General features: G+C 61.7%; 51 protein-coding genes, 2 tRNA genes and 2 pseudogenes. 22 read left to right on the top strand and 33 right to left on the bottom strand.

Annotation, left to right across the window (positions count from 1 at the left end; genetic code table 11):
* Positions 1-42 precede the first annotated feature (42 nt).
* The 5 genes and pseudogenes from D769_RS24880 to D769_RS24860 all read right to left on the bottom strand — a co-directional run.
* Positions 43-192: pseudogene (locus tag D769_RS24880) on the bottom strand (MoaD/ThiS family protein); the annotation flags it as partial.
* 2 nt (positions 193-194) lie between these two features.
* Positions 195-1,430 carry a gephyrin-like molybdotransferase Glp gene (gene glp / locus D769_RS24875; RefSeq protein ID WP_035882580.1) on the bottom strand — a complete coding sequence of 412 codons (1,236 nt, stop codon included), beginning with the start codon at positions 1,428-1,430 and terminating at the stop codon, positions 195-197.
* A gap of 153 nt (positions 1,431-1,583) precedes the next feature.
* On the bottom strand, positions 1,584-3,029 hold the full coding sequence (gene thrC / locus D769_RS24870) for a threonine synthase (protein WP_008650685.1): 1,446 nt from the start codon (positions 3,027-3,029) through the stop codon (positions 1,584-1,586).
* A gap of 28 nt (positions 3,030-3,057) precedes the next feature.
* A complete protein-coding gene (locus D769_RS24865) occupies positions 3,058-4,368 on the bottom strand; it encodes a homoserine dehydrogenase (RefSeq protein WP_008650684.1) in 1,311 nt (436 codons plus the stop codon).
* A 50-nt stretch (positions 4,369-4,418) separates the two neighbouring features.
* Positions 4,419-5,648, bottom strand: coding sequence for a pyridoxal phosphate-dependent aminotransferase (locus D769_RS24860; protein ID WP_008650683.1), 1,230 nt, complete (start codon positions 5,646-5,648; stop codon positions 4,419-4,421).
* Positions 5,649-5,955: 307 nt separating this feature from the next.
* On the opposite strand from D769_RS24860, the gene D769_RS24855 reads away from it, so the two are divergent.
* From D769_RS24855 to D769_RS24835, 5 genes are all read left to right on the top strand, one after another.
* Entirely contained in the window at positions 5,956-6,336 is a 381-nt protein-coding gene (locus D769_RS24855; RefSeq protein ID WP_008650682.1) for an Mth938-like domain-containing protein, read from the top strand.
* Between the two features lie 201 nt (positions 6,337-6,537).
* The gene (locus D769_RS24850; protein ID WP_008650681.1) at positions 6,538-6,999 is read left to right on the top strand and encodes a peroxiredoxin; all 462 of its coding nucleotides are present in this window, start codon (positions 6,538-6,540) and stop codon (positions 6,997-6,999) included.
* 346 nt (positions 7,000-7,345) lie between these two features.
* A complete protein-coding gene (locus tag D769_RS24845; RefSeq protein ID WP_008650680.1) occupies positions 7,346-9,040 on the top strand; it encodes a PhoH family protein in 1,695 nt (564 codons plus the stop codon).
* 161 nt (positions 9,041-9,201) lie between these two features.
* On the top strand, positions 9,202-9,678 hold the full coding sequence (locus D769_RS24840) for a hypothetical protein (RefSeq protein ID WP_008650679.1): 477 nt from the start codon (positions 9,202-9,204) through the stop codon (positions 9,676-9,678).
* A 48-nt stretch (positions 9,679-9,726) separates the two neighbouring features.
* Positions 9,727-10,374, top strand: coding sequence for a C40 family peptidase (locus tag D769_RS24835; protein ID WP_035882576.1), 648 nt, complete (start codon positions 9,727-9,729; stop codon positions 10,372-10,374).
* Between the two features lie 60 nt (positions 10,375-10,434).
* Here D769_RS24835 and D769_RS24830 read toward each other — a convergent pair whose 3' ends face one another.
* The 8 genes from D769_RS24830 to D769_RS24795 form a co-directional block, all read right to left on the bottom strand.
* Positions 10,435-11,445 (bottom strand): inorganic phosphate transporter, encoded by a 1,011-nt coding sequence (locus D769_RS24830; protein WP_008650677.1) that lies wholly within the window; start codon positions 11,443-11,445, stop codon positions 10,435-10,437.
* 13 nt (positions 11,446-11,458) lie between these two features.
* A complete protein-coding gene (locus D769_RS24825; RefSeq protein WP_008650676.1) occupies positions 11,459-12,085 on the bottom strand; it encodes a DUF47 domain-containing protein in 627 nt (208 codons plus the stop codon).
* A 150-nt stretch (positions 12,086-12,235) separates the two neighbouring features.
* Complete coding sequence (locus D769_RS24820; RefSeq protein WP_008650675.1) at positions 12,236-13,627, bottom strand: replicative DNA helicase; 1,392 nt, start codon at positions 13,625-13,627, stop codon at positions 12,236-12,238.
* A 120-nt stretch (positions 13,628-13,747) separates the two neighbouring features.
* On the bottom strand, positions 13,748-14,200 hold the full coding sequence (gene rplI, locus D769_RS24815; protein WP_008650674.1) for a 50S ribosomal protein L9: 453 nt from the start codon (positions 14,198-14,200) through the stop codon (positions 13,748-13,750).
* A 30-nt stretch (positions 14,201-14,230) separates the two neighbouring features.
* Positions 14,231-14,509 (bottom strand): 30S ribosomal protein S18, encoded by a 279-nt coding sequence (gene rpsR, locus D769_RS24810; protein ID WP_006163606.1) that lies wholly within the window; start codon positions 14,507-14,509, stop codon positions 14,231-14,233.
* 3 nt (positions 14,510-14,512) lie between these two features.
* Positions 14,513-14,812: a primosomal replication protein N gene (gene priB / locus D769_RS24805; RefSeq protein WP_008650673.1), complete on the bottom strand. Its 300-nt coding sequence runs from the start codon at positions 14,810-14,812 to the stop codon at positions 14,513-14,515.
* 20 nt (positions 14,813-14,832) lie between these two features.
* Complete coding sequence (rpsF, locus tag D769_RS24800) at positions 14,833-15,207, bottom strand: 30S ribosomal protein S6 (RefSeq protein WP_008650672.1); 375 nt, start codon at positions 15,205-15,207, stop codon at positions 14,833-14,835.
* A gap of 117 nt (positions 15,208-15,324) precedes the next feature.
* Entirely contained in the window at positions 15,325-16,326 is a 1,002-nt protein-coding gene (locus D769_RS24795; protein WP_040011238.1) for an asparaginase, read from the bottom strand.
* Between the two features lie 205 nt (positions 16,327-16,531).
* On the opposite strand from D769_RS24795, the gene lexA reads away from it, so the two are divergent.
* Positions 16,532-17,188 (top strand): transcriptional repressor LexA, encoded by a 657-nt coding sequence (lexA, locus tag D769_RS24790; RefSeq protein ID WP_008650670.1) that lies wholly within the window; start codon positions 16,532-16,534, stop codon positions 17,186-17,188.
* A 123-nt stretch (positions 17,189-17,311) separates the two neighbouring features.
* Positions 17,312-17,485, top strand: a complete 174-nt coding sequence (locus D769_RS32460) for a hypothetical protein (RefSeq protein ID WP_008650669.1) — start codon at positions 17,312-17,314, stop codon at positions 17,483-17,485.
* A 116-nt stretch (positions 17,486-17,601) separates the two neighbouring features.
* On the opposite strand, the gene D769_RS24785 is transcribed toward D769_RS32460, so the two are convergent.
* A complete protein-coding gene (locus tag D769_RS24785; protein ID WP_035882643.1) occupies positions 17,602-17,877 on the bottom strand; it encodes a hypothetical protein in 276 nt (91 codons plus the stop codon).
* Positions 17,878-18,146: 269 nt separating this feature from the next.
* Here D769_RS24785 and D769_RS24780 point away from each other — a divergent pair, with 269 nt between their 5' ends.
* Together D769_RS24780 and aspT are read left to right on the top strand one after the other, a co-directional pair.
* Positions 18,147-19,763 (top strand): bifunctional aspartate transaminase/aspartate 4-decarboxylase, encoded by a 1,617-nt coding sequence (locus tag D769_RS24780; protein WP_008650666.1) that lies wholly within the window; start codon positions 18,147-18,149, stop codon positions 19,761-19,763.
* 55 nt (positions 19,764-19,818) lie between these two features.
* Entirely contained in the window at positions 19,819-21,504 is a 1,686-nt protein-coding gene (gene aspT / locus D769_RS24775; protein WP_008650662.1) for an aspartate-alanine antiporter, read from the top strand.
* A 78-nt stretch (positions 21,505-21,582) separates the two neighbouring features.
* Here aspT and D769_RS31415 read toward each other — a convergent pair whose 3' ends face one another.
* Positions 21,583-21,792, bottom strand: coding sequence for a DUF3079 domain-containing protein (locus tag D769_RS31415; protein WP_008650658.1), 210 nt, complete (start codon positions 21,790-21,792; stop codon positions 21,583-21,585).
* Positions 21,793-21,922: 130 nt separating this feature from the next.
* On the opposite strand from D769_RS31415, the gene D769_RS24770 reads away from it, so the two are divergent.
* From D769_RS24770 to D769_RS24760, 4 genes and pseudogenes are all read left to right on the top strand, one after another.
* Complete coding sequence (locus tag D769_RS24770; protein ID WP_008650655.1) at positions 21,923-22,570, top strand: hypothetical protein; 648 nt, start codon at positions 21,923-21,925, stop codon at positions 22,568-22,570.
* A 25-nt stretch (positions 22,571-22,595) separates the two neighbouring features.
* Positions 22,596-23,256: pseudogene (locus D769_RS24765) on the top strand (SOS response-associated peptidase family protein).
* 543 nt (positions 23,257-23,799) lie between these two features.
* Complete coding sequence (locus D769_RS32000) at positions 23,800-24,090, top strand: hypothetical protein (RefSeq protein WP_152415061.1); 291 nt, start codon at positions 23,800-23,802, stop codon at positions 24,088-24,090.
* A gap of 191 nt (positions 24,091-24,281) precedes the next feature.
* Positions 24,282-25,010, top strand: coding sequence for an Abi-alpha family protein (locus tag D769_RS24760; RefSeq protein WP_008650654.1), 729 nt, complete (start codon positions 24,282-24,284; stop codon positions 25,008-25,010).
* Between the two features lie 17 nt (positions 25,011-25,027).
* Here the strand turns inward: D769_RS24760 and D769_RS24755 are convergent, their stop codons facing one another.
* The 4 genes from D769_RS24755 to D769_RS24740 are packed head-to-tail and all read right to left on the bottom strand — an operon-like array spanning position 25,028 to position 26,633.
* The gene (locus tag D769_RS24755) at positions 25,028-25,543 is read right to left on the bottom strand and encodes a DUF2514 family protein (protein ID WP_008650653.1); all 516 of its coding nucleotides are present in this window, start codon (positions 25,541-25,543) and stop codon (positions 25,028-25,030) included.
* Positions 25,540-25,803 carry a hypothetical protein gene (locus D769_RS24750; protein WP_008650652.1) on the bottom strand — a complete coding sequence of 88 codons (264 nt, stop codon included), beginning with the start codon at positions 25,801-25,803 and terminating at the stop codon, positions 25,540-25,542. Before D769_RS24750 ends, D769_RS24755 begins: the two co-directional genes overlap by 4 nt.
* 3 nt (positions 25,804-25,806) lie before the next feature.
* The gene (locus D769_RS24745; RefSeq protein WP_008650651.1) at positions 25,807-26,112 is read right to left on the bottom strand and encodes a hypothetical protein; all 306 of its coding nucleotides are present in this window, start codon (positions 26,110-26,112) and stop codon (positions 25,807-25,809) included.
* Positions 26,109-26,633, bottom strand: coding sequence for a glycoside hydrolase family 104 protein (locus tag D769_RS24740; RefSeq protein WP_040011236.1), 525 nt, complete (start codon positions 26,631-26,633; stop codon positions 26,109-26,111). The genes D769_RS24745 and D769_RS24740 overlap by 4 nt, the downstream gene beginning before the upstream one ends.
* 114 nt (positions 26,634-26,747) lie before the next feature.
* Between D769_RS24740 and D769_RS24735 the strand changes: the two genes are divergently transcribed.
* Positions 26,748-27,917, top strand: a complete 1,170-nt coding sequence (locus tag D769_RS24735) for an acyltransferase (protein WP_008650647.1) — start codon at positions 26,748-26,750, stop codon at positions 27,915-27,917.
* Here D769_RS24735 and D769_RS31410 read toward each other — a convergent pair.
* Positions 27,914-28,246 (bottom strand): tail fiber assembly protein, encoded by a 333-nt coding sequence (locus D769_RS31410; protein ID WP_081596855.1) that lies wholly within the window; start codon positions 28,244-28,246, stop codon positions 27,914-27,916. The two genes, D769_RS24735 and D769_RS31410, sit on opposite strands and share 4 nt — an antisense overlap.
* Here D769_RS31410 and D769_RS31995 point away from each other — a divergent pair.
* Positions 28,238-29,161, top strand: a complete 924-nt coding sequence (locus D769_RS31995; protein WP_152415060.1) for a hypothetical protein — start codon at positions 28,238-28,240, stop codon at positions 29,159-29,161. The two genes, D769_RS31410 and D769_RS31995, sit on opposite strands and share 9 nt — an antisense overlap.
* A gap of 110 nt (positions 29,162-29,271) precedes the next feature.
* On the opposite strand, the gene D769_RS24720 is transcribed toward D769_RS31995, so the two are convergent.
* The 3 genes from D769_RS24720 to dusA all read right to left on the bottom strand — a co-directional run bounded on the left by D769_RS24720 (position 29,272) and on the right by dusA (position 31,702).
* A tRNA-His gene (locus D769_RS24720) sits at positions 29,272-29,347 on the bottom strand.
* 114 nt (positions 29,348-29,461) lie between these two features.
* Positions 29,462-29,722 (bottom strand): hypothetical protein, encoded by a 261-nt coding sequence (locus D769_RS24715; protein WP_008650643.1) that lies wholly within the window; start codon positions 29,720-29,722, stop codon positions 29,462-29,464.
* Between the two features lie 924 nt (positions 29,723-30,646).
* Complete coding sequence (dusA, locus tag D769_RS24710; protein ID WP_080709711.1) at positions 30,647-31,702, bottom strand: tRNA dihydrouridine(20/20a) synthase DusA; 1,056 nt, start codon at positions 31,700-31,702, stop codon at positions 30,647-30,649.
* A gap of 948 nt (positions 31,703-32,650) precedes the next feature.
* On the opposite strand from dusA, the gene D769_RS32795 reads away from it, so the two are divergent.
* Together D769_RS32795 and D769_RS24690 are read left to right on the top strand one after the other, a co-directional pair.
* Positions 32,651-33,160, top strand: a complete 510-nt coding sequence (locus D769_RS32795) for a hypothetical protein (RefSeq protein WP_234818954.1) — start codon at positions 32,651-32,653, stop codon at positions 33,158-33,160.
* A 517-nt stretch (positions 33,161-33,677) separates the two neighbouring features.
* The gene (locus tag D769_RS24690; protein ID WP_008650638.1) at positions 33,678-34,124 is read left to right on the top strand and encodes a phosphate-starvation-inducible PsiE family protein; all 447 of its coding nucleotides are present in this window, start codon (positions 33,678-33,680) and stop codon (positions 34,122-34,124) included.
* Between the two features lie 397 nt (positions 34,125-34,521).
* Here the strand turns inward: D769_RS24690 and D769_RS24685 are convergent.
* The 3 genes from D769_RS24685 to D769_RS24675 form a co-directional block, all read right to left on the bottom strand.
* Positions 34,522-34,597 (bottom strand) — tRNA-Met (locus D769_RS24685).
* Positions 34,598-34,938: 341 nt separating this feature from the next.
* Positions 34,939-35,499: an NAD(P)H-dependent oxidoreductase gene (locus D769_RS24680; protein WP_008650636.1), complete on the bottom strand. Its 561-nt coding sequence runs from the start codon at positions 35,497-35,499 to the stop codon at positions 34,939-34,941.
* Between the two features lie 93 nt (positions 35,500-35,592).
* Positions 35,593-36,675: an enoyl-CoA hydratase/isomerase family protein gene (locus tag D769_RS24675; protein WP_008650635.1), complete on the bottom strand. Its 1,083-nt coding sequence runs from the start codon at positions 36,673-36,675 to the stop codon at positions 35,593-35,595.
* 146 nt (positions 36,676-36,821) lie between these two features.
* Here D769_RS24675 and D769_RS24670 point away from each other — a divergent pair, with 146 nt between their 5' ends.
* Positions 36,822-37,733, top strand: coding sequence for a sterol desaturase family protein (locus tag D769_RS24670; protein WP_035882552.1), 912 nt, complete (start codon positions 36,822-36,824; stop codon positions 37,731-37,733).
* Between the two features lie 85 nt (positions 37,734-37,818).
* On the opposite strand, the gene typA is transcribed toward D769_RS24670, so the two are convergent.
* Positions 37,819-39,642 carry a translational GTPase TypA gene (typA, locus tag D769_RS24665; RefSeq protein ID WP_008650631.1) on the bottom strand — a complete coding sequence of 608 codons (1,824 nt, stop codon included), beginning with the start codon at positions 39,640-39,642 and terminating at the stop codon, positions 37,819-37,821.
* Between the two features lie 195 nt (positions 39,643-39,837).
* Between typA and D769_RS24660 the strand changes: the two genes are divergently transcribed.
* From D769_RS24660 to D769_RS24645, 4 genes are all read left to right on the top strand, one after another.
* Positions 39,838-40,344, top strand: coding sequence for a MarR family transcriptional regulator (locus D769_RS24660; RefSeq protein WP_008650630.1), 507 nt, complete (start codon positions 39,838-39,840; stop codon positions 40,342-40,344).
* Positions 40,345-40,414: 70 nt separating this feature from the next.
* Positions 40,415-41,929, top strand: coding sequence for an AdeC/AdeK/OprM family multidrug efflux complex outer membrane factor (locus tag D769_RS24655; RefSeq protein WP_008650624.1), 1,515 nt, complete (start codon positions 40,415-40,417; stop codon positions 41,927-41,929).
* Between the two features lie 46 nt (positions 41,930-41,975).
* The gene (locus D769_RS24650) at positions 41,976-43,217 is read left to right on the top strand and encodes an HlyD family efflux transporter periplasmic adaptor subunit (RefSeq protein ID WP_008650621.1); all 1,242 of its coding nucleotides are present in this window, start codon (positions 41,976-41,978) and stop codon (positions 43,215-43,217) included.
* A 19-nt stretch (positions 43,218-43,236) separates the two neighbouring features.
* The gene (locus D769_RS24645; RefSeq protein ID WP_008650620.1) at positions 43,237-44,850 is read left to right on the top strand and encodes a DHA2 family efflux MFS transporter permease subunit; all 1,614 of its coding nucleotides are present in this window, start codon (positions 43,237-43,239) and stop codon (positions 44,848-44,850) included.
* A gap of 74 nt (positions 44,851-44,924) precedes the next feature.
* Here D769_RS24645 and truB read toward each other — a convergent pair whose 3' ends face one another.
* The 6 genes from truB to rluB form a co-directional block, all read right to left on the bottom strand.
* The gene (gene truB, locus D769_RS24640; protein WP_008650619.1) at positions 44,925-45,866 is read right to left on the bottom strand and encodes a tRNA pseudouridine(55) synthase TruB; all 942 of its coding nucleotides are present in this window, start codon (positions 45,864-45,866) and stop codon (positions 44,925-44,927) included.
* 59 nt (positions 45,867-45,925) lie between these two features.
* Positions 45,926-46,297, bottom strand: a complete 372-nt coding sequence (gene rbfA, locus D769_RS24635) for a 30S ribosome-binding factor RbfA (protein ID WP_008650618.1) — start codon at positions 46,295-46,297, stop codon at positions 45,926-45,928.
* A gap of 64 nt (positions 46,298-46,361) precedes the next feature.
* A complete protein-coding gene (gene infB / locus D769_RS24630; RefSeq protein WP_008650616.1) occupies positions 46,362-49,301 on the bottom strand; it encodes a translation initiation factor IF-2 in 2,940 nt (979 codons plus the stop codon).
* Between the two features lie 83 nt (positions 49,302-49,384).
* Positions 49,385-50,860, bottom strand: coding sequence for a transcription termination factor NusA (nusA, locus tag D769_RS24625; RefSeq protein ID WP_008650614.1), 1,476 nt, complete (start codon positions 50,858-50,860; stop codon positions 49,385-49,387).
* Entirely contained in the window at positions 50,857-51,345 is a 489-nt protein-coding gene (rimP, locus tag D769_RS24620; RefSeq protein WP_008650612.1) for a ribosome maturation factor RimP, read from the bottom strand. Before rimP ends, nusA begins: the two co-directional genes overlap by 4 nt.
* Positions 51,346-51,673: 328 nt before the next feature.
* A partial coding sequence (gene rluB / locus D769_RS24615) for a 23S rRNA pseudouridine(2605) synthase RluB (RefSeq protein WP_008650611.1) occupies positions 51,674-53,298 on the bottom strand: 1,625 nt, incomplete at its 5' end.

The following is a 53,298-nucleotide window of genomic DNA, read 5'->3' as shown; positions in this document are numbered from 1 at the left end:
CCGCGACCTGCTGGCGGAGCAAGCTTATGCACAGGTGCACGCCGAAATCGTCTCGGCCCAGGCGCCGCCGCGTCCGCGCAGCCATGCGCGCAGGTCGCCAACCGTGCGGACCTCGGCGGGCACCTCGGCACGTTCGGCGCCCTGCCCCACCTGTTCGCGCACGCTGGCGAAGTATCGGAGTTCTAGTTGCATGATCAGGCCAGCAAACTGGCAAATGGAATGAACTGCACAACGTCGCCGCGCCGGATGGTCTGGTTCGGCGGATTGTCGATCAGGCCATCGCCCCACACGGTGGACGTCAGCACGCCTGAGCTCTGGTTCGGAAACAGATCGAGGCCGCCCGCATCGTTGACGCGCGCACGCAGAAATTCGTTGCGGCGGTCGCCGCGCGGCAGATCGAAATCCGCACGCAGCGGCAGACGACGCGGCGTCACATCCGCGACGCCCTGCAGACGCAGGATGAACGGGCGCACGAACAGCAGGAACGTAACGAAGCTCGACACGGGATTTCCCGGCAGGCCCAGGAAAAACGCGGGCAGCTCGGTGCCGTTGGCCACCTGCCCGAAGGCCAGCGGCTTGCCCGGCTTGATCGCGATCTGCCAGAGGTCCAGCCGACCTTCCGCTGTGACGGCCGGACGGATATGGTCTTCCTCGCCTACCGATACGCCGCCCGACGTGATGATCAGGTCGTTGCCCTCGGCGGCGCGGCGCAACGTATCGCGCGTGGCCGCCAGCGTGTCCGGGACGATACCGAAGTCGGTCACTTCGCAGCCGAGGTTCTCCAGCAGACCGCGCAGCGTGAACCGGTTCGAGTTGTAGATCGCGCCGGGCTTGAGCGGCTCGCCGGGCATCGCCAGTTCGTCGCCGGTAAAGAACACGGCCACGCGCACGCGGCGGACCACGTCGAGCTTTGCCTGTCCCACCGACGCGGCCAGGCCCAGCGCCTGCGGCGACAGGCGTGTGCCGGCGGGCAGGATCTCGCTGCCGGCCTCGATATCCTCGCCAGCACGGCGAATCCACTCGCCCGATGCCGGTACATGATTGACGATCACCGCGTCGCCATCGGCCTGGCACTGCTCCTGCATCACCACCGCATCGGCGCCGGGCGGAATCAGGCCGCCGGTAAAGATGCGCGCCGCGGTACCCGGGGCCAGTTCGGTGCCCACGTGGCCCGCCGGTATCCGTTGCGAGACTGGCAGCCGCGTGCCCGGCTCCGGCACATCGGCGGCACGCATCACGTAGCCGTCCATCGACGTGTTATCGGCAGGCGGCACGCGCAACGCGCTGGTGACCCCGGCCGCCAGCACCCGGCCGTTGGCCTGCAGCGTATCGACAGTTTCAGAATCGGTGATCGGGCGAACGCCGGCCATCAGGGCATCGAGCGCCTGGGCCATCGTCAGCATCGGAGGGCGCGCAGCAGTCTGGGTCATGGGATGCGTATGGGATTCAGGTTGGCTCCAAATGAAACAGCCCCCGGGCCGGGAAGCCTGGGGGCCGTGGCAGCGGAGCCCGGCAAACCCGATTGTAGCGAGTTGGCGCCGGACCGGCCGATCCTGCTGTGATAAGGGCTATTCGCCCTTCGATCACAAACCGGTGTGCTGGGCGATATACGCCTTCACGCGGTCCGCGTCGGCCGGCATCACCTCGAAGCGTTGCGGCAGCTTCTCGATACCGTCGAACGCAGCCGGACGCTCCGGTTCATGACCCAAAGCCTCGTGGATGGTTTCGGAGAACTTGGCCGGCAGCGCGGTTTCCAGTACCACCATTGGCACGCCCGGCTGCAGGTGCTCACGCGCCACCTTTACGCCATCGGCGGTATGGGTGTCGATCGTCACGCCATAGCGTTGGTTCACGTCTCGGATCGTCGCCAGACGGTCCTGGTGCGAGCTGCGGCCGGACACAAAGCCAAACTGGCCGATGCGCGCGAAGTCCGGCGTGCCGGCCAGATCGAAGCCACCCTTGGTGTCGACGTCGCGGAACAGCGCCACCAGCTTGTCGGCGTCCTGACCCAGCAGATCGAACACGAAACGCTCGAAGTTCGATGCCTTCGAGATGTCCATGCTCGGGCTCGACGTGTGGTACGTCTGGGCCGAGGTCCGCACGCGATACGTGCCGGTGCGGAAGAACTCGTCCAGCACGTCGTTTTCGTTGGTGGCCACCACGAGCTTGTCGATCGGCAGGCCCATCATGCGCGCGATGTGGCCGGCGCAGACGTTGCCGAAATTGCCCGACGGCACGCAGAACGACACCTTCTGTCCCGGACCGCTGGTCGCCAGCATCCAGCCCTTGAAGTAGTACACGACCTGGGCGACCACACGGGCCCAGTTGATCGAGTTGACCGTGCCAATGCGCTGGCGCGCCTTGAACGCATGATCGTTCGAGACGGCCTTGACGATGTCCTGCGCGTCGTCGAACACGCCTTCGATCGCGATATTGAAGATGTTCGGGTCCTGCAGGCTGAACATCTGGGCGGTCTGGAACGCGCTCATCTTGCGGTGCGGGCTCAGCATGAACACGCGAATGCCTTCCTTGCCGCGCATCGCGTATTCGGCCGCGCTGCCGGTATCGCCGGAAGTCGCGCCAAGGATGTTCAGCTTCAGGCCCGCGCGCTTGAGCGCGTACTCGAACAGGTTGCCCAGCAACTGCATCGCCATGTCCTTGAAGGCCAGCGTCGGGCCGTTGGACAGGCCCAGCAGTTGCAGCTTCGTGCCGCCCTCTTCGCCCAGTGTGCGCAACGGCGTAATGTCGGCGGTGTTGTCGCCGGCCCGCGCGTTGCAGTACACGTCCGCCGTGTAGGTCTTGCGCGTCAGCGCGCGCAGGTCCTCGGCGGGGATGTCGTCACAGAAGCGCGACAGCACCTCGAACGCCAGGTCGGCGTACGGGAGCTTGCGCCAGGCTTCGAGTTCCTCGGCCGTGATCTGCGGGTACTGCTTGGGCAGGTACAAGCCGCCATCGGGCGCCAGGCCACCGAGCAGGATCTCGGAGAACGATTGCGGCACGTCATGGCCGCGCGTCGACTGGTAATTCATGAGGCGAGTCAGGTCCGTCTGTCAGCTATCAGTTCAGTTCTTCCATGCGCAGGCGCGTGACCGGCGACAGCACGGTCTGGAGCGCTTCGATGCTGCGAATGGCGGCATTGACGTGCTTCTCGCGCGTCAGGTGCGTCAGGATGATGATGTCGGTCTGCGGCTCGCCTTCGCGCGATTCCTTCTGCAGCATCGCGTCGATGCTGATGCCGGCTTCGGCCAGGATGCGCGTGATCTCGGCAAGCACGCCGGTCTCGTCCGACACACGCATGCGCAAGTAGTACGAACTGGTGACTTCGTCGATCGGCAGCACGGGCACGTTCGACAGCTCGTCCGGCTGGAATGCCAGGTGCGGTACGCGGTGGTTCGGATCGGCGGTGTGCAGACGGGTCACGTCGACCAGATCGGCAATCACGGCCGAGGCGGTCGGCTCGGCGCCGGCGCCCTTGCCGTAGTACAGCGTGGCGCCCACGGCATCGCCCTGCACCAGCACGGCGTTCATCGCGCCTTCCACGTTGGCGATCAGGCGCGAGGCCGGCACCAGCGTCGGGTGCACGCGCAGCTCCACGCCTTCGTCGCGGCGGCGGGTGATACCGAGCAGCTTGATGCGATAGCCCAGTTCCTCGGCGTACTTGATATCGATGGCCGACAGCTTGGTGATGCCTTCCACGTGGGCGCGGTCGAACTGCACCGGCATCCCGAATGCGATCGCGCTCATCAGCGTGACCTTGTGCGCGGCGTCGATGCCTTCGATATCGAAGGTCGGATCGGCCTCAGCGTAGCCCAGTTGCTGCGCTTCCTTGAGCACGGTATCGAAATCCAGACCCTTGTCGCGCATCTCGGACAGGATGAAGTTCGTCGTGCCGTTGATGATGCCGGCGATCCACTGGATGCGGTTCGCGGTCAGGCCTTCGCGCAGCGCCTTGATGATGGGAATGCCGCCTGCCACTGCCGCCTCGAAGGCGACGATCACGCCCTTCTTGCGCGCGGCTTCGAAAATCTCGTTGCCATGCACGGCCAGCAGCGCCTTGTTGGCGGTGACCACGTGCTTGCCGTTCTCGATCGCCTTGAGCACCAGCTCGCGGGCGATGCCGTAGCCGCCGATCAGCTCGATGACGATGTCGATGTCCGGACGCGTCACCACGTCGTTCGCGTCGCTGACGACGTCCACCGTCCCACCGGTCAGCTCGCGGGCGCGCTCGGTGTTAAGGTCAGCCACCACCGCAATCTCGATGCCGCGGCCTGCGCGGCGACGAATTTCCTCCTGATTGCGCTTGAGCACGTTGAACGTGCCGCTACCGACGGTACCGATGCCGAGAAGGCCGACTTTGATGGGATTCATGAACGTCTGACTCTGGTTTGCTTGATTCTGAAATGGGGACGTCCGGCGGCTCAGGCCGTACCGTGACGTTTGCGATAGCTTTCAAGGAAGCGGCCGACGCGGGTGATGGCCTCGCGCAGGTCTTCCTCGTGTGGCAGGAACACGATCCGGAAATGGTCCGGCGCGCCCCAGTTGAAGCCGGTACCCTGCACCAGCAGCACCTTCGATTCCTGCAGCAGTTCGTAAATGAACTCCTGATCGTCCTGGATCGGGTACATGGACAGGTCGAGCTTCGGGAACAGGTACAGCGCCGCCTTGGGCTTGACGCACGTAACGCCCGGAATCTTGGTAATCAGCTCATAGGCCAGATCGCGCTGGCGGCGCAGGCGGCCGCCTTCGGTCACGAGGTCGTTGATGCTCTGATACCCGCCCAGCGCCGTCTGGATCGCCCACTGGCCCGGCACATTGGCGCACAGGCGCATCGACGAGAGCATGTTCAGCCCTTCGATATAGTCGAGCGCGGGACGCTTGTCGCCCGACACCACCATCCAGCCCGCGCGGTAGCCGCACGAACGGTAGTTCTTAGACAGGCCGTTGAAGGTCACGGTCAGCACGTCCGTGGACAGCGAGCCGATCGACGTATGCGTATTGCCGTCGTACAGGACCTTGTCGTAGATCTCGTCGGCGAAGATGATCAGGCCGTGCTCGCGCGCGATGGCCACGATCTCCTTCAGCAGCTCGTCCGAATACAGCGCCCCGGTGGGATTGTTCGGGTTGATGATGACGATGCCGCGCGTGTTCGGGGTGATCTTGCGGCGGATATCGTCGAGGTCCGGCATCCACTCGTTGGCCTCGTCGCAAACATAGTGCACCGGCGTGCCGCCGGACAAGCTCACCGCGGCCGTCCACAGCGGGTAGTCGGGCGCCGGCACCAGCATTTCGTCGCCGCTGTTGAGCAGCGCGTTCATCGCCATCACGATCAGCTCGGACGCGCCGTTGCCCACATAGATGTCGTCCAGCCCCACGCCCTGGATCTTCTTTTCCTGGGTGTAGTGCATGATCGCCTTGCGTGCGGCGAAGATGCCCTTGGAGTCCGAATAACCCGCCGAATTGGGCAGGTTGCGCATCATGTCCTGCTGGATCTCCTCCGGCGCGTCGAAGCCGAACACCGCCAGGTTGCCGATGTTCAGCTTGATGATCTTGTGCCCCTCTTCCTCCATTTGCTTGGCCTTTTCCAGCACCGGGCCGCGGATGTCATAGCAAACGTTCTGGAGCTTGTGCGATTTCTGGATGGGTTTCACGGCGGTGTTGGCGATGTCAGGGCAAGCTGCCGGTCTCTGGCGGCAGCGGAATCTGGGAATCTCTGGATTGTCCTGCGCGTCTGGCGGCGCGTCCGCAATGAGGCTCGCGAGGCGTGGCAGACCTGGAGGCAAAAGCTATAAGATATCGGATTATGACAGACTTCGGCACGGATTCTTGCATTGCGGCGAGCGTTTTGCCCTCCCGCGCGCACGATCCTGCCACCAACCCGTCGCCAGTCTCCCGCTACGGCCCCCCTTCTGCACCGGGTGGCTCGCCGGACACATCCCGACGGCATGAGGCCCCCACTTGAAACTCCACGCCGACCAACCCCAGAGCCTCAATACCGTGACCGGCTACGGTCCCGGCTATATAGAAATCAATGCGATCCGGCACGAAACGGCGGTGCTCGTGATGCCCGAAGGCAGCGTCGAACCATGGCCGGTCAGCCGTTTCGAGGACCTGGAACCCGCCCATTTCGAAGCCTTGCTGCAAAAATCGCCCGAAGTCGTGCTGCTGGGCACCGGCAGCACGCTGCGCTTTCCCCACCCGCGCCTGACCGCCGCCCTCTCCCGCCTGCATATCGGCGTGGATGCAATGGACTTGCAGGCCGCATGCCGCACCTACAATATCCTCATGGCCGAGGGCCGCAAGGTTGCGGCGGTGCTGCTGGTGGAGCCGGCTGCCTGACTGGCCGGCGCACGGCATCAGGCAGCCTGACGTGCCAGCGCGTGCCACCGGGGCCCGGGATTCCCGCCGGGTTCGGTTTACGCCACGCTTGAAGTCCGTAGAACTGCCCCAATCTGCACTCGCCATGGCCGCAAAGCCCGAGACCGACATCGGGCTGCCGCCGTCACCGATGATGCACGCCATCCCAGGAGAGCCAACAGCATGACCGTCAGTCTCAACAAGGCCATTCCCGACTTCCAGGCCCCCGCCACCGGTGGGGACTTCCGCCTTGCCGACCAGCGCGGCAAGACCACGGTGCTGTACTTCTACCCGAAGGACAACACGCCGGGTTGCACAACGGAGGCGATGAACTTCCGCGACCAGTACGAAGATTTCGAGAAGGCTGGCGCCGCGGTTTACGGCATCTCTCGCGACAGCATGAAGTCGCACGAGAACTTCAAGGCCAAGCTGGAGTTGCCGTTCGAACTGATCTCGGACGCCGACGAGGCGATCTGCCAGCTCTTCGATGTCATCAAGATGAAAAAGATGTATGGCAAGGACGTGCGCGGCATCGAGCGCAGTACGTTCATCCTCGATGCCAAGGGTGTCCTGCGCCACGAGATGCGCGGCATCAAGGTGCCGAATCACGTGGACGAAGTGCTGGAGATCGTCAAGGGGATGTGACCGGAGGCATCCTCGCGACAGTGATGCAACAGTGACGCAACGATGCGTTTTCGCCTGATTGCCAAACCGGAATCGTTCGGGTAGATTGGGTCGTAATGCGTTCAGATCCCAGTTGCCACGCTGCCGTATCGGTCCAGCCCAGCAGGCTCAGTCCCCGGGCTGGTAGCGGACCTGCCGCGTCGCGGGTCCGCAAGCAAGCCGCCATCCCTGTCCACCAGGTCTGGCGGCTTTTTTGTTTGTCCACGCCCTCAACCTCACTCTACGGTTTTCCGGTTTTCTGCCGTTCGTTGGCGTTGACGCGCCAGCCATTCCGCCCCCGTCTGTTCCCCTGAAAGGAAAGCCAAGCATGCCGCTGCCTACCATGCCCGCCAAGCCTGCCCAACTGCTGGACCCGAGCGAGTTCGCCCCGGTCACACTGCCCAAGGCCAAAGTCGCGCAGGGTAAGAAACCTGTGCCGGCCCTCGAGCGTGTGGCATTGCTCGAGACCGGCGACACCAATGCGCCTGCCACCGCGCGCGCTGGCAGCACCACCCGGGCCAAGACCACCGATACCCCGGCATCTACCAAGGCTCCGGCCGCGACGCCAGCCGTCAGCCTGGTCCAGCCCGCCGCCAGTCCCACGCGCCGCGCGCGCAAGGCCACCGGCCCGAGCAAGCTGTTCGTCCTCGACACCAACGTGCTGATGCACGATCCGTCGTCGCTGTTCCGCTTCGAAGAGCATGACATCTATCTGCCGATGATGACGCTCGAGGAACTGGACAACCACAAGAAAGGCATGAGCGAAGTCGCGCGTAACGCGCGCACGGTCAGCCGTACGCTGGACCAGCTCGTGGGAGGCACCGACGGTGTGCTCGACGAAGGGCTGCCGCTGGCCAAGCTCGGCAATCGCGACGCCCAGGGCAAGCTGTTCTTCCAGACGCGCCTGAACGACATCAAGCTGCCGGAAGGCCTGCCGCAAGGCAAGGCGGACAACCAGATCCTTGCGGTGGTGAGCGCCCTGCAGCAGCAGTACCCGGACCGCCAGGTCGTGCTGGTGTCGAAAGACATCAACATGCGTATCAAGGCGCGCGCCCTGGGCCTGCCCGCCGAGGACTACTTCAACGACCAGGTCCTGGAGGACAAGGACCTGCTCTACTCGGGCGTGCTTCAGTTGCCCAACGATTTCTGGGCCAAGCACGGCAAAGGCGTGGAAAGCTGGCAGGATCCAAAGTCCGGCACGATGTTCTATCGCCTGACCGGGCCGCTGGTGCCGTCGTTCCTGGTCAACCAGTTCGTCTACCTGGAGCCGATGGATGGCAGCCTGCCGCTCTACGCGCAGGTCAAGGAGATCAACGGCAAGACCGCCCTGCTGCAGACGCTGAAGGACTACACCCACAACAAGAACAATGTGTGGAGCGTGGTAGCCCGCAATCGCGAGCAGAACTTCGCGCTGAACTTGCTGATGAGCGCGGACGTGGACTTCGTCACGCTACTCGGCCAGGCTGGCACCGGCAAGACGCTGCTGGCGCTTGCAGCCGGCCTGGAGCAGGTGCTGGACCAGAAACTCTACAACGAGATCATCGTCACGCGCGCCACCGTGCCCGTGGGCGAGGATATCGGATTCCTGCCCGGCACCGAGGAAGAGAAGATGCAGCCCTGGATGGGCGCGTTCGACGACAACCTCGAGGTACTGCAGAAGAGCGACGACAGCGCGGGCGAGTGGGGCCGTGCCGCCACGCAGGAGTTGATCCGTTCGCGCATCAAGGTCAAGAGCATGAACTTCATGCGCGGCCGCACCTTCGTGAACAAGTTCGTGATCATCGACGAGGCGCAGAACCTGACGCCGAAGCAGATGAAAACACTGGTCACGCGGGCGGGCCCTGGCACGAAGATCGTCTGTCTGGGCAACATCGCGCAGATCGACACGCCTTACCTGACCGAAGGTTCGTCCGGCCTGACGTACGTGGTGGACCGATTCAAGGGCTGGAGCCACAGCGGTCATGTAACGCTGGCGCGCGGGGAACGCTCGCGCCTGGCCGACCACGCCGCTGACGTACTGTAGGATCGGAGCTTGCAACGCCAAGCCCGCGGCTCTGGCCATCCAGACCGCGGGCGGCACGCTGCCGGGCGTGGCAACGCGAACGGCGTCGGTGTCCTGCTGACAGCAAGGACCACATGGCCCGGTTATGATTTCCGGGTGCACATGTCAACACGGAGGCGTCGATGGACAAGCAGGAAGCGTTCAATCGGTATCTCTCGAACAGCAGAACGCTGTTCTCGCGAACTGCCCGCGTAACGCGGCGCAGGCGCGTCATCGCGGCAACACTAGTGGGTATGGCCGTGACGATTGGGGCCGCACTGTGCCCCGCATTTGCTGCCGACGAGATGGTGATTCGCACCATGGGCCCTGTCAGCTACGTCTGTGGCGGCATTGCCGCGGATGAACGCGCGAAACTGGCGGCTCAGGAAAAGAACTTCAACATAGGTGTCCTGTTCACCCAGGGTGATGGCGAATACCTGTCCGACGTTGACGTAAAGATGACACTGGAAGGCCAGCCCGTGGCCAATTTCAAGGCCGGCGGCCCTCGCTGCCTCATACGTGCGCCCGAAGGCAGCTACAATATCGAGGCCAGTTACAAGGGTCAGACAAAGTCCATCAAGATCACCACCGGCACGCGTAACGCGCAATTGCGCTGGTAGGCAATCGTGGGAATGGACGCATGACCCGGCAACCGAATCAGAAGAAGGATGCCGCAGCGCCCGTTTCACTCACCCTCTCGCCGGCTTTCACTATCCGCACTGTGCGCCGCGGCACTGCTGCTCGCCGCCTGCGCCGGCGGGCCGCCTGTACGTCAGGGCGCGTCGCTGCCCCGCACACCGGGCAAGCCAATCGTCGATCCCAGCGCCGGACTCGAGGAAATCTCAATTCAGGCAATGTCCCTCGTTGGCACGCCATACCGCTACGGCGGAAACACGCCTGACTCCGGATTCGATTGCAGCGGCCTGGTCCGTTACGTGGTCCAGCGCGCCGCCAGCGTCAACCTGCCGCGCACCACCGAGCAGATGGGACAACGTGGCACGTCACTCGATCGGCGCGATGTCGCTTCGGGCGATCTTGTCTTCTTCAACACGACGGGGCGCGCCAACTCTCATGTCGGCATCTACGTCGGACAGAATCGCTTTGTCCACGCCCCGGCCACCGGTGGCACCGTCCGGCTGGAAGACATGACCAAGTCGTACTGGGCGTCGCGCTACAACGGCGCACGGCGTGTCGTGGCCGCCGGCAGCCTCGATATGACCCCGGTTCCCAGCCCGGTCCCTTCGGCCCCAGCCACCCCACTCACCCCGCCCACCCCGGACGACGACGATCCGATTGCCGCATTCGCAAACCGGTAAACGAACAAGCCAGGCACGAAGCCTGGCTTGTCACTGGGATTCCGCTCGCGCTTGCCAGCGTTACAGAATCTGCTTACCGATCCACCAGGCAATGGCGGACATAAATGCCGAGGCCGGAATCGTCAGGACCCAGGCCCACACGATGTTGCCCGCCACGCCCCAGCGCACGGCCGACATCTTCTGAGCCGAGCCAACGCCGACGATCGCACCGGTGATCGTATGTGTGGTCGACACCGGCACACCCAGCGCGGAAGCAATGAACAGCGTGATCGCACCGCCCGTCTCCGCACAGAAGCCACCCACCGGCTTCAGCTTGGTGATCTTCTGACCCATCGTGCGCACGATCCGCCAACCGCCGAATAGCGTGCCCATACCGATGGCCAGGTAGCAGCTCACAATCACCCACATCGGCGGTGCAGCGCCACCCACTGCGACATGACCGCTGGCAATCAACAGCATCCAGATAATGCCGATGGTCTTCTGCGCGTCATTACCGCCATGACCCAGGCTGTAGAGCGACGCCGACACCAGTTGCAGGCGACGGAACCAGCGATCCACGCGCGACGGCGGCGTGCGGAAGAACGTCCAGCCGACGATCACCATCATGATCGAACCCAGGATGAAGCCGAGCAGCGGCGAGATCAGGATAAACGCGACGGTCTTGAGCAGGCCGTTGCCGACCAGCGCGCCCGTGCCTGCCTTGGCCACCGCGGCACCCACCAGCCCGCCGATCAGGGCATGCGAGGACGACGAAGGGATGCCATACAGCCAGGTAATCACGTTCCAGGCAATCGCCCCAACTAAGGCACCAAAAATCACGTAATGATCGACGATATTGACGTCGATGGTTCCGGTACCGACTGTGGCTGCCACCTTGAGGTGGAAAATAAAGATGGCGATCACGTTGCACATGGCCGCCATGGCCACGGCATGGTGCGGCTTGAGCACGCCCGTGGAAACCACCGTGGCGATCGAGTTGGCCGCGTCGTGGAAGCCGTTCATGAAGTCGAACAGCAGCGCAAGCGCGACCAACAGGCCGATCACCCACAAGCTCATTTGAACAGTATGCATGCGAGTACGCGCCTCAGGCGTTTTCCAGGACGATGCCTTCGATGATGTTGGCCACGTCCTCGCACTTGTCGGTAATGGACTCGAGCTGTTCGTAGATCGCCTTCAGCTTGATCAGACGCTTGACGTCGGTTTCCTCGCGGAACAGCTTCGACATCGCCGAGCGCATCACACGATCGGCCTCGGATTCGAGCTGGTCGATCTGCTGCGTGGTCTTCAGGATCGCACTGGCGTTGCCCATGTCTTCGAGCAGCGCAACGGCAATCTTCACCTGATCGCAGCACTGCACGCAGATCGCCGCCAGACGACGGGCCTCGTCGGTCAGGCTCGTCACGTCGTACAGCGAAATCGTCTCGGCCACATCCTCCATCAGGTCCAGGATGTCATCCATGGTCGTGATGAGCTTGTGAATCTCGTCGCGGTCCAGCGGGGTGATGAACGTCTTGTGCAGCAGGTCGATCGTGTCATGCGTGACGCGGTCCGCCTTCTTTTCGGTGGCCTGCACGCGCCGGGCATGGGCTTCGGCGTTGGGCAGGTCGTTGACCAGCGCCTCCAGCTCATGGGCTGCAGTCACCGCGCAATCGGCGTGCTGGTTGAAATATTCGAAGAACTTGCCCTCAGTGGGCATGAATCGACCGAACATGAAATGTCCTTGTGGCGCGCCTCAGGGCCGCGCTTGGTTGTTTTGCAAATGGGATGCAGGGCAAATTGCATGACAGCCGCGCGAGGGCGGCTGTCATCAAAGCGCAATATTTTACAGGTATGCGCCGCCCTGCGGGGTAATCACGGCGAATCAGGTGTCGTTGTCAAAGAACGCCGGGCCACCGCTAAAGTTGTCAAACTTCGTAAATTGACCCAGGAACGTGAGCCTAACGGTGCCGATTGGACCGTTACGCTGCTTGCCGATGATGATCTCGGCCGTGCCCTTGTCTTGCGAATCCGGGTTGTAAACTTCGTCGCGATAGATGAACAGAATCACGTCGGCATCCTGTTCGATAGCGCCCGACTCTCGCAAGTCGGACATCACGGGGCGCTTGTTCGGGCGCTGTTCCAGACTGCGGTTCAGCTGCGACAAGGCAATGACCGGGCAGTTGAGCTCCTTGGCCAACCCCTTCAGCGAACGCGAGATCTCCGAGATCTCGGTGGCACGGTTCTCGCCGCTACCCGAACCCGACATCAGCTGGAGGTAATCGATGATGATCAGGCCAAGCTGCCCGCATTGCCGCGCCAGACGGCGGGAACGGGCACGCAACTCCATGGGATTCAGCGCCGGCGTCTCATCGATGAACAACTGCGCGTCGTTCATGCGCTGAATCGAGTGCGTCAAGCGCGGCCAGTCCTCGTCGAGCAGTCGACCGGTACGCAGGCGATGCTGATCGAGGCGCCCCACCGAGCCCAGCATACGCATGGCCAACTGGACGCCCGCCATTTCCATCGAGAAGACCGCTACAGGCAGCCCCTGCTCGACGGCCACGTGCTCGCCAATATTCAGTGAGAATGCCGTCTTACCCATCGAGGGGCGTCCCGCCACGATGATCAGATCCCCCGCCTGCATACCACTGGTCATGCGGTCGAGGTCGATGAAACCGGTGGGTACGCCGGTCACATCGCTGGTGGAGTCACGGTGGTAAAGCTCGTCGATCCGCTCGACCACCTGCGTCAGCAGCGGCTGGATCTCCTGGAAGCCCTTCTGGCCACGCGCGCCCTCTTCGGCAATGGCGAATACTTTCGACTCGGCTTCGTCGAGCAGCTCGCGCACCTCACGCCCCTTGGGCGCGAAGGCCGCCGACGCGATGTCATCGGCGACGGTCACGAGCTTGCGCAGCACCGCACGTTCGCGCACGATTTCCGCGTAACGACGGATATTGGCCGCACTCGGCGTGTTTTGCGCCAGCGAGTTCAGGTAAGCCAGCCCTCCGACCTCCTCGGCCTTGCCGGCTCCCTGGAGCATCTCGAAGACAGTGATCACGTCGGCCGGCTTGGTCGCCGAGATCAGGCGGGCAATGCTCTGAAAGATCAGCCGATGGTCGAAACGATAGAAATCGGCTTCGGAAATGAAGTCGGCAATCCGGTCCCAGGCGGCGTTATCCAGCAGCAACCCGCCAAGTACCGATTGCTCGGCCTCGATGGAATGCGGTGGAACCTTGAGACTGTCTAGTTGGGGATCTGCGGCGGGCGCGTTCATGGGGGGCAATTATAGCGGCGCTGAAGGCCGCGCAAACAAAAAAGGCAGGAGCGCAGCTCCTGCCTTTTTGTGCATCGCGTACGCCAAACCGAGCTGGCGCACTGCTTCGCGGGGTACGGCTTAGACGTGCTCGCCCAGAACGGCCACGGTCACATCCACCACCACGTCGGTGTGCAGAGCAACGCTGACCGGGTGGTCGCCAACAACCTTCAGCGGGCCGGACGGCATGCGAACCTGAGCCTTCTCCAGCTTGAAGCCTTGGCCAGCCAGGGCTTCAGCGATGTCGGCGTTGGTCACCGAACCGAACAGACGGCCGTCCACACCCGACTTCTGGGTGATCTGGACGGTCAGGCCGTTCAGCTTCTCGCCTTCAGCTTGAGCGGCAGCCAGCTTTTCGGCGGCGGCCTTCTCCAGCTCGGCGCGCTTCACTTCGAATTCGGCGATGGCGCTTTGCGTTGCGCGGCGTGCGCGCTTGGTCGGGATCAGGAAGTTACGAGCGTAACCGTCCTTCACGCGAACGATGTCACCCAGGCTACCCAGGTTGATGACTTTTTCCAGCAGAATGACTTGCATCGTGTATTTCTCCTTGCGGTCCTGGGACTATCAGTTCTTGTGCAGGTCGGTGTACGGCATCAGCGCCAGGAAGCGGGCGCGCTTGATGGCCGTATCCAGCTGACGCTGATAGTGAGCCTTGGTACCGGTCAGGCGAGCCGGCGTGATCTTGCCGTTGTCGCCGATGAAGTCCTTCAGCGTGTCCAGATCCTTGTAGTCGATCTGTTCGACGCCAGCCACGGTGAAACGGCAGAAGCGCTTGCGCTTGAACAGCGGGTTCTGTTGCTGAAAGCGCTTCTTGTTCTTGTTGTCACGTTTGACGAATGCCATGATTCAATCCTTTTCGAATGCTTTACATCGAGTGATGTGAAAGACCAGTGTCCTGCTGTTGCGGTGCTTGCGGGCCAGAAAGCCTTCGCAATCGAGCAGCGTATCGAGCGGCAACCGCTCAAGCTGCTGACCAATGGCGCCAATGCCCATGGCCACGATTGCGAACTCCACCTGCCGGGGCGTTTCCGCCTCCAGCGCCTCGCCGGCATGCTGCAGAATGCAGTTGACGACGGGCACTCCGGCCGGCGTATAGCGCAACGCCTCTCGCTCGACGAGCGTGGCGATCAGCCGAAGCTGGTTCACCGCGACATAGCAGTCCGCTCTCAGGCGGGCTGGCCTTCCGTGGTCGTTTGCGCGGCCTTGCGGGCTTCTTCGCGCTGCACTTCCTTCATCATCGGCGAAGGAGCAGTCTCGGCCTTCTTGGTCTGAACGATCAGGTGACGCAGCACGGCGTCGTTGAACTTGAACGCGTGTTCGAGTTCAGCCAGCGTGTCCTTGCCGCATTCGATGTTCAGGCAAACGTAGTGAGCCTTGGCCAGCTTCTGGATCATGTAGGCCATTTGACGACGGCCCCAGTCTTCCACGCGGTGAATCTGGCCGTTTTGCGACGTGACGAGCTGCTTGTAACGCTCGATCATCGCCGGCACTTGTTCACTCTGGTCCGGATGGACGATAAATACGATTTCGTAATGACGCATTGACGCTCCTTTTGGGATGAGCCACCCGGGCGTCACGTCCGGTGCGGCAAGGTTGAGTAGCCCGCGAGTATAGCCCGGAAAGGGGCCTTCCCGCAAGAATTCGGCGCCCGGCCTGCCTCAGTACCGCTCGAAGAGCGCCTGAAGCCGGGCCGCATCGCGCCCCAGCGAAGGGTCGTCAGCCAACGCCAGCAGCAGCAGCACGCGCGCCTTGTAGGGGTTGAGGTCACCCGACGAGACGAATACGCCACCTATCGGTCGCGGCGGTGCGGGGATTGCCACATGACCAGCACCGGTACGCGAACTACGCGCCACCGCTATACCACATGCCGCGGCGTCGACCAGCGCGGCCGTCAGCGTTTCGTGCACGGAACCGTTGCCAGCCGCGGCCACGACGAACCCTAGCACGCCTGCGGCCACCATCGCGTCGATAGCTACCCTCCCCGGCTGCGCATAGCTGGCGACGATCTCCACCAACGGCCATACAGCGGGCACCGGCAAGCGCGGCGCCTGACCAGGACCCGGGGTGCGCGAGAAATGGACGTAGGTATCCTGCACAAAGCCAAGCGGACCGGCAACTGGCGAATGGAAAGCATCGACAGCCGACGTATGCGCCTTGACGACATCACGCGCGGCATGAATCTGCTGATTCAGGACCACGAGCACACCCTTGCCAACCGCCGCCGGGCTTGCCGCCACGCGCACCGCATCGAGCAGGTTCAGCGGCCCGTCAGCCGAAAGCGATGTCGATGGGCGCATGGCCGCAGTCATCACGACAGGCAACGGGCAAGCCTGCGTCAGATGCAGGAACATCGCCGTCTCTTCCAGCGTGTCAGTGCCATGTGTGATCACGATTCCGGCGACATCGGCCTGCGCGGACCAATACCCGATTCGCGCGGCAAGCAACCGCCAGAGATCGAACATCATGTCCTTGCTGTCCACCTGCGCCACCTGCTCCGCTTCGACCCGCGCCACATCTGCCAGCGCGGGCACTGCCTGCACAAGTTGCGATACAGGTACTGTCGCAGCCTGATAGTGCGCGCTACTGGCAGGATTAGCGGACGAACCGGCGATGGTGCCGCCAGTCGCGAGCACAACGATACGAGGCAGGAGTACGGACATGGACGGGGTTGACGGAGCTTGAAGGCGGGCCGATTGTAACTGCGCGAACGCCTGGCCGAACCCGTGGCAAACCCGTGGGCCTCACCCCACGGAACTACTCGTGTTGAGCCGGCTGCGCAAAATGTGCTTGCACTTCACCCGATACTGTATAAAATCACAGCATACTGTTTAAACATACAGTGCTTCGGCACAAGACCTGCGACCCATGGCGACCCTGACACCCCGGCAGCAGCAGATTTTCGACCTGATCCGCGACACGATCCGCAACACGGGCTTTCCGCCCACTCGTGCTGAGATCGCCGCCGAATTCGGCTTCTCCTCCCCCAATTCGGCCGAGGAACACCTGCGGGCTCTGGCGCGCAAGGGCGTGATCGAGCTGACGCCGGGCGCATCGCGAGGCATTCGCCTGAAGGTGACGCGTAGCGACTCTGAACGACCCGATCAGTTCTCGTTACCGATGGCGGGTGTGCTGCAACTGACATTGCCATTAGTCGGTCGTGTCGCAGCTGGCAGCCCGATTCTGGCTGCCGAGCATATCGACCGGCAGTATCAAGTCGATGCCTCTGTCTTTGACGAGCGCCCCGACTATCTACTTCGCGTTCGCGGCCTGAGCATGCGCGACGCCGGCATTCTGGATGGCGACCTGCTTGCCGTGAAGAAAGCCAGCGAAGCTGCGAACGGTAAGGTTGTCGTCGCCCGTCTGGGCGATGACGTCACCGTCAAACGCTTGAAGAAACGCGGCGATACGATCGAGTTGATCGCCGAGAACCCCGACTTCCAGAACATCGTCTTGCATGCAGGACGTGATGAGTTCTCCCTGGAGGGTATCGCAGTTGGCCTGATCAGATCTTCAGGCTTCTGACTCTCCGGACCCAGGCAGCTGGCCACCTGCCCCGGTCACCCGCTTTTGCTTTGCCAACGCCGCCCTGTCCTTTACGGACGACGGGTGCGGACTTCTGCTGAACGCAAATTACGAGGTGTTGCCATGCTGCAATCCGAAACCGTCGCATCCCGCCGTCCGGTCAAGCCGGTCCCCTTCCGCCAGATCAAGGGCGTTCGCGTCTACCAGGGCACCCATCGCCGCACCATGGTCGGCAATATGGCCGCCATCTGCCGAATGCTCGAGCTTGCTGAACCCTCCTCGAAAACTCTTGATTGAGGCAGCCCGCTCTCTTCTGTCACCATGCACTGCAGCGCATTGCTGCATGTACGGGCGATGATGGCCCCGGGACCCGACGCTGATCGGGGCCCGACCATCATCAATCTGACTCGACATTAATCGGCCAACGGCGCGCCGAACCAATCGGACGCGAGGTCTGCCTCAAAGGCAGCCAGCCAGGTCGCAGCCCCGCCAGCGCCTCCTTTGTATTTCTGCAACTGACCGCCGACCACGCGTTCGACAGTCACCATATCCGCAGCAGCCCCCTCCCCCGGATTGAGCGCGTTCGCAACCGCGAATTCGAAATCCTCGGGGACGAATCCGTGCCTGGCGCAAATGGACTCCAGAGCCTCCCGCACATCGGGAGAGAGTTCGTGAAATCTGAGCGTCATCCTTCTCCTCCGCAGCATCTGCAATTCCTGATCTTTACAGATTACTTGCCCGATTTCGCGACGTCGCGCATTTTCCTAGCCATTCGTAGTTCTTTGGGCCAATGAAAATTTCTCGCTCTCCGGCTAGGGTAACAACCGAGAACGTCGATCGTGGCGGAAAGCGCCAACCCAGCATGGTTTTGCCCCATTCGATCCGACGATGACGAGAGGTTGAAGCCTTTCGTCCCTCCCACGCCCCTATACCGCACAGCACCTTCAGGAGATGCACGATGGCCAAGCACGATACGTCAGGGCTCGCCAGCCTGTCGCCTTTCGAACTCAAGGACGAACTCATCAAGTTGGCAGGAAGCGTATCGAATCGCCTGATGCTAAACGCCGGGCGAGGTAATCCGAATTTTCTGGCAACCATCCCGCGACATGGTTTCTGGCAGCTCGGCCAGTTCGCCATGATCGAATCGGAAAGGTCATTTTCGTATTTGCCAGAAGGTGTCGGCGGTTTCCCGCGACGCGCAGGTATCGAGGAGCGGTTCGACCTTTATGCCCGCGTGCACAAGGACGTTCCCGGCGTCAAGTTCCTGACCGGGGCCGTATCGTATGTGCGCGACCAGCTCGGTCTGGATGGCGGTGATTTCCTGTACGAAATGTGCGAAGGGATCCTGGCCTGCAACTATCCGGTTCCCGACCGGATGCTCCGACTGAGCGAGAAGATCGTCAAACAGTACATCCGCAAGGAAATGATTGGCGCGCATCCGTTCCTGGGCGATTTCGACCTGTACGCCGTGGAAGGCGGAACCGCCGCGATGACGTACCTCTTCAATTCGTTGAAGGTCAATCATCTGATCAATCCCGGTGACACGATCGCACTGGGAATGCCGATCTTCACGCCGTATATCGAAATTCCGGAACTGGCCGAATACCACCTGACCGAGGTTTCGATCGATGCCGACCCCGCAAGTGGATGGCAGTACCCGAAGAAGGAACTCGACAAGCTGCGAGATCCCAAGGTTAAGGCGTTTTTCCTGGTGAACCCCAGCAATCCGCCTTCCGTAAAAATGAGCGATGAAAGCCTGAAATACATCGCCAGCATCGTTGAAGAACGCCCAGATCTGATTCTCCTGACAGACGATGTGTACGGTACCTTCGCCGACAATTTCGTCTCGCTGTTTGCGATGTGTCCCAAGAACACGCTCCTGGTGTATTCGTACTCCAAGTACTTCGGTGCCACTGGCTGGCGCCTCGGCGTTATTGCCACCCACAAGTCGAATCTCTTCGACGAGCAACTGGCGAACCTACCCAAGAATATTCAGAAGGATCTGAACAAGCGCTATTCCTCCATCACCACCGAACCGGAGAAGCTGCCCTTTATCGACCGAGTGGTTGCCGACAGCCGCACGGTGGCACTGAACCATACCGCCGGTCTTTCCACGCCGCAGCAGGTGCAGATGGTGCTGTTCTCCCTGTTCTCGCTGATGGATTCCGCCGACCACTACAAGCAAACCATGAAGCGGCTGATCAGAAGCCGCAAGGCCGCGCTCTATCGCGGCATGGGCGTTGCGCCGGAACCCGTCGACGAGAACGTGGTCGACTACTACACGCTGCTCGATGTCGAACAAATGAGCCGCGAAGTCGGCGCCGATTTCGTCAAATGGTTGCTCGAATCGATTCAGCCGCATGAGCTCCTGTTCAGACTCGCTGAGGAAGCCGGCGTGGTCCTGTTGCCTGGCGGTGGCTTCGGCACCCGTCACCCCTCTGGTCGCGTTTCGCTCGCCAATCTGAATGAAGAGGACTACGTGAAGATCGGGCGCTCGGTGCGCAAGCTGCGCGACGAATATCTGGCGCGATACCAGGAGTCCGGCGGCAAGACGCAGAAGCCGAAAAAGAAATAACCCGGTCGCGGCAAGGCAGTTCTGACTAATCAGTCTACAAATACAGGAGTAGGCTATGACCTGGTTTGTCTCCACCCTCAAGGCGTACCCCGAGATCGCGATTTTTCTCGCACTGGGAATCGGCTACTGGGTAGGCGGGAAGAGCTACAAGGGGTTCAGCCTGGGCGCCGTGACATCGACGCTGCTGGTGGCGATCGTCATCGGCATCCTCGGCGTGAAGATCTCCGCGAACGTGAAATCCGTCTTTTTCCTGATGTTTCTGTTTGCGGTGGGCTATGGCGTCGGCCCGCAGTTCGTTCGCGGCATTGCGAAGGATGGCATTCCCCAAGCCATTTTTGCTGCGATAGTCGCGGTGCTGTGTCTCGCCGCATCAATCATTGCGGCGATGGTCGCCGGATACGATCTCGGGTCGGCAGCCGGATTGTTTGCGGGTTCGCAGACAATCTCGGCTTCCATGGGTCTCGCCACTGATGCCATCAATCGCCTGGGCCGATCTCCGGAAGAGGCCAAACAGCTTCTGGACGGCATGCCGATCGCCTATGCGGTCACGTATATCTTCGGTACAGTCGGCTCGGCAATTCTCCTGGCGCAGATCGGCCCCAAACTGCTTGGCATCGACCTTGTAGCTGCCTGCAAGGATTATGAGCAGCAACTTGGAGCCGGAGCAGACGGAGAAGGCACCGAATGGCATGAGTTTGAGCTGCGAGCCTACGCGCTGGCCCCCCACAGCCCATACATCGGCAAGTCCGTAGCCGAACTGGAGGCCAGCACGGCCGAAGGCGTACGCGCCTTTATCGAACGCATTCGCCGAGGCGGCAAGATTATCGAGGCACAACTCGATACCGTTCTGGAGCCTGGCGATATCGTCGCAATAGGCGGAAAGCGCGATCAACTGATTGCCAGACTGGGACCAAGCGGCCGGGAAGTGGAAGACTCAGAACTGCTCAATGTGCAGACGGAGGGTGTGGACATCTATATCACCAACAAGGAGGTTGATGGCCACACGCTGCAGGAGATGTCTCGGTGGCCCGGTGCGCGTGGAATTTTCCTGAAGAAGATCAAGCGCGGACCAACGGAAACAGTCATCCCCGTACTGCCGAAAACCAAGCTCTACCGCGGTGACGTCATCACCGTGGTCGGCCGCACGCAGGACATCAATGCAACGGCAAAGCATGTCGGATATATCGACCGCCCGACGACGGTGACCGACGTGGCATTCGTGTCGCTGGCGATTACCGTCGGCGCATTTATCGGCGCCATCGTGATCAACGTCGCCGGTATTCCCCTGACGCTTTCCACGGCAGGTGGCGCGCTGATCGCGGGTATTATCTTCGGTTGGTACCGGGCCATTCACCCGACTTTCGGACGCATACCTGAACCGACTCTTTGGTTCATGAACTCGGTTGGCCTCAATGTGTTCATCGCGGTCGTCGGTATTTCCGCGGGCCCTGGCTTTATTGCCGGCCTGCAGAAACTCGGTGTCAGCCTCTTCCTCTGGGGTATTTTCGCCACATCGGTTCCGCTGATTATCGGCATGTACCTGGCCAAGTACGTCTTCCGCTTTCATCCGGCACTCGTGCTTGGAGTCTGTGCCGGCGCGCGCACAACCACTGCTGCGCTCGGCATGATCTGCGAGACGGCAAAAAGCCAAGTGCCAGGCCTTGGATATACCGTGACCTACGCTGTGGGCAACACCCTGCTGACAATCTGGGGGATGGTCGTCATCATGATACTTTCATGAGCGTTTGCGCCGCTCAAGCTGCATTTGGGCGGTGCAGACCGGCTTCAGGGGATTGAAGCGATCAAATCGACCGACTGGTTATCCAAGCCCGGTCTTTGCTGGGGCATCGAGTTGAGGCTCGATGCCCCAGTCGCCATGTAGATACCAATCTTCGCCGAGCAATTCGGCGGGGTGCTGTGTGCGGCTTGAGCCATTGCCACAGCCCATTGCATCGGTCGAACAGAATTTGTCGCACCCCCAGCACACGCGCTCCGGGTGTGCGGGATGCAGGGGAAACTTCTTAGCCATGACAAGCGAGAGAGGCTGTTGTCCGATGGCTTGATAGTAGCCCTGGCGAATCTGGACGTACGACTGATTGCGGGGATAGTTGATCCAACGCAAGCGCGCCTATCCCTCGTCCACAAGAAGCTTTGCCGAAATGCAAAACAGCGCCCGGAGGCGCTGTTTTGACGACAATTCTTTGGGGTGGCTGATGGGACTCGAACCCACGACGACAGGAATCACAATCCAGCCGTTCAAGTCACTTTCCACCATAAGAATCAAGCACTTGGATTTCAGATTTTCCAACCACCGAGAAAAATCGCTCTGGCTGTGGCGCGGCTTTCCGGGAGGGCGTTGGAAAATTTACCACCCCGTCGCTGGCGAATTTATACTGTACATCCATACAGTATCAAGCATTGCCATGGGCAACAAAAAATCAGCCGCAGGCTGCCAAATCCACGAGGCACCCCCTAGCTTGCCGACTGTCCGACAAGTAGCGCAGCGCCTACTTGACGCCCTTGATCGCCTCAATGCAGGCACGGGCGCCGTGGGATTCCACGGTTGGGAGAACGGTTTGGGAGAGCCGGCAGGCGATCAGCTCGAGGAAGTGCGGCACGAGCTCGAGGTCCTCCTGGCGAAGACACCCTCCCAGGCACGCCTACTCACCGGTGCCGACTTCGACCCAGAGACGTTCGAGCGCGTTTGGCAATCATCTGAGGTCCAGCGCGCCGGCAAGGAGTTCGGCTGGCGCGGCATAGCCGAAGCGATCTGGGCTGCGGCGTTCCGGGAAGCGCGTGTACCATGAAACACACTCCCATGGAGACAGCCCTATGTGCGTGAACTATGCCCCCGTCCAGCGCCAGGTGTTACGCGATGTCTTCGGTGTCGAGCCACCCGCCGGCGAGTGGAAGGCTGAGACCTGGCCCGACTACCCTGCCCCAATCATCCGCGCCGCGGAGGACGGCTCGCGCGAGGCGGTGCTGGGTTCATTCAGCATGGTGCCCAAGGCAAAGATGCCGCCTGGTGTGCGCTACTACCCCACGGCCAACGCACGGACGGAAACGATCGGCAAGCTCAGCTCGTTCGCCAAGCACTGGAAGTGCTTCGCAGCTTTGCCTGATCCCGACCACTGGCTTCTATGAGCCTAACTGGGAGACGGGCAAGGCCATGCGGTGGAGGATTGGCCTACCGGACGGCGAGCCGTTTGCGATCGCGGGATTGTGGCGCACGTGGCCGGATGGCGCGGTGTCGTTCACCATGCCGACGCTCAACGCAGACAGCCATCCGCTGATGCGACGCTTCCACAAGCCCGGGGATGAGAAGCGCGGTATTGTCATTCTGCAGCGCGAAGAGTGGGATGACTGGCTGGGCTGCCGTGATCCTGAGGTGGCTCGGACGTTCCTGCGACTCTTCCCGTCCGACGCGATGGTTGCCGATGCCGCGCCGGTGCCCCCACGCAACGGAAAGCCACTTCCAGGCGTCGACAAGTAATCCTCAGGGCTCTCGCGAACATCACCGCACAGCAGCATCCGCCGCATGACGGGCCACCTATCGTCGTCCAGTTCCCATAGAAATATTTTCGGATTTTTTTGCACCACCGAACGGCCTGCCGCAAAACCTTGAGGCGGCGCGCTTTGCAGGATTGTGGCGCTGCCGCACTGCCGGCCCGGCAATGTGAAAACCGATTGTCAAGACTGGTCATGCTGTTTGCCCACACTACACTTAGTAGAAATTTCAACCGGGCAACAATATCTGGGGGGAAACGATGAAGAGAAGATGTCTCGGCTCTTGATAGACGTGCCACGTCAGGAGCCGGAAAAGCACAGACCCGGCCAGCGTCCGCTCGCCAAAGTAGAGCGCTGGTCGGGTCTCCGGGCACAGAGCCATGATGAGGCGGCCGCTTTACGCGGCTGACCTCCTCAAGGCTCGATTCTATGCAGACCAGAATGTCAGCGCCAATGAAACTTGCTTATTTGACAGTTGGCGCTTGGCATGCTTACGAACCGAGCCGCTCCGCGCGGCAGGAGAGCACACATGCATTACCTAGTTCGCGTGACCATTCACGATGGCAGCTACGCCGAGTACCAAGGCCTTCACAAGCAGATGCAGGCCTTTGGCTTTTCCCGATACATTCGGAACGACCAGGGCATTTTTTCCGTACTGCCCGATGCCACCTATATCGGCGAGCGAAACGAGAATGGTGACGTCGTTCGTGACCATGTGGCACGCATCGCCAAAGGATGCGCCCCCTCTAAAGCAGCACCCGAAGTATTTGTCTGTGTGAGGGGCGCTTCCTGGTGGTCGGGATTGCGACAGGCTACGTAACACAGATGAGTGGGGCACCAGTACCTCAGGGTCGCGGTGCCTCCAATACACTCGTCCCTGCGCGGGCCAAGCTGACAGGCGCGGGCCTCGACTCGTATATGAAGTCCAGCGTCAGGCCAGGTGCTGCGGGTGACGGGGGCTGGATCGAACACAGGCATGACACCTAGTGCCACTGGACAGGAGCGACAAGAATGGGGGTAGAGATAAATCTGGTGAAGGTGCCGGAAGAACTGCTGGTCAAACTGTATGACGACCTCATCTCACCATCGGCAAAGGAAGTAGGTGGAGTTATTTCCGACGCGACCAAGACTGCGAGGCTTTTGCTTACGGCTCCACTTCAATTGGCCGCCGCCTACCAAGACCGCTTTCGTCGTATGACGGAGCGCATCGCAAGGGATGTCCCTGAAGCTCACAGGGTAGCACCCCCAGCGCAGTTGGTAGGCCCTGCTATCGAAGCCCTGCGGTTTGTAGATGATTCATCTCCCCTCTGGGAGATGTTTGAGGCGCTACTGAAGTCCGCCATGGACGAGAGAACGGCTGCAAAGGTGCATCCCGCCTTTGGAACACTTGTAGCTCAGCTTGCTTCGGACGAAGCGATATTGCTGAAACGCCTTCACAAGAGTAGCGCCAAGGTGACCGACGTTCTCGACCTCGGTTCTGATAACGTATTCCGGAATCGCCGCATAGAATCTCTCGACCTGCCTCTTGACTCACTAGCTCTGCCGCAGCAGTTGGATTTGTACTACGCGCACTTGGAGTCGCTTAGCCTGGCCCGCTGGCCAGTATTGAAGCAGGAACCATTGATGGTCGATGGACGCCAAGTCGGCATTCGGCGTCATAGCGAAATATCGCTCACTGACTTCGGCAAGCTATTCGTTGAAGCGTGCATCCGAAAACCAAGTGAGGAAGAGGTTCGCTAACGCGTCTGAAGCTGGAGTCATCGGGTGCTGGGTGTCAACGCTTCATATGACCGCTCGCAAGCCAAGCCCGCTACCTTGAGCTGGTCGGCATAGTCAGCCAGGATTCCCGAAGTCTTATCAGACCGGCCGAGCACGTCGACGAGCACATCGAGGGGGTCTCCACCAGGCTGGCCCTGGCCACCGCCGGCAGAGCCGGGATCTTTGACTGCTCGGGCGGCGGCAAGTAGCTGGTCGACACGCTGCCGCAACCGCTCAGCAGCGGCATCAGCAGCGCGAGCGTCACTACGCGCCGTGTCCGCTTCCTGTTTCGCAACATTGGCAATCTCCGTTTGTGCCGCACCGCGGCGTTGTTCCTCGGCGCGCGCGCGGTCGACGGCTTTCCCCTGATCGACCGCGGCGGACAGCGCCGCCTTCGTTCGCTCGGCTTCGTATTTTTTGGCGTCCGCCCGCGACTGGACGAGGCGCCCGCCACCGAAGGCAAGCGTCAGGCCAACAATGGCCACCAACCATAGGCGAGGATCGAGAATGCTCATGCCAGCCTCCGCTTTACCAGGCCCCGCAGCTCCAGCCGCCAGACGCCCCACAGCACGCCGAGGGCCACTGCCAGGTTCAGCCCGATCTCCGGTTCGCTGTGGCACGACCAGGGGCTGACCATGTTCCCGAGCGCCGCGAAGTTGACCAGCAACAGCACGATGGCGCCACCGGTCCGGTTTGGCACCTTTCTTGTCAGCACGGCCCAGATCGAGCCGCCCCAGATGATGGCGTTCGCCACCAGATTGATCGTCATCAGCATGGGTCAGCTCCCCAGGGTCTTCCTGCGCAGCGCGGCGAAGATCTCCGGAATCTGCTGCATCCCGTTGTTCACGATGGCCAGGCCGAATACCGCCGCCGCGGCTACTGCGAGCATGTGCGTGTAGCTGCCGGCCACCAGGCTGAACCGCTCCACCGCAAAGCCGCCGACAAGGCAGCCGATTCCCAGGCTCCCAACAAACGAGAGCAGGCGCTGCCACCAATTCCCCGGAATGAACCTCAAGGCGATTGCCGAGCCGAGCGCCGCTGCGCCGCCGACTTTCGCTGCAACCACCACAACTTCATCGCTCATCGTTGGACCCCGTTGTCTATCCCGCCATGCAGCAGGTATTGCGCCCTGAGGGCGTCGAATCGGTGTTCGGGTTGGCCGTAACCGGAACCGGGCAGGCTGGCCCAGATGTTCCGGCACTTGTTGAGGGCTGCGGCCAGCCGTCCGGCCTGGATGTCGGGAAGCGATCCGCGCTCGCGTACAAGCTGCACTGCCCACTTGTCCTGTGACGCAGGGCCGAAGTCCGGCAGCTTCAGCAAGTCGCGGTAGTGCGCGTAGTCCTTCAGCATGTGCTGGTACCGCCCGGCGGCATTCGAGGTCAGGCCGCGGCTGTTGATGACCTTCGACGGCCGGCCGCGCGAGAACGGATGCACCGAGAAATCGGTGAAGATCTCCGGCTTCTTGTCGATGCCGGTGACGATCACGTCATATCCGTCGCACTTCGTCGCTGGGCTGGTGCTGGTGCCCTCAGACCAGGCGAGCAAGTCGAGGAATGCGGCCATGTTCGGCCCGCCTGGCAGCAGACTTGGATTTGTGTATGGCATGGTGACCCCGGAAATGAAAATGCCCGCTCGGGGCGGGCACAGTAGAGGCCGTGCTTGCGGCCTGTAGAATTACGACGCATAGAAAGTCGAGCCTTGCCAGCGCCGATCCAAAAAATGACTCAAGACACCTCTTTCCTCAACGGCCTACGGGCTTTTGCCGCATATTGGGTACTCACGGCTCACTGCATGATCTGGGGAGGGTGGTGGACTGATGTGCCTTTCCCGGCGCCGAAAATCGCCGTGGACGTGTTCATGGTCCTATCCGGATTCCTGATGGCCTACACGGTGTCGGCACGCAGTGACAAGGAACCGATGACGCTACGGTGGAACTGGATGCGGTTCTATGTTCGACGCTACTTCCGGCTGGCGCCAGCCTATTACCTATCGCTCGCCTTGGCAGTGCTACTGGCGGGCGAATACCTGACTGGTTACGCTCAGCTTCGCGCGCTGAACCCTACAGCGTGGCAGGGTGACTGGGTCTACGATCCCATGCGCACGCAATACACCTTCGGCAACATCCTGCTGCACCTATCGTTCCTGTTCGGCCTCTTTCCGACCTACTCCTTCTCAACGTTCCTACCGGACTGGAGCTTGAGTCTGGAGATGCAGTTCTATATCGCCTTCCCGATCATTTACGTCGCCATGCGCCGTTTCGGCGCCGCAAGAATCGCAGTTGCACTGGCCGTGCTCTCCTATCTCCTCAAATGGGGAATCGACAAGGCCGTTGGCGCCGGACTGATGTCGTTCTACTACGAACCGTCATTGTTGTTCTTCAGGCTTCCCATCTTCCTCGCGGGTGCCCTTGTCTTCGAAGCGACACGCCCTGGGCTATCTCGATTGCGTCAGGCAGTCTATGTCGCGCTGGCCCTTGCCTTTTGCTTCAAGATGGTCGACATCTACAAGATCCAAGTCTTCTGGCTCGTGGTACCGACAGCCCTGATGGCAGTCTTCGTGTTGCCTTGCGCAGCGCTCGCGTCAAAGCTGCAATGGCTCTCGAAGCTTTGCAGATCGAGGCTCGTCACGTTCCTTTCGGACGTTTCCTACCCCGTCTATCTGTTCCATGGCTTCTTTCTTGCAATCGTCGGCTCACGGATCGGTCATGCCGCGAAAGCCGCGGGGTACTCCCTCGCCGTTGGCACTGTAGGCATCTGGCTCGCCGTTGTGGTTCTCACCACCGGCTTCGCATACCTCGTCTACCGGCTGGTAGAACTCCCAGGCATCCGCGCCGGGGCGAGGATCTTGGCGCAAACGCCCAAAGCCCTCGCCTCCGGCCAGACGAACTAGGAAGCGACGGATGGGTCCGCCGGGAACTGAACAGCGTCCGGGAATCCAGGTTGCTGGTCGATCCTGTTCCAGGCGACGCGGTACCGGCGCCATGCCAGCAACGCTGCCTCCTCTGCAGCAGTCGCCTCACCAAGGCTTACAGCGTCTTCGAGCGGCGCGATACGTAGCGCTGCCAACGCGAGTCTGTCGTCCCTTAGGGAGAGGATCTGCGCCGCGGTGAGGGGCGGCGGTGCCGGCTTGTTGAAGCTGCCGTCCGATAACGTCCAGCCTTCCTGCGGCATCGGGCTAATGTCTGTCACTTCCACCCAGATCAGTTCGGGGTGGAACATCTCCCGGATGTCGCCGTCCGTATTGAACAGTTCGGCAACCACGCCTCCATCGATTCGCCCATACGTCTTCATCGTCGATCACCACCGAATGTAGAGAAAACCATCACCACCCTTGCCGAGAGCGCCAGACGTAGCATTGTTGCGACCATAGCCGCAGCCGCCTCCACCGTTGACCCCACTTGCGGGAAGGCTATAGGTCATGCCCGCGCCACCGCCATATGCGCCGTCACCGCCACCGCCCCCCAGATCTGCGGTGCCAGCAGAGCCAGGCGCCCCGAGCAGGTTGAGATCGCCGCCAGCGCCCGCACCACTTCCACCGCCTGCACCGCCACCTATCTGACCGGATTTCGCGCCGCCGAAATCCGGCCCTACCGCCTTTCAGGATTGGGGAACGACGGCGTGCGCGTGATCAGCGCAAAGCGGAAGAAAGGCGAAGCCGAGGTGGTCAAGGTTCGGGAATGGTCCACGCGGCTCCAGGTGGTGGTGGAGCGCGCCCGACGCACCCCCGTGGAGACATCGAAGAAGAAGTTCATTGTCCAGAGCCTGTACCTGTTTCCAAACCGCCGCGGGCAACCGTACAGCAAGAGCGGCTGGAACTCAGTCTGGCAGGACGCCATGTGGGAATGGATCGCTACGTTCGACCAAGAGGCCGCCGTCGCGCTCCAGGTCGCGCGCCGATACGAAGCTGAGCGGAGGCGACTGAAGGGCGCGGAGCCAGACGAAGAACGGCCCGAGTATTCGATCGCAGATCACCCGGAGTATTTCTCGACAATGGACATCCGGCCGGCCGCAATCACGACCAAGTTGGAGCGGCGATCGGCGGACGCCTACGACTTCGCAGCTCATGCAAACCCGGCCACAACCCACCGGCATTACGACCGGCGAAAAGTGAAACGGGCATCGGCTACGGAGTAGAAAACGAAAACGGCGCCGAGGGGCGCCGTTGGAAAATTTCCGTTTTCGTTGGAATGTTCGCATCAAGAACCGCTACAGCGCGGATAAATCATTGATACGAAACAGAATTTTGGGGTGGCTGATGGGACTCGAACCCACGACGACAGGAATCACAATCCTGGACTCTACCAACTGAGCTACAGCCACCGTAGAGATTCTTCGCTGCCGGCACTGCCGTTCAACGAAGAACAAGACTATACATGGCTTTTGATTTTGTGGCTAGTATCACGCACAAAAAATTCGACAAGGCTTCCAGATGCTTTATCGACTTCCCTGCCACTTTGCCTCCAGCAGCACAGCTTCCTTGATGGCGGCGATCGTCTCTGCCTCGGTCGGATACAAGGCCAGCAGTCGCTTCGACTTGCCGTTAAGTACATCACTCTGTAGCGCCCTGCCTGATTCGGCCGAAATCCCCGCGTGCCAGCAGTAACGCGCCGTCCATTTCCCGTCCTGTAGTTGCTCAACTACCCATATCACCCGGCAGCCCTCGAAAACTTCGCCGAACGGCTCTTCTGATCCCATTCTGAACCTCCAGGATTCGCTTCCGGGCGCACTCACGGCACTTGCATGCGCAAATGCTTTGGGAGCGACCGGCCAACCCCTACTCTTCTATTCCTCCACTGAGACCACGCCAGACATCGTCGTGGTTCAGCCCGAGCGTCACTCTCATGACACCGGTCGGCATCCTAGCATGGTGGCAGCGCCTGCTCTTCAGTTCTATTACCCGAGAATCACCCCAACAACCGACAAGCACGCGCGTTGAATTTCTTGAGTTTGGATTGATTGCAATCCGCGCTGGCAATGTGAACTGCCTGCCCCACCAATGCAGGGTACAACCTGAAGGCGGTGCTGATAGATACTCTTTCGCGAGGGAAATTGACCCCCCTCGACATTCCCGTCAGGCGACTCTCGAACAAGCGTCGCCTGTTTTTTTGTCAGGCCAGGATAATTGGAATAATTCGTTGCCGGCCAATTATATTATTTCCACCCGACAGGCACGGAACTCTTTCACCACATGTGCGTCGAAGCGCTGTGTCCGAAAAGCATCCTCACAGGTATGGAGACAAAAAAAGAGCCCGCAGCGCGGACTCTCAATTTGCGATCTCAATGCCCTGAAGGCGCTTTCAATGTAGTCGCTGCATGCAGCACACACTATCCGGGCAAACCCAAGGGTCGAGATGTGACGAAACAGGCCCAACAAGAAAAAACAGCCCGCACAAGGCGGGCTGCAAAATCAGTTGAAGAAAGCCCTGTATTCGAGGGCAGGCACAGTTTAAGAACATGAGGCGCCACTGGCGAATTAGGGGAATCCCTTTGCCGGCGCGGGTTTCGGACGGTCCGACGGGCGCAAACGGCTCAGCAGCATACATTTGCGCCCGATCGCATGGCACGAGCGTTCGTTTTTAGAACCTTTCCTCGACATGCAGAAATCTGACTGACATCAAATTACGCCGCTTCCTGGAGGCCTGGACGAAGGTGTGAGCGCGCCTCCTCGAACAGGGCATCAACATCTGCACGGGAGCGCGCTGCGTTCATTCGACGGGCATCGGAAAGCACACGGCGCCAACCACGGCCACCATAGATTCCGCGATGGAGGCCAAGCATATGGCGCGTTGCAGCCCCCATATACCCGCCCTTCTCCACGAGATCGCCGATATATGCCTGCATCGCCAGTTCGGCCATTTCGCGCGTCACGTTAGGCTCAGTCCCGCCATAGAAACGCGCATCCATTTCCGACAGGAAATAGGGATCGTGATAAGCCTGACGCCCGATCATTACGCCGTCGACGTGCCTCAGGTGCTCGTCTATTTCACCGTACGAAACAACGCCACCATTAATCAGGATCTCCAGATGTGGAAATTCCCGCTTTAGCTCATAGGCAACTTCATATCGCAGCGGTGGAATTTCGCGATTCTCCTTTGGGCTCAGCCCCTTCAGAATCGCATTGCGCGCGTGGACGATAAATATGTCACAGCCGGCCTCCGCAATGGTGCCGACAAAATCACGCACAAATCCGTAGTGTTCGATCGTATCAATGCCGATGCGGTGCTTGACCGTCACCGGCACCGACACGACATCGCGCATTGCCTTCACACAGTCGGCCACAAGCTGCGGTTCGGCCATCAGGCACGCACCAAACGCACCGCGTTGCACGCGCTCGGACGGACAACCGCAGTTCAGATTGATTTCCTTGTAGCCCCATTGCTCGCCCAGTTTTGCCGCCTGGGCAAGGTCCGCCGGCTCGCTACCGCCAAGCTGCAGCGCCACGGGTTGCTCCGCCGCACTGAAATCGAGATGCCGCGCGACATCGCCGTGCAGCAGCGCACCAGTCGTCACCATCTCCGTATAGAGCCAGGTGTATTGACTCAGGGCGCGGTGAAACGTCCGACAATGGCGATCAGTCCAGTCCATCATGGGCGCCACAGAAATTCTACGGGGCCTGATATTTCCTTGGATTCCGCCTCTGGAATCGGTTTGCGGGGTGCTGCTGGTCTGTTCCATTGCCTACTGATTCTGCCTGTTTCGTCCCATTTTCCGGGTAAAGCGCCACGATATAGCACCACTATTACTCGTGTAGCACCGGGGCCATGGGGACGATCATGCAACGCGTGCGAAAGGACGGAAGTATAGGGTACACCGCGCAGATTCGCCTGAAGCAAGGCGGCGGCGTGATGTTCACCGAGGCCAAGACGTTTGACCGGAAACAGGCGACCCCGTGAGCACCGCCTTTACCCGCGCCTGCAAAATGCTCGAAATCGGCAACCTGCACTTCCATGACATGCGGAACGAGGCAGCATGTGCTCCCAGCACTTTCAGCCCAGGCCTATGGACCACCTGGCGCGACGTAAGCAGAATCAAAACGCCACTAGCGCGCTCAACCCCCGCTATCTGCATAGCGCCCCTCGTCGGGCGCTTTTTTCTGCGACATCGACGCGGCCCGGACTATGGCGTTTCGAGAAGTGCATACACCACGACACGTACGCACCGGAGAATCTGGGGCGCTCGATTGCATAGATGGACAGCAGGATAAGAACGACAGAATCCCTGGAACCTGCCGCGGACGAACAAACTCTGATTGAGCTCGCTCGCATATTTGCCGAAAAGAGCTCGCAAATTCCCGACATCATCCCGCCTTACATTGCATCGTCTCTTGTAGCGAACGAACGACGTTACTACTACGTAGCTGGCAAAGACCGCCAAGGCAGGCCACGCCTTTTCGAGGTGTTTCTGGTGAAGCCGACGGGTGAGTTGGATGCGGTTCCAGCATGTCTTTACCCTGGAGCCGTCCTCGAGCTATTTCCCACAGACCTCCAGATATTGGCCGCACCAGACCCCTGGGGAGGCAAAGTCCCGGACCTGACGACCACGCAGATCGCGGACGGACTACAGTCGATTTATCTCGACGAGCAACGGAACGACTAGCTCTAGTGCGAGCGATAGGACTCACCGATGAAATCCCCTACCCCAGCGCTGCTCCTGCTCGTCTTGGCCGTCTCAGTATTCAACGGCGCCGTCTTCGCAGCACAGCCCATCAACGGGTTCCGCGGTTTGCGCTGGGGTGATCCTGTCTCGTCAATCCCGAATGCCCGGAAAACTCAGAGTCTTGCAATAGGGGAGCACTGTTATGAGCGACCAGACGACACGCTCACAATGGGCAAGGCAACCTTGAGCGACATCCGATATTGCTTCTACAAGGACCGGTTCTCTTCTTTGGTCATTACGTTCGCGAGCGAACGCGACGGCGACGCGATAAAGCTGGCGCTAACCGAAGCATACGGTGTACCAAGCCAGCCCCATCCCGATCTGAAACACCATTACCGATGGCGCACATCCAAGGCCGAAGCGATCCTGGAGTATCGTCCTGAAGGTGGCGCGTTCATCGCCAACTCGGAGGCCCTCCTCCACGAACGCAAGAACGAAATCAGGTCTAGCACCAAGAACCGCAGCGCCGACCGCTAGGGCGGCCTCGAAGTGGACGTCCGGCCTTTTACTCGTCGCGACGCTCATGGAAATGTGCGCCTCCTCAGTGTTGACCACCCTCGGCTTGCGGACCGTCCCCGAACGAGCCCCTCCGTTGCGCCCTTTGACTCCAGCCATTTGAGTTCCCATTTGAAAAAGGGGAATCTTTTGCGTGTGAGAGGGCGCGCAATTGAGGTCTCGTGAGTCACTCAGGGTTTTGAGCCACCTCCCTGCCATCGGCGCGTGTGCCTGCCTCGGTCTGATATTTAGCGCCAACCTCTTTGCAGTCGGCGCCAAACCGGCTCTTTACGGGCACCTCAGGGACGACCAGATGGTCGAAATTTTCCTGAAGCGGGACAGACCCATCAAGCGGGGAAGGTATGAAGGTGAAACCGACAATCTATGCCGTCTACGCAGTCATCCTAGTCGCCGTGATCTGACGCGAAACTCTCGGTCAGGACGCCTTGGCGGCACCAACTATTTGCGGACAAGTTCTTAACGAGGAGTCTCGCCGGCTATGCAAGTGGAAAAGAAGATCACTGCCAAAATCACATTCTGGTTCGAACAATCCATCCTTGTGGCTGCTCAGATCCTGCTGATGGCGGTAATCTTGGCGATGGTCATTCAGCTTTGGATCATGTTTTCATCCGATATTCTCGAGCGCGTTAGCAGCATCGATACCGTCCCGGAGTTGATGAAGTCGGTGCAGACAGCCTTTTCCGGCGTACTGCTCATCATTCTCGGGCTCGAACTTATGGAAACACTGCGCGTCTATTTCAGATCGCACCGCGTTCGGCTGGAAACCATCTTGGCCGTGGCCATCATTGCCGTCGGCCGCCACGTGATTAATTTAGATGTGGAACACATGTCGGGCAGTGCCCTGATGGGCGTGGCCGCGGTGGTGCTCTCGCTAACGGGTGGTTACTTTCTGGTTCGATTCAAGTCGGCACCATCCGCAGATTGAGAACATCAAACCCGTCCGCAGGTCTACCTGGCGTGCCCTCAGCGCCAACGCCGACGGCCTCCGACAAAGCAACGTCGCTCGCGCCGCTCCGGAGCCGACGAACTACACCGGCAACATCGCTCAGCTTGCGACGACGCGCCAACACGCCTTCGCCCAGGGAGTCACGCCGAATGGAGTCCACAAGTTTGTGCATGTCATGCCGGCTTTTTTTGGCGGCCGCGCCCACTCTAGCGAACCACACGAAAGACAACCACGCCATGCACCGATCTTCATTCGTGTGAACGCTGACGCCGATGCCATCATGCTGCGTCGAAATAATTCTGGACTTTTGACAATCATGCCAAAAAACACAAAAACATAAAGCCCGCGCGGCATGAACCGAGCGGGCTTTCGAATTTGGTTGCGGGGGCAGGACTTGAACCTGCGACCTTCGGGTTATGAGCCCGACGAGCTGCCAACTGCTCCACCCCGCGGGGCGAACTATACGCGGATCTGCAGCGCATTGATACAAGAAAATGCAAAAAAGCCCGCGCGGCGTGAACCGTACGGGCTTTGGGCGTAACTCTGCAATTTGCGAAGAAAATTCTGGCCGCTGTCACACCCCGATCAGGCTCTGCGCTCCAAGCATGGAGAAGCGGCACGAAAGACGCGGGCATTTGCAGCCACGAATCGGGCCTCAAGAAGGAAGATGCGAAAGCACACGCGACTTGCCGATTTGGGACAGGCTGAGGCATCGCCCGCACATCAACGCAGCTGCCAACAAAAACGGCGCCCAAAGGCGCCGTCACGATACTCGGAATGCCATCCGCTGCAATCAGCGCGGTGCGTTCCTTTCCACCCAGGCCGCGAAAGTCGTCAGGTACTTGTTCAGGAAGCCACGCGTGGATTCATTGGCGATATTGCCATGATCGTCGAAGAGCTTGTCCACACCGCTGATATAGGCCTCGGGCTGCTGCAGCACCGGGACATTCAGGAAAACCAGCGACTGGCGCAGATGGTGGTTGGCGCCGAAACCGCCGATATTGCCCGGCGATGCGCTGATCACACCGCCCGGCTTGCCATCCCAGGCGCTCTGGCCATAGGGGCGCGAGCCAACGTCGATCGCGTTCTTAAGTGCGGCTGGCACCGAGCGGTTGTACTCGGGCGTCACAAACAACACGGCGTCAGCACGACGAACACGGTCGCGGAACGCCACCCATTCCGCCGGCGGATTGGCATCGTCGTCCTGGTTGTACAGCGACAGCTGCCGGATCTCGACAATCTCGAGCTTCAGCTGCGGCGGCGCGAGCGCCGCGAGGGCCTTGGCCAGTTTCAGGTTGAAGGAGTCCTTGCGCAGGCTTCCCACCAATACGGCAACATCGCGAGGATTGCTCATAACGGTTCCTTTCACGGCTTGAACGAGTTCGAACGAAGTGAAGCCTGGCCCGCGACAACGCTGCGGGCCAGTCCAGCCGACACTCTACTCGACTTACGCGCCCAGCGTGGCCAAGGGATGGTCATCCTTGCGCCACGGACTATCGAAGAACGCACGCACGCGCGCCGCACTTACCTCGTCCAGGCGTGGCGGATTCCACTTCGGCTGGTGGTCCTTGTCGATCACCAGCGCGCGGATTCCCTCGATGCCGTCGCCGTGACGGAACACGTCATGCATCATGTCGAGTTCCATCCGCAGTTCATCCTCGAGCGACATCGTGCGAGCGCGGCGGATCTGTTCGAGCGTGACGCAGAGCATCAGCGGTGAGCGGCTGCGCAGCGTGGCGGCGGTTTGCGCGGCCCAATCGCCATCGGCGTCGCTGACGGCTGCCAGAATCGCCTGTGCGGAGGCGCCGGCGAACAAGCTATCGATCAGGGCAGCATTCGAAGCCAGCTGGCTGGTGGATGGCACGCAGGCGTCGGCGTGCTGGCGCGTGAACGACGCAATCTGCTCGAGCACCGCTTCGCCACTGGTGAACTGCCGCGCCTGCAGCGATGCAACCATCTCGGCGATCGCGTTCGTTGGCAGATAGGCATCGGCCAGCTTCGCGTAAATGGCATCGGCCGCGCCGATCACCGCGCCAGTAAGGCCCAGGTACTCGCCGATATGGCCTTGCGTGCGCGCCAGGAACCATCCACCGCCAACATCGGGGAACAGACCGATATTGGTCTCCGGCATCGCCATCTTCGTCCGCTCGGTGACGATGCGCAGCCGCGCACCTTGCGAGATCCCCATGCCACCGCCCATGACCACGCCGTCCATCAGCGCGATGTAAGGCTTGGCATAGCGATGGATCAGATGGTTGAGCGCATATTCCTCGACGAAGAACTGGTCCAGCAGCGGATCGTTCGCCTGGTGCGCCTGGTAGAACCAGCGGATATCGCCGCCGGCGCAGAATGCCTTGCCGCCCGCGCCAGCCACTACCACGGCGTGGACTGCGGGATCGTTCTCCCAGTTTTGCAGTGCGCCGGTGATCGCGCGAATCATCTCGAGCGACAGCGCGTTGAGGGCCTGCGGCCGGGTCAGTGTCAGATACGCCACGCCGCCCTGCACCTGGGTCGATACAAACTCCGTCATTTCTGTCTCCATTATTGCAGGCAGCGATTCTACGACAGACCCGCCTAAGCGCCTGCCACGGCACACCGCGGGAAACCCCCAATGCGCGTATGCGTATGGAGGAATCCCTCCATGCGAAACTGCGAAAAATATGCACACTGTCGGCCATGACACCCCAAACCCCTGCCCCCGAGGCGTTCGATCCCGGCCTGATTCTCCTGGCCTTTGCGCCGGTCTTCGTGCTGACGATAGGCTGGGAAGCCTGGTACTGGTGGAAGCGCGATCGCTCGGTTTATAGCTGGCGCGACACGCTCTCGAATGCCACGCTTGCGCTGATGCATCAGGCATCTGATGCGCTGTTTCTCTGGCTGATGGTTCGCACGATCTACACGTGGTGCTACGCGCACGGGCTTCGCGCGGTGCCGGAAACCTGGTGGTCGTTCGCGCTGCTGTTGATCCTGCAGGACTTCCTCTACTACTGGTTCCATCGTGCCAGCCACCGGGTCCGCTGGATGTGGGCGTCGCACGTGGCGCACCACTCGTCGGAGGGCATGAACTTCTCGACGGCCTTCCGGCAGAGCCTGACCTACCCGATCTCCGGCATGTGGATATTCTGGATCCCTCTGGCCCTCATCGGCTTCACGCCTGACTGGGTGATCCTTGCGGTGGGACTGAACCTGGCATTCCAGTTCTTCGTGCACACGCGACTGGGGCGACGCTGGCCGCTGGTTGAGAGGCTCGTCAACACACCATCGGTCCATCGCGTCCACCACGCGAAGAATCCTCAGTACATCGACCGCAACTACGCCGGAGTGCTGACGATCTGGGACCGGATCTTCGGTACCTTCGTGCCCGAAGAGGAAGCGCCGCAGTACGGCATTACGCGGCAGGTCCGCACCTACAACCCGCTGACGCTGACATTCCACGAATGGCGCGACATGTTCGCGGATGCCTGGCGCGAGCGTGACCCACGATATCTGTGGAAGCCGCCCGAGTGGCGCAGCCCTCGATCCGCATTGATGCCCGGTGCGGGCCAAACGCCCGCTGCCGGGCACGGACAGCGCTCCGACGCGATCTGATACGAACCTGCGCACTTGGGGCGGCAAGCGCCCATAAAAAAACCGCGCCACACCGGGCGCGGTTTCTTCTTCGAGCGGATGCCTGTCAGGCCACCGATTCGCGCGAGGCGCGCTTGCGCTCGTGCTCCTTCAGGTGGCGCTTGCGCAGACGGATGCTCTTCGGCGTGATCTCCACCAGTTCGTCGTCGGCGATGAATTCCACCGCGTACTCGAGCGACATCTGGATCGGCGGAACCAGTCGTACCGCTTCGTCGGTACCCGAGGCACGGACGTTGGTCAGCTGCTTGCCCTTGATCGGGTTCACGACGAGGTCGTTGTCACGGCTGTGGATGCCGATGATCATGCCTTCGTACAGGGCATCGCCCGGCTTCACGAACATGCGGCCGCGATCCTGCAGCTTCCACAGTGCGTAGGCCACGGCGTCGCCATCGTCCTGCGAGATCAGCACGCCGTTGTGGCGTTCGCCCAGGCCGCCTTCGCGCACCGGCGCGTAGTCGTCGAAGATGTGGCTGATCAGGCCGGTACCGCGCGTCAGCGTCAGGAATTCACCCTGGAAGCCGATCAGGCCACGCGCCGGAATACGGTATTCCAGGCGGGTGCGGCCCTTGCCGTCCGATGCCATGTCGAGCAGTTCACCCTTGCGGCGGCCCAGCTCTTCCATTACCGAACCCTGGTGGCCGTCTTCCACGTCCACGGTCAGCAGTTCGTACGGCTCGTTCTTGACGCCGTCGATTTCCTTGAACACCACGCGCGGGCGCGACACGGCCAGCTCGTAGCCTTCACGACGCATGTTTTCCAGCAGGATGGTCAGGTGCAGTTCGCCACGACCCGAGACTTCGAAGATCGTGTCGTCGCCGGTCTCAGCCACACGCAGCGCGACGTTCGACTTCAGCTCGCGGTCCAGACGCTCGCGCAGCTGGCGGCTGGTCACGAACTTGCCTTCGCGGCCGGCCAGCGGCGACGTGTTGACGCAGAAGTTCATCGTCAGCGTCGGCTCGTCCACCTTCAGCATCGGCAGCGCATCCTGGGCCTCGGGGGCGCACACGGTGCAGCCAATGCCCAGTTCCTCGATACCGTTGATCAGCACGATGTCGCCGGCTTCCGCCTCGTCCACGATCTCGCGCTCCAGGCCGCTGAACTTCAGCACCTGGTTGATACGGCCCTTGATCGGGTTGCCTTCCGGACCGAACTTGACCACCACGTCCTGCAGCGGCTTGGCGCGGCCACGCGAGATACGGCCGACGCCGATCTTGCCGACGTAGCTCGAGTAGTCCAGCGAGATGATTTGCATCTGCAGCGGACCGTTCGGGTCATCGTTACGCACTGGCACCTTGTCCAGCACGGTTTCGAACAGCGGCTTCATGTCGCCGTCGCGCACGTCTTCGGTCAGGCCGGCATAGCCATTCAGGCCCGAGGCGTACACCACGGTGAAGTCCAGCTGCTCGTCGTTGGCGCCGAGCTTGTCGAACAGGTCGAAGGTCTGGTTGATCACCCAGTCCGGACGGGCGCCCGGGCGGTCAACCTTGTTGATCACGACGATCGGCTTCAGGCCCAGGGCCAGTGCCTTGCGCGTCACGAAACGCGTCTGCGGCATCGGGCCTTCCACGGCATCCACCAGCAGCAGCACGCCGTCGACCATCGACAGCACGCGCTCCACTTCACCGCCGAAGTCGGCGTGGCCCGGGGTGTCCACGATATTGATGTGCGTGCCGTTGTACTCGACGGCACAGTTCTTCGCGAGGATGGTAATCCCGCGTTCCTTTTCCAGGTCGTTCGAGTCCATCACCCGTTCGGCGATTTGCTGGTTCTCGCGGAAGGTGCCTGCCTGGCGCAGGAGTTGGTCGACCAGGGTGGTCTTGCCATGATCAACGTGAGCGATGATGGCGATATTACGGATGGCGCGGGTCATTGCGGCGTCCCCTGAAGGCGGAGCGATCGAAAAAATTAACCCAACATTCTAGCATGTTGCAGCGCGGAACGATGTGCTTTTGCTCAGAATAGATCAAGGGACACCATTGCGTTTCCTGCAATGGCAAATTTCTATTGTTGCCATATCATTAGCACATGCTTATATTTGCCCAGGCAAAGATTGCAGCGACAAGAGATGACGTCAAACACACCCGGCGACCTGTTCGATCCGGATCACTACGAAATCGGCAAAAGTGTCGGCTATCTGCTCGCCCGCGCCAAGAGTGCACTCTCCCAGGGCGTTGAGCAGGAGGTCAGCAGCCTGGACATGACGCACGCCCAGGCCAGTTGCCTGATGATGCTGGCCAAGGGCGAGGCCACAACGGTGACCGACCTGGCCCGCAATCTCAATACAGATGCCGGCTCGGTGACCCGGCTCCTGAGCCGCATGGAAAAGCGCGGCCTGATCGAACGCACGCGGCGCGACGATGATCGCCGCGTGGTGGATCTGTCGCTGACCGCCGAAGGTGAAGCCATGGTCGAAAAACTGCCCGTGGTGTTTTGCAACGTGATGCGCCGACACTTCGTGGGATTCAGCCAGGAAGAAATAGAGAGCCTGCGCGACATGTTGCTAAGGCTGATCGCCAACAACGGTGGCGTTGCGTCGGCGGCCAGTTGTCCGCTCGACAGGAACACGGGATAGCGCTGAACAAATATTCGAATCGAGGATGAGCGCCCTTCCCGTTGAAGCAAGATCTGGTCACAGTCACACAATGAATCTCTCCCCTTCCTCCACCCTCGGCCGCAATGGCGTTGCGGCCCGCACCGGCAGCCTGGCCTTGACGGTCCTGGCTGCCGCTGTCATTTCCGGCTGTGCCGCGCTGGGTAATTCGCACAGCACGCAGACGATGGCCGAACCCGGCACGATGGCCTCGCCGCAGACGTTCACCGCCGATCACGGCCAATGGCCGTCACAGGACTGGGTCGACCAGTTCCATGATCCGCAACTGCGCGCACTGGCCGACGAAGCCGTCAAGGACAACCCGAATCTGCAGGTCGCGCTGGCACGCCTGGAGGCATCGCGCGCAATGGCCGATGCCACGCGCGCGGCGCTGTACCCGAGCGTCGATTTCGAAGGCAGCATCATTCGCCAGCGCTTCTCGGCCACCGACCTCTTCACTGGCACGCCGCTAGCGGGCTCCTGGCAGAACCAGTCCCGCCTGCAGTTCGGACTGTCGTGGGATCTCGACTTCTGGGGCAAGAATCGCGACGCGCTCGAAGCTGCCCTGTCGGATGACCGCTCAATGGAGGCCGAGAGCCAGGCCGCACGCCTGATGCTCACCACGTCGATCGCACGCAGCTACAACCGGCTGGCCGCGCTCTTCGCGCAGCGGGACGTGGCCGAACGTGCCATCGCCCAGCGCCGGGACCTGACCGATCTGTCCCGTCAGCGGCTGGCCGCTGGCCTCGACACCCAGGTGGAAACCACGCAGGCCCGTGCCACGGTTGCATCGGCGCAAACGGAACTGCAGGCCATCGACGAGGAAATCGCCCTGGCGCGCAACCAGATCGCCGCGCTGCTCGGCAAGGGTCCGGACCGCGGCCTGCAGATCACGCGCCCGACGCTGCTGGCTAACCCGACGCCACAATTGCCGGACGACCTGACGATCGGCCTGATCGGCCGCCGCCCCGACCTCGTTGCCGCCCGCTGGCGCGTGGAGGCCACGTCCAAGGACATCAGCGTCGCCAAGAAGGAATTCCTGCCCGACGTGACACTGACCGCGTTCGCCGGCCTGGCGTCGCTGGACCCCGCCAACCTGTTGATGAGTGTCAGCCGCACGTTCGGCTTCGGCCCGACGCTGCGCCTGCCGATCTTCGAAGGTGGCCGCCTGCGCGCCAACCTCAAGGGCAAGTACGCGCAGTACGACATCGCCGTGGCCAGCTATAACCAGACGCTGGTCGACGCGCTGCGCGAGGCCGCCGATACGGTGATCAGCATCCGCAGCGTTGATCAGCAGATCAAGACGCAGCGCGAAGCACTCGAACTGGCCGAGCACGCGTACTCGCTGGCCACCACGCGCTACAAGGCCGGCCTCGGCACGCAGTTGACCGTGTTGAACGCGGAGAGCACCGTGCTGCAGCAACGCCGTCAGGCGACAGATCTGCAGGCGCGCCGCCTGGATCTGCAGATGGGCCTGATCAAGGCTCTCGGCGGCGGCTATCACGAGGAAGCCGACGAAAAAGCCGGGGCCGTAGAACAGAACACGGAAAAGGGCACCCGGGGCTGATACGCCGGGCAATGCAAGACACGACGAAAATACGTACGAGATCGATATGAGCAACAACCAGCAATCGGCCAGCCAGAAACCCGCTCCAACCGGTGACAGCAAGCGCAAGCGCCTGCTCACGACGCTCACTGCCGCGATCGTGGTGGCCGGCATCGGCTATGGCCTGTACTGGGGCCTCTACGCCCGGCACTTCGAAAGCACCGATGATGCCTATGTGGCCGGCAACGTGGTCCAGGTGACCCCGCTGGTGGGCGGCACGGTGGTGTCAATCGCCGCCGACGACACGCAACTCGTCACCGCTGGCCAGCCGCTGATCCAGCTTGACCGCGCCGACACGCAGGTGGCCATGGAACAGGCCGAAGCCCAACTCGCGCAAGCCGTGCGTGAAGTGCGCACGCTCTACGTGAACAACGCCTCACTGGCTGCGAACGTGGCATTGCGCGATGCCGATGTGGCCAAGGCACGCGATGACCTGCGCCGCCGCCAGGCGATTGCCGGCTCGGGCGCAGTCTCGAGCGAGGAAATCTCGCACGCCCAGACCGCGCTGAAAGCGGCCGAGTCGGCGCTGCTTGCCTCGAAGGAGCAGCTCGCGTCGAATCAGGTATTGACCGACCAGACCACCGTGGAAAAGCACCCGAACGTGCAGCGCGCTGCCGCCAATCTGCGTTCGGCCTACCTGTCGTTCGCCCGCTCCACGCTGCCGGCGCCGGTCACCGGCTACGTGGCCAAGCGCTCGGTGCAGGTTGGCCAGCGCGTGGCCGCCGGCACACCGCTGATGGCCGTGGTGCCACTCGATCAGGTCTGGGTCGATGCCAACTTCAAGGAAGTGCAGATCACCCATATGCGCATCGGCCAGCCGGTGGAACTGGAAGCTGACGTCTATGGCTCGAAGGTGAAGTACCAGGGCCATGTCGAGGGCTTCTCGGCCGGTACCGGGGCGGCGTTCTCGCTCCTGCCCGCGCAGAACGCCACCGGCAACTGGATCAAGGTGGTGCAGCGTCTGCCGGTGCGTATCGCGCTGGACGCCCAACAACTCAAGGAGCATCCGCTGCGTGTCGGCCTGTCGATGAACGTCACCGTTGACGTGCGCAAGGAAGAAGGCGCAGCGATGGTCACCGCAGCCAACGCCCGGCCGCTGCAGACGGACGTCTATGACAAGGTGGCGCAAGATGCCGACGAACTGATCGCCCGCATCATCTCCGTCAACAACGGCGGCCGCACGCCGGCACCGGCGGCGCCGGGCGGCGCCAGCGCGGCACGCGCAGCGGCCAAGCCTGCCAACACCTGATTCGCGGCCTGAGAAGTCCATGGCAGATTCCATTACCGCAGTGCCGGATTCCGGCGCGACGCCGGCCCCAAAGCCGAAGCCAGCGCCAGCCCGACATGCCGCGCCCCCTCCGCTAACGGGCGGCAAGCTCGTCATTGGCACCATCGCCCTGTCGCTGGCCACGTTCATGAACGTGCTCGACTCGTCGATCGCCAACGTGTCGATCCCGGCCATCTCGGGCGACCTCGGCGTGTCGCCGAACCAGGGCACCTGGGTCATCACGTCGTTCGCCGTCGCCAACGCCATTTCGGTGCCGCTGACGGGCTGGCTGACCACGCGTTTCGGCGCCGTGCGATTGTTCGTGCTGTCGATCTTGCTGTTTGTGCTCTCGTCCTGGCTGTGCGGCGTGGCACCGAACCTGGAGACGCTGCTGGCCGCGCGCGTGCTGCAAGGCGCCGTTGCCGGGCCGATGATCCCGCTGTCGCAGTCGCTGCTGCTGGCTAGCTATCCGGTTGCCAAGAGTTCGATGGCGCTGGCGCTATGGGGCATGACTACACTCGTAGCGCCGATCATGGGCCCCCTGCTTGGCGGCTGGATCTCCGACAACATGACATGGCCGTGGATTTTCTATATCAACGTGCCGATCGGCATCATGACCGCGTATGCCACATGGGCCATCTATCGTGATCGCGAAACACCGACGAAGATCCTGCCAATCGACCGCATCGGCCTGGCTCTCCTCGTGATCTGGGTGGGGTCGATGCAGCTCATGCTCGACAAGGGCAAGGAACTTGACTGGTTCCATTCCTCGATCATCGTGACGCTGACGGTGGTGGCGGTAGTCGGATTCCTGTTCTTCCTGATCTGGGAGAACTATGAGAAGCACCCGATCGTCGACATTCACCTGTTCAAGGGACGCAACTTCGCCGCGGGCGTGGTGGCAATCTCCGTGGCGTACGGGCTGTTCTTCGGCAACCTGGTGATTCTGCCACTGTGGCTGCAGACCATCATCGGCTACACCGCGACGGACGCCGGTCTGGTGATGGCGCCAGTGGGGATCTTCGCGATCATCCTGTCGCCAATCATCGGCCGCATCCTGCCGAAGGTCGACTCTCGCTGGGTGGCAACCGCTGCGTTCATTACGTTTGGCGTGGTCAGTTTCATGCGTGTTGGCTTTACCACAACCGTTGATACGCGCGCGCTGATCATCCCGACGCTGATACAAGGCGCCGCAATGGCGATGTTCTTCATCCCGCTGACGTCGATCATCCTGTCTGGCCAGCCGGCCGAGAAGATCCCGGCGGCTTCCGGTTTGTCGAACTTCGTGCGGATCACATTCGGCGCGATCGGCGCTTCGATCTCGACGACGATCTGGGAGAACCGCTCGGCGCTGCACCACGCCCAGTTGGTCGAACAGATCAATCCGTATAACCCGACGTACCAGGCACAGCTCGACCACCTGATGTCGATGGGGATGAGCCGGATGCAGGCGATCGGCCTGATGGAGCGGAATATCTCGCAGCAGGCATCGATGCTCGGCGCCAACGACATCTTCTGGATTTCCGGCGTGCTGTTCTTCGTGCTGATCGGCTTTGTCTGGCTGACCAAGCGCGCCAAGGGCGGCGGCGGCGCGGAAGCGGCCGGGGCGCACTGACGTCGAACATCGAATAAAAAAGGCATCGGGTTCATCCGATGCCTTTTTTACGTGGGCGTGACTTGTGCCGCGTCCTAGAGTTTGACTAGCCGCTCGGGGCGCAAGGCCCCTTCCTTCATCCGCGCCACGCCAAGCAGACGCCCTTCGTCGCCATAGACACGTGCCAGCGTGCCCTCATCCGGCACCTGCCCTTCCGGCAGATCGCGGCGTGCGATGCGCTGGCCTTGCAGAAAGCGCCCCGTCGCGGCGGCATCGAGATGCACCGGCGGGCACCGTTGCAGCAAGGCGTCGACAGGCGCGAGCATTCCCGGCCGTGCCTCGTCAGCCTGTGCATCAATCTGCTCGAGCGTGACCGCGCCTTCCAGCGTCAGATCTCCGACAGCGGTTCGGCGCAGCCCGGTCAGGTGCGCGCCGCAACCCAGCGCCTCACCGATGTCTTCGGCCAGCGTGCGGATGTAGGTGCCCTTGCTGCACGTGACACGCATCGTGAACGTCGCCGCAGGCAAATCAACGTCCAGCAGCGTGATGGCGTGAATCGTCACTTGCCGCGCGGCGCGCTCGACGGTCTGTCCGGCCCGCGCATACTCGTACAGCGGCTTGCCGTCCTTCTTGAGTGCCGAGTACATCGGCGGCACCTGTTCGATCTCGCCGGTAAAGCGCGCAATCGCCGCATCAAGTGCGGCGCGATCGCATGTCACCGACCGCTCGACGACGATCTCGCCCTCGGCATCGCCTGTGGTCGTCGTCGCGCCGAGCCGGACTTTCGCCTCGTAGGTCTTGTCCGCGTCGAGCAGATCCTGGGAGAACTTGGTGGCCTCGCCAAAACACAGCGGCAGCAGCCCAGTCGCCAGCGGATCCAGCGTGCCCGTGTGGCCAGCCTTGTTCGCGCGCAGCAGTCGCTTGGCGCGTACCAGCGCATCGTTGGACGACAGCCCCAGAGGCTTGTCGAGCAGCAGCACACCGTGCACGTCGCGGCGTGGCAGCCGGGGCGGTCGGGTCGCGGAGGAATCGGTCATTGCAGGGGAGGAAAAACGTGGTGCCGGCATCCACCGGCACCACTTGGGCAACCGTGGACTTACTCGTCGTCCTTGGCGCGCGTGGCGTTCGCTTCGTTGATCAGCTTCGACATCTCGATCGCGTGCTCCACCGACGTATCGTGATGGAAATGCAGCGTCGGCACGGTATGGATATGCAGCCGCTTGAACAGCAACGAATGGAGGTAGCCGGCCTTTTCCTTGAGGATGGCGGCAGCCGTCTCGGGTTCGGCGCCGAGCACCGTGAAGTAGACCTTGGCATGCGCGTAGTCGGGCGTCAGCGCCACCGACTGCAGCGTTACCAGGCCCAGGCGCGGATCGCGAATCTCGCGCTGGATCATCTCCGCCAGTTCCTTCTGGATCTGATCGGAGAGGCGCAGGTTACGGGAGGTGATATTGCCTTTCTTGGCCATTCAAAACTGAGCGTGAGCAGAAGTGAAAACGGCAGGCCGGAGCCTGCCGTCTTTACGTATCGCCTTACAGCGTACGCGCCACCTCTGTGATTTCGTACACCTCGAGCTGGTCGCCTTCCTGAACGTCGTTGAAGTTCTTGATCGACAGACCGCACTCGAAGCCTTGCTTGACTTCCTTGACGTCGTCCTTGAAACGCTTGAGCGAGTCGAGTTCGCCGTCGTGGATAACCACGTTGTTGCGCAGCACGCGCACCATCGAGTTCCGCTTGATGAGACCGTCGGTGACCATACAGCCAGCCACCGCACCCACCTTCGGCACACGGAAGACCTGACGGACTTCCACCTGACCGATCGTGGTCTCGCGCTTCTCCGGTGCCAACATGCCCGACATGGCCGCCTTGATCTCGTCTACCGCATCGTAAATGATGTTGTAGTAGCGGATGTCGATGCCGTTGTGCTCGGCCAGCTTGCGCGCGCCTGCGTCGGCACGCACGTTGAAGCCGATGATGACCGCCTTCGATGCCGTCGCCAGGTTGACGTCCGACTCCGAGATGCCACCCACGCCACCGTGCACGATCTGCACGCGCACTTCGCCCGTCGACAGCTTCTGCAGCGACTGCACCAGCGCTTCCTGCGAACCCTGCACGTCGGCCTTCACGATCAACGGCAGCGTCTGCACTTCGCCTTCGGCCATCTGCTCGAGCATCGTTTCCAGCTTGGCGGCCTGCTGCTTCGCAAGCTTCACGTCGCGGAACTTGCCCTGACGGAACAGCGCGATTTCGCGCGCCTTGCGTTCGTCCGGCAGCACCAGCACTTCCTCACCGGCGGCAGGCACTTCCGACAGACCCTGGATTTCCACCGGGATCGACGGGCCAGCTTCCTTGGAGGGCTTGCCGTTTTCGTCCAGCATCGCACGCACACGGCCATAGGCGCTACCAGCCAGCACCACATCGCCACGCTTGAGCGTGCCGCTGCTGACCAGGATCGTCGCGATCGGGCCCTTGCCCTTGTCGAGCTGGGCTTCCACCACCAGGCCCTTGGCCGGGGCGTCCACCGGTGCACGCAGTTCCAGCACTTCGGCCTGCAGCAGCACGTTTTCGAGCAGATCGTCGATGCCCTGGCCGGTCTTGGCCGAAACAGGCACGAACGGCGACTCGCCACCGTACTCTTCGGGCACGACCTGCTCTGCCACCAGTTCCTGCTTGACGCGGTCCGGGTTGGCTTCGGGCTTGTCGACCTTGGTGATCGCCACCACGATCGGCACACCGGCAGCCTTGGCGTGCGCAATCGCTTCCTTGGTCTGCGGCATCACGCCGTCATCGGCGGCCACTACCAGAATCACAATGTCGGTTGCCTTGGCGCCGCGGGCACGCATGGCCGTGAAGGCCTCGTGACCCGGGGTATCCAGGAACGTGATCACGCCGCGATCGGTTTCCACATGGTAGGCACCGATGTGCTGCGTAATGCCGCCCGCTTCGCCCGCTGCAACCTTCGTGCGGCGGATGTAGTCGAGCAGCGAAGTCTTGCCGTGGTCGACGTGACCCATCACCGTCACCACCGGCGGACGCGGCAGCATCTCGGCATCGGCGTGATCCTCGCCATCCACCACCAGCAGCGCTTCAGGATCGTCCAGCTTCGCGGCGAACGCCTTGTGGCCCATTTCTTCCACCACGATCATGGCGGTTTCCTGGTCCAGCACCTGGTTGATCGTCACCATCTGGCCGAGCTTCATCATCTGCTTGATGACCTCGGATGCCTTCACGGCCATCTTGTGCGCCAGATCGGCCACCGAGACGGTTTCCGGCACGTGCACTTCACGTACCACCGGTTCGGTTGGCGCCTGGAAGTTGCTGCGTGCGTCATCGGCATTGTGCTTGCCGCCACGGCCACGCGGGCCGCTGCGCCAGCCACCGACACCGCCGGACGAATCGCCGCGCGTCTTCAGGCCACCGCCCTTCTTGCCGCGGCTGCTTTCATCCTGCCAGGTACCGGTCTTGCCACCCTTGGCGCCCTTCTTGTCGCCAGCGGCAGCCGTGGTCGTCGTGGCCGCCGGTGCGGGCTTCTTGTCGTCCTTCTTCGCTTCGGTCGTGGCGCCAGCCGGCTTCACCGGCTTGTGCAGCGTGCCGGTCTGCTCGGCCTTCTTTTCCTCGGCCTTGCGCTCCGACGGCGCCTTCAGCACACGTGCCGGCGCATTCAGCATCTGCTGAATCGCGCGGGCTTCCGCTTCGGCGGCTTCGCGGCGGCGACGGGCGGCAGCATCCTGCTCGGCACGCGCCTTGTCGGCTGCAGCCTTCGCGCTGTCCTGCTCGGCGCGCGCCTTGTCGACGGCAGCCTTGGCGTCGTCGGCGTTCTTCTGCGCTTGCGCGCGTTCCGTGGCCAGACGTGCCTTGTCTTCTTCTGCCTTCTTGCGCGCGGTTTCCTCGGCGGCGTCGGCTGCGGCCTGTGCGGCGGCAGCTTCTTCAGCAGCCTTCTGGGCCAGCAGCTCGGCCTGGCGGCGCTGTTCGGCCTCCAGGGCTTCCTGCTTGGCGCGGCGTTCGGCTTCTTCGCGCTCGGCGGCCTCGCGGGCTGCCTGAGCCTCGGCTTCCTGGCGTGCCAGGGCATCGGCCTGCTCGCGGCGCTGTTCCTCATCGCGACGCACTTCCTCCGCAGCGGCCTCGGCCGATTCCTGGGAGTCGGCGCCATCGCCGTGAGATTCCACGTCGTCACGCTTGATCAGGACGCGCTTCTTGCGCACCTCCACCTGCACCGTGCGAGTCTTGCCGGTGGAGTCGGATTGGCGGATCTCGGAAGTCTCACGCTTGGTCAGCGTGATCTTCTTGCGCGCGCTGTCGTCGGACTGACCATGCGACCGCTTCAGGTAATCCAGCAGCCTGGTCTTGTCCGATTCGGTGATGACGTCGTCTGGCGTTGCTTTGCCCACCCCAGCTGCCTGCAATTGTTCCAGCAGTGCAGCAGGGCTGCGGCTCAGTTCTGCGGCCAGTTGGGCAACTGTTGTGCTTGCCATTCAAACCCTTTCAATGCTCGGTTTCTACGTCGGGACAATTCGTGTGCGGAAAGCGCGTCCAGGCTTCACCCCGGACGTGTCCCTCAGTTAAACCAATGTTCCCGTGCTTTCATGATCAGCGCCTTGGCTTCTTCCTCGCCCACGCCGGCCAGTTCGACCAGTTCGTCCACGGCCAGCTCGGCCAGGTCGTCGCGTGTGTGGATGTTGCCTTCGGCCAGTTTGCCGATCAGCTCGGGCGTCAGGCCGTCGAGCGAGCGCAGATCCTGCGACACCTCTTCCACCTTTTCTTCCCGGGCCAGTTCCATCGTCAGCAGCGCATCGCGGGCGCGATTGCGCAGCTCGTTGACGGTGTCCTCGTCGAATGCCTCGATTTCCATCATTTCACTGATGGGCACGTAGGCCACTTCTTCCAGCGAGGAGAATCCTTCCTCGATCAGAATGTCCGCCACTTCCTCGTCCACGTCCAGCTTGGCCATGAACAGCTTGCGCACCACTTCGCTTTCTTCGGCCTGCTTCTGCGCCGATTCTTCCTGCGTCATGATGTTGATCTGCCAGCCGGTCAGTTCCGACGCCAGGCGTACGTTCTGACCACTGCGGCCGATGGAGACGGCGAGGTTTTCCTCGTCGACCACCACGTCCATGCTGTGCTTCTCTTCGTCGACCACGATCGACTGCACCTGTGCCGGCGCCAGCGCACCGATGACGAACTGCGCCGGATCTTCCGACCACAGTACGATGTCCACGGCCTCGCCGCCGATCTCGTTACGCACGGCCGTCACGCGCGTGCCACGCACGCCCACGCAGGTACCGATCGGATCGATTCGCTTGTCATGCGCCACCACGGCGATCTTCGCGCGCACGCCCGGATCGCGTGCGGCAGCCTTGATCTCCAGCAAGCCCTGTTCCATTTCAGGCACTTCGTTCTCGAAGAGCTTGATCAGGAACTCAGGCGCGGTACGCGACAGCTCGATCTGCGGGCCACGCGCGGCGCGGTCCACATTGAGGATATACGCGCGCACACGGTCGCCGGTGCGCAGGTTTTCCTTCGGAATGATCTGGTCACGTGCCAGCAGCGCTTCCACGCGGCCCGACTCGACGATCAGGCCCTTCTTGTCGGCGCGTTTGACCGTGCCGGTCATGATCTTTTCGCCACGATCCAGATAATCATTCAGGATCTGCTCGCGCTCGGCGTCACGAATACGCTGCAGGATGACCTGCTTGGCCGCCTGCGCGCCGATACGGCCGAACTCGACCGACTCGATCTGCTCTTCGATGTAGTCGTCGAGCTGGATATCGGCATTCTGCTCACGTGCCTCGAACAGCAGGATCTGCTTGTCCGGCTCCTGCAGACCTTGTTCATCAGGAACGACGAGCCAGCGGCGGAACGTCTCGTGCTCACCGGATTCGCGGTCGATATGGACGCGAATATCCACGTCCTCCTCGAAACGTTTCTTGGTGGCAGAGGCGAGAGCCGCCTCCAGTGCACCGAAAACCACATCCTTGTCGACGTTCTTTTCGCGAGCTAGCGCATCGACGAGCAACAGAACTTCGCGGCTCATTGCTTGTTCCCTTTTCTTTGATTTCCCTTGAAGTCGATCACCGGCACCAAACGTGCGCGATCGACATCGGATATGGCGAATTCCAGCAGTGCCGGACCGTCCTTGCCTTCGAACTCCAGGCCGATCTTCTCGGCCCCAGCGTCTCCTGCGGGTTCACACAGGATGCCCACGAAATTCTTCTGGCCATTGACCGGCAGGCGCAGCGTAACCCTGACCTCAGCACCGGCAAAGCGAACGTAATCGGCCAACTTCTTCAGCGGCCGGTCCAGGCCTGGCGACGACACTTCGAGGCGCTCGTAATCAACGTTCTCCACAGTGAGCACGTGAGTGAGCTGGCGACTGACTTTCTCGCAATCCTCAATGACGATGCCAGTTTCAGGCTGATCGATGTAGACACGCAGAAGTCCGGCCGGGGCACGCTCAAGCTCAACCAACTCGTAGCCCATGCCGATAAGGGTGGTTTCGATCAAATCTGCCAGATGCACTGTAATCCCGAGTAGTGGCCTTCAATACTGTGGCAGACACCGGACAACGCAATACGCTCGGAATTGATGCTCGACGCGACCTGCAAACCGTCCTGCCTGCCCAATCATCCTGCCGGCCCGCCATGTGACGAAAACCAGCCGCAAGTACAAACGGGCGAACCAAAAAAAAATGGGCGCAATGCCCATCATTCGCCCATCCTCGCCGAGGATGATACTTTTGAATAGACTTTGATTATACGCGGATTATGTCCAAAAGGCAAAAGCCTCCGAGGTTCCGCTCCGGATCAGGGCGATTGCCGACCATTGCCGGCACCGCCCGATCCGTCAATCAACGCTGACCTCGGCCGCGCGGACGGCGACTACCGCCTCCCGCACCCTTGGCGGCCTTTGGCATCACATTTCCATTGACCTCGCCGCCGCCGCGACGCTGGCGATTGCCACCTGCGTTGCCCGCATTGCCAGCGTTTCCGGCCTTGCCACCCCGCCCGCCGCGACCACCACCGGCGCCGGAGCCTCGCAGGCTACCGCCCATCCCGCCGCCAAACTTGGTCGTGTGCGATGTCAGCGGCGCAGGGCCGGACGGAATGTATCCCATCGAGGTCTGCATCGGGTCAGGCTGCCCTCGGCCCGCACCCCCGGCATTACCACCCCGGCCACCGCTCTTCTCGTAGCGCGGCAGACCATCCATGCCGGTGTGCATCGGCATGCCCGCCAGCGCTGCTTCTTCGCGCTGCTTGCGGCCGCCAACCTTCGTCACACCCTTGCCGCCGCTCTGGGCTTCCTTGGACGGCGCCTTCAGTCCAATGTTGGCCATCAGGCCGCGCACGTCCGTCGGATCCAATTCTTGCCAGCGACCGCGCTTCAGGCCGCGCGGCAGCAGGAACTGACCATAACGCGTGCGGATCAGGCGCGACACGGTCAGGCCGACGGCTTCGAACATGCGACGCACTTCGCGATTGCGGCCTTCGGTCAGCGCCACGTGATACCACTGGTTCACGCCTTCGCCACCACCATCCGCGATCCGCAGGAAGTTTGCCTCGCCATCATCGAGCTGAATGCCATGCAGCAGTCGCTGACGATCGGCTTCGGCCAGCTCGCCCAGCGTGCGCACTGCGTATTCGCGCTCCACGCCATAGCGCGGGTGCATGAAACGGTTCGCGATATCGCCCGACGTGGTGAAAATCAACAGCCCTTCGGTATTGAAGTCGAGGCGGCCGACCGCGACCCACTTGCCGTTCTTGATGCGCGGCAGGCTATCGAAAACGGTCGGACGGCCTTCCGGATCCGACTGGCTGACGATCTCGCCGGAAGGCTTGTGATAGAGCAGCACGCGTGGAGGCTTGGTCGTCACCTTGCGGTGAATCAGCTTGCCGTTCACGCGGACCTGGTCGGTCGGCAGAATACGCTGGCCGATGTGGGCAGGCAGACCATTGACCGACACACGCCCCTGCAGGATCAGCTCTTCCATCTCGCGGCGCGAGCCAAGTCCACCCTCCGCCAGGACTTTGTGCAGCTTGGGCGCGTCGTCGTCAGCGGACAGTTCGCGCACCGGCTTGGCCTTGGTGCGCGGCACGATCGTGTCTTCCTGATCGAACTGCTCGGAAATCACGAAGCGGAACAGATCCTCGCCACCGGCAGCAGGCTTCGCGCCGCCCTTGCCGGCTTGCCGACCGGGCTTGTCGCCCTGGCGCTGCTCGACACGCTGGTCGCCCCTGTCAGCACCCGGCTTGCCACCAGGCTGTTGACCCTTGCGCTGACCGCCCTTGTTACGGCGACCCGGCTGTTGCGAGGCTGGCTTGTTGTCGCCATCTACCAGCGCAGCCTTGCGTTGCGGCTGCTGACGGCGCTTGCGAGCCCCTTGCGCGGACTGATCCGATCGCGGCTGCGCGTCGCCACCTGCCTCCTCGGCACCGGCAACTGCTTGCGTATCGGCGGCCGGCGCCGGCTTGCGAC

The organism is Cupriavidus sp. HMR-1, assembly GCF_000319775.1.
In the GTDB taxonomy this organism is placed as follows: Bacteria; Pseudomonadota; Gammaproteobacteria; order Burkholderiales; family Burkholderiaceae; genus Cupriavidus; species Cupriavidus metallidurans.
The sequence above is the reverse complement of the archived record's forward strand: the minus strand, read 5'-3'. Positions and strand labels throughout refer to the sequence as shown.

Bases quoted from the DNA above. Each gene is read 5' to 3' on its own strand.
- glp (WP_035882580.1), bottom strand. From the start codon at position 1,430: ATGACCCAGACTGCTGCGCGCCCTCCGATGCTGACGATGGCCCAGGCG.
- thrC (WP_008650685.1), bottom strand. From the start codon at position 3,029: ATGAATTACCAGTCGACGCGCGGCCATGACGTGCCGCAATCGTTCTCC.
- D769_RS24865 (WP_008650684.1), bottom strand. From the start codon at position 4,368: ATGAATCCCATCAAAGTCGGCCTTCTCGGCATCGGTACCGTCGGTAGC.
- D769_RS24850 (WP_008650681.1), top strand. From the start codon at position 6,538: ATGACCGTCAGTCTCAACAAGGCCATTCCCGACTTCCAGGCCCCCGCC.
- D769_RS24845 (WP_008650680.1), top strand. From the start codon at position 7,346: ATGCCGCTGCCTACCATGCCCGCCAAGCCTGCCCAACTGCTGGACCCG.
- D769_RS24840 (WP_008650679.1), top strand. From the start codon at position 9,202: ATGGACAAGCAGGAAGCGTTCAATCGGTATCTCTCGAACAGCAGAACG.
- D769_RS24835 (WP_035882576.1), top strand. From the start codon at position 9,727: ATGCCGCAGCGCCCGTTTCACTCACCCTCTCGCCGGCTTTCACTATCC.
- D769_RS24830 (WP_008650677.1), bottom strand. From the start codon at position 11,445: ATGCATACTGTTCAAATGAGCTTGTGGGTGATCGGCCTGTTGGTCGCG.
- D769_RS24825 (WP_008650676.1), bottom strand. From the start codon at position 12,085: ATGTTCGGTCGATTCATGCCCACTGAGGGCAAGTTCTTCGAATATTTC.
- D769_RS24820 (WP_008650675.1), bottom strand. From the start codon at position 13,627: ATGAACGCGCCCGCCGCAGATCCCCAACTAGACAGTCTCAAGGTTCCA.
- rplI (WP_008650674.1), bottom strand. From the start codon at position 14,200: ATGCAAGTCATTCTGCTGGAAAAAGTCATCAACCTGGGTAGCCTGGGT.
- rpsR (WP_006163606.1), bottom strand. From the start codon at position 14,509: ATGGCATTCGTCAAACGTGACAACAAGAACAAGAAGCGCTTTCAGCAA.
- rpsF (WP_008650672.1), bottom strand. From the start codon at position 15,207: ATGCGTCATTACGAAATCGTATTTATCGTCCATCCGGACCAGAGTGAA.
- D769_RS24795 (WP_040011238.1), bottom strand. From the start codon at position 16,326: ATGTCCGTACTCCTGCCTCGTATCGTTGTGCTCGCGACTGGCGGCACC.
- lexA (WP_008650670.1), top strand. From the start codon at position 16,532: ATGGCGACCCTGACACCCCGGCAGCAGCAGATTTTCGACCTGATCCGC.
- D769_RS32460 (WP_008650669.1), top strand. From the start codon at position 17,312: ATGCTGCAATCCGAAACCGTCGCATCCCGCCGTCCGGTCAAGCCGGTC.
- D769_RS24785 (WP_035882643.1), bottom strand. From the start codon at position 17,877: ATGACGCTCAGATTTCACGAACTCTCTCCCGATGTGCGGGAGGCTCTG.
- D769_RS24780 (WP_008650666.1), top strand. From the start codon at position 18,147: ATGGCCAAGCACGATACGTCAGGGCTCGCCAGCCTGTCGCCTTTCGAA.
- aspT (WP_008650662.1), top strand. From the start codon at position 19,819: ATGACCTGGTTTGTCTCCACCCTCAAGGCGTACCCCGAGATCGCGATT.
- D769_RS31415 (WP_008650658.1), bottom strand. From the start codon at position 21,792: ATGGCTAAGAAGTTTCCCCTGCATCCCGCACACCCGGAGCGCGTGTGC.
- D769_RS24770 (WP_008650655.1), top strand. From the start codon at position 21,923: ATGCAAAACAGCGCCCGGAGGCGCTGTTTTGACGACAATTCTTTGGGG.
- D769_RS32000 (WP_152415061.1), top strand. From the start codon at position 23,800: ATGCATTACCTAGTTCGCGTGACCATTCACGATGGCAGCTACGCCGAG.
- D769_RS24760 (WP_008650654.1), top strand. From the start codon at position 24,282: ATGGGGGTAGAGATAAATCTGGTGAAGGTGCCGGAAGAACTGCTGGTC.
- D769_RS24755 (WP_008650653.1), bottom strand. From the start codon at position 25,543: ATGAGCATTCTCGATCCTCGCCTATGGTTGGTGGCCATTGTTGGCCTG.
- D769_RS24750 (WP_008650652.1), bottom strand. From the start codon at position 25,803: ATGCTGATGACGATCAATCTGGTGGCGAACGCCATCATCTGGGGCGGC.
- D769_RS24745 (WP_008650651.1), bottom strand. From the start codon at position 26,112: ATGAGCGATGAAGTTGTGGTGGTTGCAGCGAAAGTCGGCGGCGCAGCG.
- D769_RS24740 (WP_040011236.1), bottom strand. From the start codon at position 26,633: ATGCCATACACAAATCCAAGTCTGCTGCCAGGCGGGCCGAACATGGCC.
- D769_RS24735 (WP_008650647.1), top strand. From the start codon at position 26,748: ATGACTCAAGACACCTCTTTCCTCAACGGCCTACGGGCTTTTGCCGCA.
- D769_RS31410 (WP_081596855.1), bottom strand. From the start codon at position 28,246: ATGTTCCACCCCGAACTGATCTGGGTGGAAGTGACAGACATTAGCCCG.
- D769_RS24715 (WP_008650643.1), bottom strand. From the start codon at position 29,722: ATGGGATCAGAAGAGCCGTTCGGCGAAGTTTTCGAGGGCTGCCGGGTG.
- dusA (WP_080709711.1), bottom strand. From the start codon at position 31,702: ATGGAACAGACCAGCAGCACCCCGCAAACCGATTCCAGAGGCGGAATC.
- D769_RS32795 (WP_234818954.1), top strand. From the start codon at position 32,651: ATGAAATCCCCTACCCCAGCGCTGCTCCTGCTCGTCTTGGCCGTCTCA.
- D769_RS24690 (WP_008650638.1), top strand. From the start codon at position 33,678: ATGCAAGTGGAAAAGAAGATCACTGCCAAAATCACATTCTGGTTCGAA.
- D769_RS24680 (WP_008650636.1), bottom strand. From the start codon at position 35,499: ATGAGCAATCCTCGCGATGTTGCCGTATTGGTGGGAAGCCTGCGCAAG.
- D769_RS24675 (WP_008650635.1), bottom strand. From the start codon at position 36,675: ATGACGGAGTTTGTATCGACCCAGGTGCAGGGCGGCGTGGCGTATCTG.
- D769_RS24670 (WP_035882552.1), top strand. From the start codon at position 36,822: ATGACACCCCAAACCCCTGCCCCCGAGGCGTTCGATCCCGGCCTGATT.
- typA (WP_008650631.1), bottom strand. From the start codon at position 39,642: ATGACCCGCGCCATCCGTAATATCGCCATCATCGCTCACGTTGATCAT.
- D769_RS24660 (WP_008650630.1), top strand. From the start codon at position 39,838: ATGACGTCAAACACACCCGGCGACCTGTTCGATCCGGATCACTACGAA.
- D769_RS24655 (WP_008650624.1), top strand. From the start codon at position 40,415: ATGAATCTCTCCCCTTCCTCCACCCTCGGCCGCAATGGCGTTGCGGCC.
- D769_RS24650 (WP_008650621.1), top strand. From the start codon at position 41,976: ATGAGCAACAACCAGCAATCGGCCAGCCAGAAACCCGCTCCAACCGGT.
- D769_RS24645 (WP_008650620.1), top strand. From the start codon at position 43,237: ATGGCAGATTCCATTACCGCAGTGCCGGATTCCGGCGCGACGCCGGCC.
- truB (WP_008650619.1), bottom strand. From the start codon at position 45,866: ATGACCGATTCCTCCGCGACCCGACCGCCCCGGCTGCCACGCCGCGAC.
- rbfA (WP_008650618.1), bottom strand. From the start codon at position 46,297: ATGGCCAAGAAAGGCAATATCACCTCCCGTAACCTGCGCCTCTCCGAT.
- infB (WP_008650616.1), bottom strand. From the start codon at position 49,301: ATGGCAAGCACAACAGTTGCCCAACTGGCCGCAGAACTGAGCCGCAGC.
- nusA (WP_008650614.1), bottom strand. From the start codon at position 50,860: ATGAGCCGCGAAGTTCTGTTGCTCGTCGATGCGCTAGCTCGCGAAAAG.